This is a genomic window from Pseudomonas fluorescens (assembly GCF_002022275.1).
In the GTDB taxonomy this organism is placed as follows: Bacteria; Pseudomonadota; Gammaproteobacteria; order Pseudomonadales; family Pseudomonadaceae; genus Aquipseudomonas; species Aquipseudomonas fluorescens_AJ.
The window spans coordinates 1-55727 of record NZ_MSDF01000009.1; the positions used below are offsets into that span (position 1 = coordinate 1).

A 55727-nucleotide genomic window follows, 5' to 3' on the forward strand; every position below is an offset into this window, starting at 1 on the left:
GCCACACCCCCGAACCCAACCTGGACCGCCTCGACGGTGCCGGCGCCGCCGCCGCCATCGAAGCCCGCGCCGTCACCGCCAATGACTCCGCCGCCATCGTGCGCGCCAAAGCCGCCCTCGACAGCCTCGACGTCGCCGAAGGCCTCGCCGAACTCGAAGGCGCCTCCGCCCGCGTCGCCGTCGACGAAAAGCGCATGATCAACTGCCGCGCCGACCTCAACCAACTCGTGCCCTTCAAGTACGACTGGGCCTGGCAAAAGTACCTCGACGGCTGCGCCAACCACTGGATGCCGCAAGAGGTCAACATGACCGCCGACATCGCCCTGTGGAAAAACCCAGAAGGCCTGACCGACGACGAACGCCGCATCGTCATGCGCAACCTCGGCTTCTTCTCCACCGCCGACTCCCTGGTCGCCAACAACCTCGTGCTGGCCGTGTACCGCCTGATCACCAACCCGGAGTGCCGCCAGTACATCCTGCGCCAGGCTTTCGAAGAAGCGATCCATACCCACGCGTACCAGTACTGCATCGAATCGTTGGCCATGGATGAAGGCGAGATCTTCAACATGTACCACGAGATTCCGTCGGTCGCTAAAAAGGCCGCTTGGGGTTTGAAGTACACCCGTTCGATCTCGGATCCGAAGTTCGAAACTGGCACTGTTGAGACTGATAAAGAGCTGCTGCGCAACCTGGTGGCTTACTACTGCGTACTGGAAGGCATCTTCTTCTACTGCGGTTTTACTCAGATCCTGTCGATGGGCCGTCGCAACAAAATGACCGGCGTGGCGGAGCAGTTCCAGTACATCCTGCGGGATGAGTCGATGCACCTGAATTTTGGTATCGATGTGATCAACCAGATCAAAATCGAAAACCCGCATTTGTGGGATGCCGAGATGAAGGAAGAAGCGACCCAGATGATTTTGCAGGGGACGCAGCTGGAGATTGAATATGCGCGAGATACCATGCCGCGTGGGGTGCTGGGGATGAATGCGGCGATGATGGAGGATTATCTGAAGTTTATTGCTAACCGTCGTTTGTCGCAGATTGGGTTGAAGGAAGAGTATCCAGGGACGACGAATCCGTTTCCGTGGATGAGCGAGATTATGGACTTGAAGAAAGAGAAGAATTTCTTTGAGACTCGGGTTATTGAGTATCAGACTGGTGGGGCGTTGAGCTGGGACTAAGCAAGCTCATAGTTAATATAAACCCTGAGCTAGCTCAGGGTTTTTACTAACCACAAACATTACCACTCAAAGCTACGCCTTAGCATCAGCGACGGCCAATTTTAAGGCCTCCAACTCCGCCACCAATAGTTTATTCATGCGCTCCAGCTCTGTATTCTTCTCCTTTAATACCGCCTTGGACGGTTTATCTACATTATGATAGCTAGGTATATCAAAAGCTAACTCAAGCTCATCTTTGTAAGGCATCAATGGCTGATACAACTGATAAAACGCCCTTCCAACAGCACCTTTAAAAAGCTCCAACTCAGGCTTATTTTGTCCCGATGACAAGATATGCTGCGTTGCAATACCTGGATACGGATCTATATAAACGATCTTCTTCAAACCTAATTGATACGCTTTTTTTGCACAGAGTTCACAAGGGCTTGCCGTCGTAAACAGCACACCGCCAGACAACTTCTGCCCCCCATGCTTCGCTATCTGCATGAAAGCATTTTCTTCAGCATGCAGCGCTCGGGTGTGAACCTGATTTTTCTCGCCCTCAATTTCATTTTGAACGCTTTTGAAGCAGAACGAAAAATTCCTATTAGACTCTTTATTTGTCGCTATTAGCTGAGAGTATTTTGCAGAGATCGCCTCTCTAAAAACGGGAGACTTCAACTCATAATCACTATAATCTGTCTTATTCCTCCCTTCCAAAAGATCTTCAGCGCTTCTCAACATACAAGGAGTTTGTCCCTGCGGAGTGTTATTCCAGCCAATTGCCTTAACACTATAACTTGCATCAGTAACAACTGCTCCAACCTGCCGAGAGATGCATCCTGAACTCTGCTTTGCGGTGTATGCGATCTGCATGCAGCTTTCGATTGAGGTTGGCATGACTAAACCTGGATGCATCATCAAAGTGACATACCAAGCTAACTGACTAACCAAATCATTATGAGTAAACTCACTACCTTTCGAGTTATAAATATGTATATCTGAAATCTCAATACACTCTTGTACATTCTGCGCAACAAACTTTTTCATACCTGAAATTTTCTCAGGATATTCCTTATCATCCAAAATTTTTATTTCGTGATCAGATAGCTTTCTATATCCTCTGAGACTATTCAATCTCTCTAGATTTGACGTATTAATTGAAACCAAATAGAAATTTGCATATCGTCGCTTAAGGAAAAATGCCTCATAGGGATTTCTGATCGCATCTATAACGATCCGGCAAGGCACTTTATCTAAGCGTGCTTTCTTATGAGCCAACTTAATTAAAACATTCAGATGTTTTGGAAAATTAAACATCTCAGCCGCTACAAAGTCAGAGCTATTTGCCGCCCCTGAGGAACGAACGTTATCACCAGCCTGTTGATAGACCTGCGTAAATCTTGCCCGCCCTAAAAACCCCATAAAAAGACTAGTAACCCTGGGCATTTCTACGAAGTAGAGTTCAAAATTAGAATTCACATTCTTATCTTCCGTAGAGTCACGCGCCTCATCAACACTCAAAACTCTAGTTCGAACCTCATTCAATGTAGAAGAAAAACTAGCGACTTCAACTTCCAACAGTGGAGTAGCGAAAGAAAATCGGCTAATATAGTCACAAAACTCATAATCCGGCAATAGAAGCAGATGATATGTAATAAGACTACTTGCTTCAATTCTATAAAATGACGCCCAACTCCCGCCATCAATATATTTTTTTATTATCTTATGTTTTTTGAACTCGTTACGGGTCAACCCTTCATACCCCTCACCAGGTATGTTGAGCCGTTTCTCACAGAGTATTTTTGCCGCTGTAGTACATCCAGACCCGGTACGCCCCGTCATACCTATAATCAGAAAGTCCTTCGCATCCTCATAAATATTATCAACAACCAAAGAAGTGCTAGACATCCTTGAAACCTCCATTTTTCATTTAAAACAGCAATTTATCGATGCATTTCGATCACACCGTCACCCATCTATACATAGCGTTACTGGCAAAACGCCTTTATATACTCGCACACTTCTCCAGATGTAGAAATCTCCGACAAGAAAACAGGAGCTTGTCATTATTGTTTTCATAAGCAAACGGCTCTATTCTGGGCTTCGGTGCCTAAGAAACGCCCAACGTAGAAGCAACGTCTCACTCACACAGCAGAAAACTGCCGTATCAACAAGGCGGAATAATGCTGCGTTGAGACTTAGCCAGTTGGAGTTTCTTAAATCCGCTCTCTACGTTGGGCTCCTGCCCACGCGACAATCACGTAGAGATCATAGGAAATGACTAGCCAATATTTGCTCGACTTGACGACAGCCAAAAAGATTGCGAAGACGGAGCCTTTTGTTGCCCTCGTTTTTACCCGTCAAAACCTTCAACTACACACCCTCCTTTTAGAAAACCAACCCTGGTTTTGCGCTCGCGACCTTGGGCGCTTGATGGGCTGGTATTTGGATGACCGAACGACGCGCAAACTCGATGAAGACCAGCGCAGAACTCTAAACCTACTATTTCACGGTCAGCCGGAAGAAATGCTGATGATCAGCGAATCCGGTGCTTACGCGTTGTTGATCTATCACTACACACCGGGGAATCGTCTACTGCGTAGCTGGCTTACCCACGAAGTTGTTCCGACATTGCGCGACGAGCGCCAACCTCGAACCGTGGAGCGCCCGTTGTTGAGCATGCTGGATTGGCCGGAGATGTCGTTGAACCTGCTGCATTGGCAGGATGAAGGTTGGATTAGGCTTCGGGACATGCCGTATTTGCTGGTTAATCGGACCTATCGGCGAGAATCAGCGAAGACTCCGTGGTGGCGCAAACTCACTCAACCTTTCCGAATGAAGCAGCGATTTCACTAAATTCCACGACAACCAAATCCGACCGACTCGTAGGAAATTTCGTAGACGTCATAATGGCTACTCAGTATCGTCCGAGGGTTTTCTACCCTCGGCGGCTGTATGGATATTGCGAAAGACAAAACGGACTGGAACGATGCAGAGTTGGCAGCGGCGGTCGAGGCATATTTGAAGATGTTGGCCTGGGAAAAGAGCGGCCAGCCTTTCAACAAAGCCCTCGAAAACCGCCTTCTGCGTGAGGGCCCGGTGGCGGGTCGTGCGAAAGGGTCTATTGAATTTCGCATGCAAAATATTTCCACCGTGCTCGTCAGTATGGGCTGGGACCGTATTGAAGGTTATAAGCCAGCAAGGAACGTAGGCGCAGGCGTTGAGCAACGCATCCGCCAAGCACTTGCCACGCAGGGTGTATTCGAATCCGAAGATGCTGCCCAAACGGCAGATGAGCAGACGCTTATCCGTCGCGCATCCAAACTGCAGCAGCAACCTTTCCAAAGGCAACCGGACGGCATAGCCCAGCCGCAGAAGGTATCGACCGTCAGCAGCGCCTTTGTCCGCGACCCAAAGGTACGCGCGTGGGTACTAAAAGAAGCCAAGGGTATTTGCGAAGGCTGCGGTTCAAACGCACCTTTCGAGGTCGATGGTTTGCCATTTCTTGAAGTACATCACGTCAAGCACCTCGCCCAGAAGGGTTCGGATCGCACCAGCAATGCTGTAGCCTTGTGCCCCAATTGCCATCAGCGTTGCCACCGGTCGAGTGATCGGGATGAATTCACCGCAGGGCTTTACTCGAAAATCAAAAGATTGAGAGAGGAGCCCTTCCCTGTGGTCACACCTGATGCACGCTCAAAAAACACCCGATAGGACCGAGGCCCACCCGTGAACCCAGACATGCTCGAAGCCGGCCCCGCTGACGCCAAAGTACTCTCCGTCTTTGACTTCGACGGCACCCTGACCCACCACGACAGTTTCGTGCCCTTCCTCAAATTCGCCTTCGGCCCCGGTGAGTTTTATGGCCGGATGGTCAAACTCGCTGTGCCTGGGCTGCGCTTTTTGCTGCGGCAGATCAGCCGGGATGAGTTGAAGGCGCAGTTGATCCGCACCTTTATGACGGGGGTGGAGAAGGCGTGGGTTCAGCAGCAGGCGCAGGCGTATTGCCAGAAGACGTGGCCACGGTTGATGCGCCCGAGTGGGTTGAAGTCGGTGGCGGATGAGGTGAATTCCGGGGCGGTGGTGACGCTGTGTTCGGCGTCGCCGGCGTTGGTGTTGCAGCCGTTTGCGGATCGGTTGGGGATCAGGTTGATTGGCACTGAGCTTGAGGTGGTCGATGGGGTGTTGACGGGCAAGCTCACGGGGAATAATTGCCGGTGTGAGAACAAGGTGCTGCGGCTTGAGGCGATGTATGGGGATTTAGGCGAGTATCGGCTGAGGGCCTGGGGCGATACGCGCGGGGATCGGGAGTTGTTGGCGGCGGCGCAGGATGCGCATTTTCGGCATTTTCATGCGAAGAAGAAGCGGGCTCGGTTGCAGCGGTGATGCGGGTGGGTGGGGTCGGCAGGTGGACCGAGGCGATCCCATCGCTGCCTCGCTGGGGCTCGAGAGCTCCCACATTTTGATCGGTGTCGGGATGGGTAGCGCACTAGCATGGCGTGCTAGGGGTTGAGTGGTCACACCGGCCCATCCCGATCAATCGTCAATGCTACCCAATTCTTGTTCTTCAAATGCTGATCGCACCGCCTGCACCACCCGCTCGGCTAAGTGAACGGTTTCTAACTGCGGATACGCTTTTTTCAATTTCCCCGACACCTGCCAATTATTTTCCTTTATCGAGCGAATGACGCGGTTTGCGTCATGATCCGGCATTTCCAGTACTTCTTTGAGCTGCTCCTGGGCGCGTTGAAAAATAACCAACACACGCGCCTCATCAGCCATTTCTGTACAAACCGTATGCGCCACAACCTCTGCCGTGTACAAGACATGCTCGGTCAAGTCGGGGTAACGCCACGCGAACTGCGCATCTTCGTAGTCATCGAAGACCAAATTGCTGCGAGTGCCGTCCTCGTAGACGACAAGTTCGCCAAACCGATAGGACGCGGCGTAGCGCTGCATGAATGGCCGCGAAAACACCTCCAGCGTACGATCGTAACGCGCCCGAAAATCAATCGAGCTTGTGATCGTGGCTGACACCGGCAGGATCACGCCGTCAGGTACTGCCTTATCACGGATCAAGGTGTCGTTGATCAGAAAGCGATGGATCCGACCATTGCCATCACGCATAGGGTGGATGTACACGAAGGCGAAAGCGATGACCGCTGCCCGAGCAAGCGACTCAGAGCCTCGTGTTGCCAGTTCGAATGCCTTCAAGCCATCGAGCAGCTGTGCCAGCACTTCATATGGCGGCGCAATGTAGTGCACGATGTCCTCGCGCATGGTTGCCTGCCCCACAAAAACCGGCGAGCGCCGTAAGCCCAGTCCGAGCGCCTCTTCGCCCAAAATACCGGTTTGCAACGCGTGTAGGCTTTCGTTGCCCAACGGATTCTCGATATGGCCGCAGTACTTGGCGATCACGTGGGCAAACCGCTGGATCCTGTCTGCCTTGTCTGCCTCTCTCTCGATCAGAAAACTCGCGCGTGACTCCTTGAATGTCAGCCAACTGGCCGTGCGCATAAGGATATCGGCGCCGAAGGTTTGGTCAAGCTCCCGCAGTGCCGCACCCAAATCAAACTGCAACGCTCCTTGTACGGCCTCGGTACGGCGGATCAAAGGGGAGAACGCCGGTACGCCGGGAAGATTATCGTTGACGCGCCAGCGCCGTATCCGTAGCGGCTCAACACGGGTCAAGTAATGTTGCGATGAAACTGCATCGACATAACCGCCGTTAGAAACATCTGGCACATCAAGATGCAGTCCGGTTAACCACTCGTACAGGAATCCGGTGCGGCGCGCATATTGACCAAAGGGCGTTTGCCGGCACCAGGCTTCGACCGGCGCCGGGCCGACTGCAGCAAACAGGCGAGCGAAAAATTCGAGGTGAATTTCTTCGTACTTGAGCCCAAATTCGAAATGTCCCGCAAAGTCGTCCGAGGGTTGATAGCTGATCGGGTACTTGCGTTCGACACGCCCATTGCTCTCTAGGCTCATGCGTGTCGTCGCGATAACAGACTCGACGCGTAGGGGTTGCGCAAGCGCGATAAGGTAGCGGTCAGCGAGAGCCTTGAAGCCTACTTGCATTGTCGAATCCCCTAACGAGCGCTAAAAAACGATAACAATTGGGAGATAGTAGGCGAAAACGATAATTTAGAGTTCACAAAAACGCTAATGCACACTCAAATTTGATAACGAGCATGCCATTTCCGTTGAAAATGATAACAGGCGGTAGAGAGGCGATTCGGGATTGTGGGCTCGACGGGGAAACCGAGTCGATCCCTTCGTAGCCTCGCTGGGGCTCGACAACTCCCACAGTCTGATCTCTGTAGATCCGGAATTGGCGCTTGGCGTAAGCATTATGGGGTGGCTTTGAGGTCTACACCCAACGCCGTTGCGAAGGCTTTTACCATCGGGCTTCTTGGGGCGTTGTGGCGCAGGATCAGGTTGAAGGCGGTGCTCAGGTGAACCTGTTCCGGGCACAGCGCGCGCAGGCGCCCTTCTCTTACCAACGGTGCGGCGTAGTGTTCCGGCAGGAAACCCAGGAAGCGGCCGGTGAGGATCAGAATGGCGACGGCTTCCACTTGTGAGGCCGAGGCGGACTGGCTGTCGTAGGTGACGAAGTTGGCCTTGTCGCGATGGATCGCATAGCGATGGTTCACCACTTCGTATTGGCGCAGTACTTCTGGCGAGATGTCGCTCGCGTTGAACAGTGGATGTCCTACGGCGCAGTAGGCGTGGGCCTTTTCTTCGTATAACGGGAAATAGTCGAATTCTTCGCGGCGTTGGTACACCGGAACGATGCCGACGATCAGGCGCCCTTCGACCACACCCCGCTCAACTTCGTCCAGCTGCGAGGCATGTAGACGCAATCTGATTTTCGGCGATTCGCTATGTAACTTGCCCAACGCAGTAATCAGCGGCGAATTAACGTCGGACACGGTGTTATCAATAACACCCACACTAAGGTCGCCAATAAGCTCGTTTTGCGCCGAACTAAGCTTGTCGCGAAAACTGTCCACCGAGGTAAATAACTCGATGGACGCCTGATACACCAACTTGCCTTCTTCGGTCAGGCCAAAGCCTTCTCTGCCCCGTGTGCACAGGCGCATGCCGATGCGGATTTCCAGGTCGGAGATCTGTTTGCTGATGGCCGCCAACCCCACGTTCAGCTCGTTTTGCGCGGCGCTGAAGCCGCCCGCTTCGACCACGGCCATGAACACGCGCAGCAATTTGAAGTCCAGCCCGCTCAGTTGCAGGGGCGGTCTTGTGCCTGGTTTTGGCGGCATGTTTCCAGAAGTGGAAAGTGGGGTTTCCATAATACGCGTTGACCTCTAGTGCCATATTCAACAGGCTTGAACCCAATCCTTGAACATAGCCAGGCGGCGATAATGGCTGCAAACATCCGCCCTTGGCAACCTTGAATATAGCGGGTTGAACAGCACACAGAGGCTGATTTAACGCCCGGCAAAACCTGACACTACGATCAGGACTTTTTACGTTTTGACTGCCTCCGACTCTTCTAAAAACAAGCGTGAGGAACACCCATGTCCCAGCCCACCGACCGCCTTTGGGGCGCTCGTTTCAAGACCGGTCCGTCTGCTGCATTGGCCGCGTTGTCGCGATGCCCCGAGCGCTATTTCCGCCTGACGCCCTACGACCTGGCGGGGTCTCGTGCCCATGCCCGTGAGTTGCAGCGCGCCGGTTTGCTGGATGAGTCGGAGACGTTGCGCACCCTGGAAGCACTGGACCGCATCGGCGACGACTTCGCCGCCGGCCGCCTGCATCCCACCCTGGATGACGAGGACGTGCACACCTTCATCGAACGCGTATTGACCGAGCGCCTGGGCGCCTTGGGCGGCAAGCTGCGCGCCGGGCGTTCGCGCAACGACCAGACAGCCAACGACCTGCGCCTGTTTCTGCGCGACCATGCGCGCACCATCACCACTGAGGTGCTGGGTTTGCAGCAGGCGCTGGTGGATCAGGCTGAGCAGCATATCGAGAGCATCTGCCCTGGGTTTACCCATTTGCAGCAGGCGCAACCCATCGTGTTTGCTCACCACTTGCTGGCGCATTCGCAGTCGATGCTGCGCGATGTGCAGCGTTTGGTGGATTGGGATGCGCGTACGGCGTTGTCGCCATTGGGTGCAGCGGCCATGGCCGGTTCGGCGATTGCGCGTCAGCCGGAGCATTCGGCCAAGGAAATGGGCTACACCACGCCGTGCGAAAACTCTATCGACGCTGTAGCCAGCCGCGACCATGTGGCGGAGTTTCTGTTTGTGGCGGGCATGCTCGGGGTGAATATTTCGCGGCTGTCCGAAGAGTTTTGCCTGTGGTCGTCGCGCCAGTTTCGCTGGGTGGTGCTGGACGATGCCTACGCGACGGGCAGCTCGATCATGCCGCAGAAAAAGAACCCGGACATTGCCGAATTGGCGCGGGGCAAGGCTGGGCGCTTGATTGGCAACCTGACCGGGTTGATGTCGACGCTCAAGTCGTTGCCGCTGTCGTACAACCGCGATTTGAGTGAAGACAAACACAGCGTGTTGGACAGCGTGGACACCTTGCTGCTGGTGCTGCCGGCGATGGCCGGGATGGTGGCGACCATGAAGGTGCAGGTGGAAGAGTTGCGGCGTCAGGCGCCGATGGGCTTCACTTTGGCGACTGAGGTAGCGGATTGGTTGGCGACCCGTGGTGTGCCGTTTAAAGAGGCGCATGAGATTACCGGCGCCTTGGTTCAGGCCTGTGAGAAGCATGAGATTGAGTTGTGGGAAGCCTCGCCAGCGATGTTGGCAGAGGTGGATGCGCGGCTGTTGCCTGAGGTGCGGGACTGCTTGACCCTGGAAGCGGCGATTGCGGCGCGCAGTGGTTGGGGTGGGACGGCGCCGGAGCGGGTGAAGGAGCAGATTGAGCGGTTGAAAGTGGCATTGGCGGCTCAGCAAAAATGGGCTGAGAGTTATCAGGGGTTCAGAATTTAGGATTTGTGGTGTGAGGGTTGGCGCCATCGCAGGCAAGCCAGCTCCCACATTAGACCGAGTACATCCGCAGTAGCGTTATCAGTTTTTGGAGAGTCACCATGAACCAAACCCCGGCGGAGCGCTTGGAAGCCGAGCGCAAGTTGTCCGAGAACCAGTTCGATATCACGCAGTACGAGCATGTGCCGCGTCGGTATTACGGGCGGATGTTTTTTGCCACGTTGATCGTGATCGCACTGGCCGCGTTGCTGCGTGCCTTTGCCAATGGTCAGATCGAATGGTCCTACATCGGCCAGTTCCTCACGTCCGAGGCCATTCTGTGGGGCTTGGTCAACACCATCGTCATGTCGATCCTGGCGATGGCGCTGGGCGTGGTGATCGGGGTGATCACGGCGATCATGCGCATGTCGGCCAACCCGATCCTGCGCTATGTGGCCATCACCTACACTTGGCTGTTTCGCGGCACGCCGCTGATTTTGCAGCTGTTGCTGTGGTTCAACCTGGCGCTGATTTTCCCGGTGATCGCGATTCCGGGCGTGTTCAGCATCGACACAGTGGACTTGATGACGCCGTTCGTGGCCGCCCTGCTCGGCTTGAGCATCAACCAGGGCGCGTACACCGCCGAAGTGGTGCGCGCGGGCTTGCTGTCGGTGGATACCGGCCAATACGAAGCGGCCAAGTCGATCGGCATGCCGAGCCTTCAGGCGCTGCGTAGGATCATTCTGCCGCAAGCCATGCGGGTGATCATTCCGCCTGTAGGCAACGAGTTCATCAGCATGGTGAAAATGACCAGCCTGGCGAGCGTGATCCAGTACTCGGAGCTGCTGCACAACGCGCAAAACATCTACTACGCCAACGCCCGGGTCATGGAGCTGCTGATTGTGGCGGGCATCTGGTACCTGGCGGTAGTGACTGTTCTTTCATTTGGTCAAAGCCGCCTTGAGCGTCGTTTTGCCCGCGGCGCCGGCAAGCGTTCGTAAGTCTGGGTTGAGGAGATTTGCCCCATGAGAAGCATCGTCAAGGCCGTCAACCTGAACAAGTATTACGACCAGTATCACGCGCTGCGTGACATCAATATCGAGGTCGAGCAAGGCGAAGTGATGTGCATCATCGGCCCGTCGGGTTCGGGCAAAAGCACGCTGCTGCGCTGCGTCAACCAGTTGGAAAAAATCGACAAGGGCGGCCTGTGGGTCGACGGCGAACTGGTGGGTTACCGCGTCGTCGGCAACAAGCTGCACGAGATGAATGAATCGCAAATTGCCCGTCAGCGTTTGGCGACCGGCATGGTGTTCCAGCGGTTTAATTTGTTCCCGCACATGACCGTGCTGCAGAACATCATCGAAGGCCCGTGCCAGGTGCTCAAGCGTTCACCCAAAGAAGCCACCGAAGACGCGCTGGAGTTGCTCGCCCGCGTTGGTTTGGCGGACAAGCGCAATGCCTACCCGGTGGAATTGTCCGGTGGTCAGCAACAGCGTGTGGCAATTGCCCGCGCCTTGGCGATGCGCCCCAAGCTGATGTTATTCGACGAACCCACGTCAGCCCTCGACCCGGAGCTGGTAGGAGAAGTGCTGTCGGTGATGCGCGATTTGGCTACCACCGGCATGACCATGATCGTGGTCACCCATGAATTGGGCTTCGCCCGCGAAGTGTCCAACCGCATGGTGTTTATGGACGCCGGCCAGATTGTGGAAGCCGGCAGCCCTGAAGAAATTCTAATAAGCCCACAAAACCCGCGTACCCAAAGCTTTATTTCTGCCGTTCGCACTTAACTAAAAAACAAACGAGAACGCCCCCATGAAAAAATTGTTTATCCCAACGTTGCTCGCAGGCCTGATGGCCTCCTCGTGTGTATTCGCGGCATTGCCGGCGGCAATCAAGGACAAGGGTGAAATCAGCGCGGCCATCGTGCCGAACTACCCGCCGATGGATTTCAAGGACACCGCCACCAACCAGCTCACCGGCCTGGACTTTGACCTGGGCAACGCCCTGGCCGAGCGCCTGGGCGTGAAGATCAAATGGCAGGAAACCGGCTTCGAGCAGATGCTCAGCGGCCTGACCACCAAGCGTGTGGACATCGTGCTGTCGGGCATGAGCGACACCGCCGAGCGCCAGAAAGCCGTGACCTTCATCGACTACTTCACCAGCGGCCCGCAGCTCTACACCTTGGCCAAGCGTGAAGACCTCAAGGAATTGACTGACCTGTGCGGGAAAAAAGTCGGCACCAGCCGCCGTACTACCTGGCCGTCGGAAATTGCCGCATGGAGCAAGGAAAACTGCGAAGCAGCGGGTAAGCCAGCGATCGTGGTGATTGGTACTGAAGGCTCGGCGGACGCGCGGGCGCAGCTGCAGCAGAACCGTTTGGATGCGGCAATGCAGGGCAGCGAGACCATTCCTTATCTGATGTCGCTGGACAAGGGCAAGTACAAGCCGGTCGGGCTGGCGATTTCCAAGCAGTTCACCGGGCTTGGGATTGAGAAGAGCAACACTGAGCTGGTGACGGCGATCAGTGAAGCGCTGCAAGGCATGGTTGATGACGGGACGTACGGCAAGATCTTGAAGAAGTGGGATCTGGAGCAAGGTGCTGTAGCCAAAATCTCCATCAACGGCGGCCAGTAACTCGGCCTAAATGATCGTTCCCACGCTCTGCGTGGGAATGCATCCTGGGACGCTCCGCGTCCCACAGCCAATGCAAGACTCAAGTCCTGCGCAATGGTGACGCGGAGCGTCACGGGATACATTCCCACGCAGAGCGTAGGAACGATCGAACAAAAGACAAGGAAACCAGCCCCACCGTGGCCACCTACTCCCTGGTAATCCGCCGCCTGATGATCTGCTCGGTGACCATCGTCGTCAGCCGCGCCATGACCAGCCCCCTGCTCGCCCTGCTCCTGAGCACCCGCCTGGGCTTGAACCAACAAGACATCGGCCTGCTGATGGGCATCGCTGTCTTCATCGCCACCCTGCTCGGCCTCTACGGCGGCTACATCATCGACCGCCTGGAAAAGCGCAAGCTGCTGATCCTGGCCATGCTTTCCAGCTCTATCGGTTTTCTGTTGCTGACCTTTGCCAGCAACCTTTACCTCACCACCCTGACCCTGGTCATCACCGAAGCCGCATCCGCCCTGTTCCTGATTGGCTCAAAAGCCATCATCAGCGAGAACCTGCCGGTGGGTGACCGCGCCAAAGTGTTTTCCCTGCGCTACACCCTGACCAACGTCGGCTACGCCACCGGCCCGATGGTTGGTGTGGTAATCGCCGGCCACCTGCCGTTGGCGCCGTTCCTGATCGCCAGCGCGATTGCCTTTGGCAGCCTGTTTCTGATGATTGGCATCCCGCCGACCCAGCGCGATGACAGTAACAAGCCTTTGAGCTTCCTCAGCACCCTGCGCACCTTGCGCAGCGACCGCACGCTGATCTTGTTCACCAGCGGTAGCCTGTTGAGCACCATTGTCCACGGGCGCTACACCCTTTATCTGTCACAGTTTCTGCTAGTGGCCTACAAGCCTGCGCAGGCACTGAAGATCTTGTCTGCGGTGCTGGCGTGCAATGCCATCACCGTGATTTTGATGCAGTACCAGATCGGCCGGTTTCTCAAACGTGAACAGTTGCGCTACTGGATCGTGCTGGGCACATTGCTGTTTATTGCAGGATTGGTGGGTTTCAGCCTGGCAGACAGCTTGGTGACGTGGTGCGTCGCCATGTTCGTGTTCACCTTGGGCGAGATGATCATCTATCCGTCTGAATTCCTGTTTATCGACACCATAGCCCCGGACGCGCTGCGTGGCAGCTACTACGGCGCGCAGAACCTGGCGGCATTCGGCGGAGCGATGAGCCCGGTGATTTGCGGCTATCTGTTGATCAATGCCGCGCCGACCAGCATGTTCTATGCGCTTGGCGCGTTGACGGCGGTGGGCGGTACCTTGTGTTTCTTGAGTGGGCGGAGGGTGGCGAACCCAACCCCTGCACCGCCACAAATCTAAAGTGGGAGCTGGCTTGCCTGCGATAGCGATGGGTCAATGACGCATCCTATGACTGTCAAACCGCAATCGCAGGCAAGCCAGCTCCCACATTTTTTGCTCTCCATGTCGGCGGATATTTGCGTAATATCCTGCATTGATCTCACGGACCCGAGCCCCATGAAATTCGACACGGCCTACAGCCTGAGTCTCGACGACAAGCTGTCGATCTACGACGTACGAGACCTGAATTTCGACGAAACCGCCGACTTCGACTCCGACAAGGACAGCTTCCTCTGCCCAAACGATGAGTGCCGTGCGGCCTTCGATACGGGCAACACGCTGAGCACCTTTAACGCCAAAAACGTCAATTACCTGCGCACACCCCACTTCAAGAACAAAACAGGCACCCGCCATATCGACGGCTGCCGCTATGCCGGCAGCCACAAGGCTGCGACCGGTGAAGGTGACGACGAGCGCGAGGAAAATTTCCCATCAGAATTTGTACTGACGCGCCGTCAGTATGAACGTAAGACACCTGTGCTCGGCACCGAGGGTTCGGTCCCACAAGAACCCGCGAAAGCGCCGACAAGCCGCGTGAATACGTCCCACAATGCCAGTGACACCACCCCGGATAAAACCAGCGTGTTTGCCCACCCGGTGGAATGTTACGTGTCCAACATCGACGACAAGGCCAAGCTGAAAAGCATGCCGCTGAAAATCGGCGATCAAACGGCCACCTACCTGACGTTTTTCAAAAAGATCGAATACCTGCAAGACAACAAGGGCCTGATCTACTGGGGCAAGATCAAGGCGATCAAGGACTACACCGCGAGCTTTCGCATCGACTTCGAAAAGAAGGTGTGGCTCGACAAGAAGCCCTATTCGGTCAACGTTTACCTGAACAAAAAACTCATCGAAAACTACCGCAAGCGCACCGCGTTCCTGGAGCAGATCAGGGCGGCTGCGGACAGTGAAAAAACGCTGTATTGCTTCTTCTATGGGGTAACCCCGGAGCTGAAGCAGGTCCCGAGCAAGAAGAATCCCGAGGAGACATTCGGGGTCTTCAGCGCGAATATCGAAAACCTGGATCACCTGATTATTCGGGAAGCGCCGGGGGTGGAATAGCGGGTTGCCAAAGATCCAGTTGATGAACGGTCAAAACAACTGTACAAAAACACAGTATAGTTTTGCTTCCCTCGTCGAATCCTGGAGAAACCCCATGTCCTCCCTGGCAATGAGCTCTTTCGTAGAACAACAGATCGTCCTGCACCAATTCACCGCCAAACACAGCGTTCAGGCCCGCGCGATGCTGGGCTGGAGCCGCGAAGACCTGGCCCGCCAGGCAGGTGTGGCGGTGGACGCCGTTCAGCGCTTTGAAAGCCATGCCGATGCGGAGGACGAAACCCGTCTGACCCTGGCATTCCGGCTGGAGGCTGAAGGGCTGGTGTTTTTCCCGGGGTTTGCGCCGGGGTGGGGCATGAGCGCGCGCCGTTTCGCCAGTGCCCCGTCCGAACCCGCTGCACAAAGCATCATCTCGCGTTTGATGGGCTCAACAGCGGCAGCAATTGATTCACCAACGCCTCAACCGAATGGTGCGTAGAGTCCAGCCGGATCACCGGGCAGGCCAGCGGTTTCAACCAGCTTTCATGCCGACGCAAACTGCGCAGGCTGTGGTTACCGCCATCGTAACGCGCTGCCCAGGCTAGAAAGGCAACGCTGTTTTCATGGCGGCTGCCGCCCTTCAGAACCTGGTCACCGTAGCGTTCCACTTCGCGTAGTTGCAGGCGATGCAGGCGCACGTGCGGGTCGAGGCGTAGAAACACCACATGGGTGAACTGCGCGATCATGGCATCGCCCCAGCCGCACAGTGAGCCGGATAACACCCAGCCATCCAGGCCCGCGCTCTGTTCCTGGAGCAGCTGGATGCGTTCATCTTTCGGTCGAGCGAGGGTGAAGGGGTCTGGCGTTTGCTGCCAGAAAAAGAAGTCGGAATCGAAATAGGCGACGTCAAGGCGCTGGGCCAGAGCCTTGCCCAACGTCGTGGTGCCGGCACCGGCCGCACCGAGGATGTGAATTTTGTAGGCCATGGCGTCCCTCCATCACATTGAGTGTAAGCCGCAAGAGAGCCAGTACGTCCACCGCTGCTAATCGCTGATCTGCCGATACGCGCGTAACAGAGTCGGCAGCGAATCACGCGACCAGCGTGCGCCATAGATCCACAGCGTCGTGCCCTCCAGTGCTTGGAACAAAGAGGGATAACCACTTCTGCACGCGCCATGAAACGCAGCACTCTGGCCATCAGAGACCAAGGCATCAAGACGGTGCTCAGTCACCAGGTCGTCGATTTCATTGCGGGTATGGAGGTCGAACTGAAGGGATTTGTCGCCACGCTGCGCGTCCACCGGCACCAGTTGCGCGCCGAGTTGACCCAACACACCCAGCGCTCGGAGAAAAGCCTCAGTGTGTTCAACAAGCTCGCTATGGTTACCCCGTACGTAGCGCTGAGCAAACCCGATACGCCAACCCGAGATCATCGGGGTATCCGTGAAGGACGTGTTATTCAGCACCAGAGGGACTTCCACCATTACGGGGTCGGAAGGGTCGATACCGCTTAAGGCGATCAATGATAAGGCCGGGTCGCGCACGGTTCGGATTTGTGGCGCCAGGGCGTTGTACCCGGGAACTGGCGCGGCGCTCTCACGCCGCTCAGCACCGAAGACGATACTGCGCGGGCTCGCAGTATCGGTGGCGAGGCGTTCCACGCCCTCCAGCTCCCCTGCCATCGGCAGCGAGTGCCCTGCGGGACAGGGCACGCCCAAATGCCAAAACTTCTTACACTCGCTGTCCATCAGAACCTACCCACGAAAACAAAATTCGCGGGATCATCGCACTCTCGTCTGACGTTTGTCGCAGCGCTGAAACACCCTGAAAACTCCTTTTTTCAAGGCGGCCTTGTGTCAGCCAGCAACCTGTTCTTTTGCGCCTTGGGTTTCCACCTCCAACCACCACGCATGCCCGCGTTCGGGTTGGTTCAAGCTGAACGCCTGCCCCATCGCCGGCGTGGTAATCGACACGTTGCGCTCCCAGGCCAGGGCCATGATCCGGTCGAACGGCTCGTGCCAGGCATGAAATGCCAGGTCGAAGGTGCCGTTGTGAATCGGCAGCAGCCAGCGGCCTTTGAGGTCGATATGCGCTTGCAGGGTTTGCTCCGGCTGCATATGCACATGAGGCCAATCGACGTTGTAAGCACCTGTTTCCATCAGCGTCAGGTCAAACGGGCCGTACTGTTCGCCAATACGTTTAAAACCGTCGAAATACCCGGTGTCGCCGCTGAAAAAGATGCGCCGTGAAGCGTCGATCATCACCCATGAGCACCACAGCGTCTGGTTGCCATCAAACAGGCCACGCCCGGAAAAATGCTGGGCTGGCGTGGCGATGAAGCGAATGCCGTCCACCTCAGTGCCTTGCCACCAATCCAGTTGGCGTACTTTGCTGGCATCCACGCCCCATTTGACCAAGGTGTCACCCACGCCCAGAGGCGCGAGGAAATAACGGGTCTTGTCGGCCAGCTGGATGACTGCATGACGGTCAAGATGGTCGTAATGGTTGTGGGAAAGAATCACCGCCTCCAATGGCGGCAAGTCTTCAAGACTGATCGGCGGCTGATGAAAACGCTTGGGCCCCGCCCAGCTGAACGGCGAGGCACGCTCGGCGAACACCGGGTCGGTGACCCAGAATTTGCCGCGCATTTTCAGCAGTACGGTGGAATGCCCCAGGCGAAACACGCTGTGGTCGGGAGCGGCCAGCAGCAGCTCGCGCGTCAACGGCCGCACCGGGATCTGGCCCACCGGGCGCGTGGTGCGTGGTTTGTTGAAGAGCATGTTCCAGAAGATGCGCAACGTCTTGCCAAAGCCGCCGTGTTGCACGGGAGCATCGTTACTGAAATGCCCTTGCTCCTGCTCGGCAGGCTTGAGTGCCGCAGGCGCTGGGTCGAGTCGAGTTGAAATCGTGGCCATTGCAGAGTGACTCCTGGGTCCGCTCATAAATTACACTGCACAGTGTAGTTTCTAGATTGCAACAAAACCCGGAGCAAGTAAACTACCGAGTGTAATTTCCTTTTAGAGCCAACCATGACTGCACCTCTGCGCCTCACCGACAGAAAACGCGAAGCCATCGTGACCGCGGCCATCACCGAGTTTCGGGCTAACGGGTTCGAGGTCACCAGCATGGACAAAATCGCCGCCACCGCCGGTGTGTCCAAGCGCACGGTGTACAACCATTTCCCGAGCAAGGAAGAGTTGTTTGCAGAAATTCTGCACCAACTGTGGGCCAGCAGCGTCGCCCAGCTCGATATCAGCTACACCAGCGACCGGCCCCTGCGTGATCAATTACGCGGGCTATTGGCGGCAAAGATGCAAATGATGTCGGACGCCAATTTCCTCGACTTGGCCCGCGTCGCCATTGCCGCCACCATTCATTCCCCGGAACGTGCGCAGGACATGGTCAATCGACTCAGCAAACGCGAAGAAGGTTTCACCCAGTGGGTGCGCGCGGCCCAGGAAGATGGCCGCCTGTCCTGCACCGACCCGGCATTCGCCGCCCACCAGATACAAAGCTTGCTCAAGGCTTTCGCATTCTGGCCCCAGATCACGCTTGGCCAACACACCCTCGACGCCGCCGCCCAGGCTGACGTCATTGAGTCTGCCATCGACCTGTTCCTCGCCGGTTACGAAGTCAGCACGCCTCGCCCGCAGTAAAAACCTGTTGCAGGCACGACATTCCAGGTCGTTTTTCGCGTATTCCCATGCTGTGCTGCGCAAATGGCCTGGAAGGACACTGATTATTCCCACGCGAATAACTGACAATATTCACAACTATTATCTGATCAACGGTTCGACCCGCTGACGCACGCTGTCGTCTTTGCAAAGAAGAGCTGACCCGGAACACTATGGAAAACAGACGAGGCAAAGGGGTTTCATTTGCCAGGCGCATCTACAAGCCAAGGATCATCGGCCTGGGTATCGGTTGTATCAGTGTCGTCGGCGCCCTTTACCCGTTGGCGATGCCGACGTGGGTCTGGGTATTCCTGCTGTTCAATGGGTATGCCTGGGCGCATGTGGCCTACCAGCTTTCCATCCGCTCGCAATTTCCCTACCAAGCCGAGCAACGCAACCTGCTGTATGACTCACTGTCCGGCGGATTCTGGGCGGCGGCCACGCAATTCACGCCCCTGACCGCCGTGACCATCCTGTCGATGATGACCATGAACAACGTCGCCGCCGGAGGCAAGCGCCTGTTCCTGCGCGGGCTGCTGGCACAGGCCGCCGGCGTCGGGGTGGCGTGGGGCCTGTTCGGGGTCAAGTTCAACCCCAACGTCAGCCTCACCCAGGTGTACGCCTGCCTGCCAATGCTGACGCTCTACCCGATGGCCATCGGTATGGTCTGTTATCAATTGGCGATCAAACTCTCGGAACATAAACGCGCGCTCAGTGCGTTGAGCCGCATCGACAGCCTGACCGGCCTGCTCAACCATGGCTCATGGAAAGACTTGCTCAACCTCAAGTTCCACAAGTGCCAGCAGCAAAACGGCCAGGCCTCGATTGCATTGATCGACATTGACCATTTCAAGCAGATCAACGACACCTACGGCCATATCGTCGGTGATGACGTACTGCGTCAGTTAGCCCTGGAGTTGCGCCAGCGCTTGCGGGAAAACGACTTGGCCGGACGCTACGGTGGCGACGAGTTCTGTGTGATTCTTCCGCAAATGCCACTGGAAGAAGCAGCGCGGGTCATGGAGCAGATGCGCGAAACATTCGGCAATTACCGTAACCCGCAGATCCCCGAGCTGCGCGTGAGCCTGAGCATAGGCCTGGCCGATTTCCAGCCCTTCTTCAGCGATGCCGCCATGTGGCTCAACGCCGCAGACCGTGCGCTGTACGCCGCCAAGGACACCGGACGCAACCGCGTCAATGTGAGCGATTACGTCGTCGCCCACTCCGCCTGAGTTGTACTACGACATCTCGTCTGAAATGTCCGACTGAATCACGCGGAGATAGCATAATGCCGCCATTGGTCGCCTTCTCTGAAAAGGCCCTTTCCGGGGCCGAACTTCTCGCACAGCGCGCGACTCTGAACCCCTTGTTCCACCCCCCCTCTGTCAGCACCAGGAAGCTGGCAATGAGCAAGTCAACCGTATGGCGGAGCGCCTTACGGGGGCAGGCGCATATACATGGATACCCCCAGACGCGTGCTTGCCCGAGCTCTCGAACATGCTATTCAACACCCACAAAAAAACCATTACCGCCCTGCAACACACCAACGCCCAACAGACCAGCCTGCTCGACGCCATTGAGCGTTCAATGGCGGTGATCGAATTCGATCTGCAAGGCAACGTGTTGCGCGCCAACGACAACTTCCTCAAAACCATGAGCTATCGCGCCGAACAGATTGTCGGCCACCCTCATCGAATGTTCTGCACGCCGGCGTTCGCCCGCAGCGCCGAGTACAACCAGTTGTGGACGCAATTGCGCAATGGCCAATTCCAGTCCGGCACTTTTGAACGCGTGGCGGGCGACGGTCAGTCGGTGTGGCTGGAAGCCAGTTACAACCCTGTGCGCGACGACACGGGCCAGGTGGTCAAAGTGGTGAAGTACGCGATGGATGTCACACCACGCCTGCAGGCCGAGAGCGACGCCAACGCCAAGCTCGGTGCCATTGACCGCGCCATGGCGGTGATCGAGTTCAACCTCGACGGCACCATCATTACTGCAAACGCGAACTTCCTGCAGCGCATGGGTTACAGCCTGGCGCAGATCCAGGGCAAGCATCACCGCCTGTTCTGCAAACCGGAGCTGGCCAACAGCTCAGCCTATGGCGAGTTCTGGAAACGCTTGAACCAGGGCGAATTGTTCAGTGGGCAATTTGAACGTGTCGACAAAAATGGCCAGACGGTGTGGCTCGAAGCCAACTACAACCCCGTGTACGACGCCAGTGGGCGACTGTGCAAAGTGGTCAAGTTCGCCTCCGACGTCACCGCCCGGGTTCAGCAGCACGCCGCCGACGCCCAGAGCGCCGCCCAGGCGTATCACATCTCCCTGAACACCCGGGACATCGCCGAAAAAGGCGCTCAGGTGATTCAGCAGACGGCCAGTGGCATGCGCGAAATTGCCGCCGACATTGAGGGCTCCTCACAACTGATCGCCAAGCTCGGCGAGCGTTCGCAGCAGATTACCGCCATCGTCAATACCATTCGCGGGATTGCCGACCAGACCAACTTGCTGGCCCTCAACGCCGCCATCGAAGCTGCGCGCGCGGGCGAACAAGGCCGTGGTTTTGCGGTGGTGGCCGATGAAGTTCGGCAGTTGGCGGCGCGTACCAGCGGCTCCACGGCGGAAATTTCCAGCATGATTGCGATGATTCAGGAAGAAACCCGCCAGGCCATCGACAGCATGGACGGCACCCGCGACCGTGCTGCTCAGGGCGTGGAGTTGGCTAACCAGGCCGGTACGGTGATCCTGCAGATTCGTGAAGGCACCGGCGAGGCTGTGCAAGCCGTCAGCGCATTTGCCAGTGAGCGCGGCAACAACTGATCTGATCTTCACGTGTTTGGCCCAAGGGCTCGGTCTATAGTGCTGACTGTCTTCACGCCTACAACCCGAGCCCGCCATGACCCCAGAAAAACCAGACGCTGCCCCCGCTGACCACCTGCGTTTCCACCGAGGCCACGCCCACCTGGCGCCGACGTTTGGCAACGACACGTTCGCCCTCAAGGCCGAAGCCTTCGCGCGCTTCTTCGGCACGCCGACCTTCCTCGGCGCGCAAACCGCCATCGTGGTGTTGTGGGTGGTACTCAACATCACCGGCGTCACGCACTTTGACGTGTACCCGTTCATCCTGCTCAACCTGGCATTCAGCCTGCAATCGGCCTATGCCGCGCCCTTGATCTTGCTGGCCCAGACGCGTCAGGCCGCGCGCGATAAAGCCCAGTCAGATGCCGACGCGCAACACCGTGAAGCCCTGGCCATCGCCAACACCGAACGTCAGGCTCAGGCTGAGAAAACCACGGAGCAACTGCTGGCATTGCTGGAGCAGAACACCCGCCTGACGGAAATGACCAAGCAACTGACCGAGCGCATCGAAACCCTGACGTGCGAAATGCATGATCAGTTTGTGCGAAAACCCTGAGTACGCCGCGTTCCCTTGTGGGAGCTGGCTTGCCTGCGATGGCGGTATATCAGTGAGTTATTCAGTGGTTGACACACCGCTATCGCAGGCAAGCCAGCTCCCACCTTGAACAGTGGAATGCTCAGGTTTTCATGTGCACATGCCGGCCCAGCTCATCAAACAGCGTTACCACCGAGCGCAGCGCCCGGCAATCCGGGCGTGTCAGCAGCCACAGCGCGGTGTCGCGCCCGGGCAATGCCGGGCCCAGCGGGTGCAGGCCCTCAGCCAGTAAAAAATCCGGCAATGCCGCCACGCCCAATCCTGCACGCACCAGCTCGGTCACCGACAACATGCTGTTGCAACGATAACTCGGGCGCACACCAGGCAAGTGCTCACGGCGCCACACCACAGTGGGGTGATCGGGCAGGAAATCATCTGGCGCAATCCAGGGCAACTCGGCCAGTTCGCGACCTTCGTACTGCCGCGCGAACGCTGGGCTGGCACACACTTGATAGGTCACAACGCCTAGGCAACGTCCTACAAGATGCTCGGGGGGTGTCTTGGTCAGGCGCAGGGCAATGTCCGCATCACGACGGCTGAGGTTGGCAAAATCATTGGACGTGCTCAACTCCAGAGTCAGCGCCGGGTAGGCCGGCATGAATTGCGCCAGCGCCGGCAACAGCAAACCTTGCAACACCGAGTCGGTGCAGGTCAGGCGCACCGTGCCGCTGATCACTTCGCCGCCCTGCTCCACCCCAATCCGCGCGGCTTCCAGGGCTTGTTCTGCGCGTTCGGCCTGTTGTGCGAGGTTGCTGGCCAAGCCCGAGGGCAGATAACCCGCGCGACTTTTTTCAAACAGCGTCTGGCCGAGCGAAGCCTCCAGCCGGCGCACCGCGCGGAACACCGTCGACACGTCCACCCGTAACAACCCCGCCGCCCGCGCCAGCGTGCCGCCGCGTACCAGCGCAAGAATCAGCGACAGGTCGGCGTAATCAACTTGATAGTGCGTGGCTGCATTGAGCATATGGGGAAACGCCAATATTGATTGCGTGAGCGCCAATCTATAGTGCGTACCAGGACACCACAAGCCATGGGATGCACACGATGAAAAGCACCACCCTGCACCTCGCCCTGATCGGCGATTACAACCCTGACGTGATTGCGCACCAAGCCATTCCCGTGGCGGTGCAACAGGCGGCCGACAGCTTGGGCCTGACAGTCCACGTGCAATGGCTCGACACCGACAAAATCACTTCCACTGCCCCACTGCACGCCTTCGACGGCTTTTGGTGCGTGCCCGCCAGCCCCTATCGAGATACCGATGGCGCATTGCGCGCGATCCAATTTGCCCGCGAACAAAAGCGCCCTTTCCTCGGCACGTGCGGCGGTTTTCAACACGCCGTACTGGAATATGCCCGCAACGTTTTGGGCTGGGCAGACGCAGAACATGGCGAACTGGCGCCAACCGCCAAACGCGCTGTCATCACGCCACTGAGTTGCGCGCTGGTCGAAGCCACTGACACCGTGCGGTTGGTGCCCTACACCCGTATCGCCGAAGCCTACGGCACCCTGGACCTGCACGAAGGGTATCGTTGCCGCTACGGCATCAATCCCGAATTCGCTGACGCGCTGCTCGAAGCAGACCTGATTCCCAGTGGCCACGATTCAGCGGGTGACCTGCGCGCCATGGAGTTACTGGACCACCCGTTTTTCGTCGCCACACTCTTTCAGCCCGAACGCGCAGCCCTCAAGGGTATTACCCCGCCCTTGGTCATTGCGCTGCTCAAGGCCTCGGCATGATCGCCAACACACCCGCCCCGCCTTACTACGCGGTGGTGTTCAGTTCATTGCGCACCGAAGGCGATCAAGGCTACGGTCAGGCTGCCCGGCGCATGCTGGAACTGGCACGCGAGCAGCCGGGGTTTCTCGGGGTGGAGTCGGCGCGGGAGGATGGGTTGGGGATCACCGTGTCGTATTGGGCCAGCGAAGCGGCGATTCTGGCGTGGAAACAGCAGGCCGAACATCAAGCAGTGCGCGAACAGGGCCGTTCCACCTGGTATTCCGCGTTTCAGACACGCGTGTGCAAGGTCGAACGGTCTTACCGTTTCAACGCGGTTTAAAAACTGTGGGAGCTGGCTTGCCTGCGATGGCGGTGTGTCAGTCGATGTATGAATGACTGAAACACCGCCATCGCAGGCAAGCCAGCTCCCACATTTGAACGGCGTCGCCTTTCTAACTCACCAAACTGCGCAACGCACTGATCTGCGGGACCTCCACCCGGCGCATATACACCCGCAACGGCTCGCTGATGTTGATGCGATCGTCAATGTTTTGATCCAGCAGCAACTGAATACGCTCGCGCGACAAGGTCATGGTGTGCTCGGCGGCCGGCAGCCAGACAAACTCGGCGGCGGGAATAATGCCGTCATCGGCCACGTCCATGCCGAAAGCGTCTTCGCTGAAACGCACGATGTACTGGCCGGTCTTGCGGTTCAAGCCGACAAAACCCTGCAACTGGTCAGCGGCCTGGCAGATAAGTTCGGATGTGATGCGCATGGTAAACCTCACTGAAAAGTCCCACAGGGACTGGAAAGATGGTTTACACGCGTGGCAGGAATGACTGCCCTCTAACGGGGCAGCTTCGGGCAAGAGTACTGCAACATTGCACAAAAAAACCAAGAAATATGGGCCGTGCGCACGTTAATGTCGGTTTGGTGATAGCGCCTTTCGCAATCAATTGTTAAAAAGGACGCCTTCTCAAAGTTACCTCCACGAAAGGACTTCGCATATGCCTGTCACGTTTACCAAGAGCGCCCTGCTGCTTGCACTGATGCTCGGCCTCTCCCAAGCACAGGCCGCCGACCCGATCAGCCCGGCTGAATTGGCGACAAACGAAGGCATTCCGTACCCGGCCGTTATCGCCCACCGTGGCGCGTCCTATGATGCCCCCGAATCCACCGCCGCTTCCTACAAGCTCGCCCGCGACCTCGGCGCCGACTACCTGGAAATGGACCTGCAGCGCAGCAAGGACGGCGTACTGTTCGCCCTGCACGACAACAACCTGCAGCGCACCACCGACGTAGCCACCAAGTTCCCCGAGCGCAAAGACGCACCGGCCAACGAGTTCACCTGGGCCGAACTGCGCACCCTGGACGCTGGCAGCTGGTTCAACGCCGCCTACCCGGACCGCGCCCGCCCGGCTTTCGTCGGCCTGAAAATCCAGAGCCTGGACGAAATCATCAAGATCGCCGAAGGCAACCCGCAGCACAAACCCGGCCTGTACATCGAGACCAAAGAGCCCAAGCAATTCCCGGGCATCGAAGCCGACCTGAAAAACAAGCTGCTGGACAAGGGCTGGTTGAGCTCCGCCGGCTCCAAGCTGGGCAAGAGCAACACCGGCGTGGGCCAGGGTAAAGGCCGCGTCGTGCTGCAAACGTTCGAGAAAGACAGCTTGAAAGAGCTGCAGAAAGAAATGCCCAACACCCCGAAAATCCTGCTGTTGTGGGTTGGCCCAGGCAGCATCGAGCCAAAATCCACACAGACGTTCGCTGAATCGGGTGAAGCGACCAAAGCCGCCTACTACGCCAAGCAAGAGCCTAAAGACGCTGCCGAGTTCGAAAAATGGGTCGACGAAGCCAAGAGCCTCGGCGCCATCGGCACCGGCCCTTCGGCCGAGCTGACAGACCATGGTGACCAGAGCTACACCGACCTGGTGAAGCCTGAGATGAACAAGCTGACCCACGACAAAGGCCTGCTGGTGCATGTCTACACCGTGGATGAGCCCGTGGACTTCGAGAAGGTGATGAAAGCCGGCGTCGATGGCATCTTCACCAACCGCGCCGCCGAACTGCTGAAGTTCTACAAGCGCTGGCCGTCCTCGAGTGTGCCGCAACTGCTGACGGACAACGGCTACTGAGTCATTGGTGTCAGTGCGCCATTAAGGATGAGTTAAGTTGCGCTGGTTAATCTGGCGCCACTTAAACAGCTCACCCAGAAGGACACTACCATGAAGACCCTGACCGCCCTGTTCGCCGCCACTGCCCTGACCCTGACTGCCGGTCTGGCCCAGGCCGATGTACGCCCGGACCAGATTCCAGCCCTGCTCAAATCCGGCGATGTCATGGCGTTCGAGAAACTCAATGCCGCCGCCCTGGCCAAGCACCCAGGCGCGACCATCGCCGACACCGAGCTGGATCACGAAGCCGGTCGCCTGGTCTACGAAGCAGACCTGACCGACACTGCCGGCAAAAAGTGGGACGTGAAGCTCGACGCCAAAACCGGCGAAGTGCTGGAAAACAAGCAAGACACCTGAGTCGAACGCCAAAAAAACCGCGCCATTGTTTCAAATGGCGCGGTTTTTTTATGCGCGCTCGTCTGCCAGTTGCAGAAAAATCATCTATACGATGAATGAAATTACACCTACAAGCTGTAAGGTCGCTAAAATCCCAGCCAATTCGCCAGCACCTTACAGATCGAGATACTTAATGGGGCAAAAAGCCGCCGACATCGCCACCATTGGACGCATCAGCGCCGTACCCGCGATGCTCAAGGTCATCAGTGACATGACCGGCCTGCGCTTTGCCGCTGTGGCCCGTGTGACCGAAGACACCTGGACCGCCTGCGCGGTGCTCGATCAGTTGGAGTTCGGCCTCGGCGTCGGTGGCGAGCTGGACCTGACGACCACCATTTGCCACGAAATCCGCGGCTCGCACATCTCTGTCGTGATCGACAAGGCCAGCGAAGACCCGCTCTTCTGCGACCACCACACCCCGCGCATTTACCAATTCGAAAGCTACATTTCGGTGCCGGTATTCCGTACCGACGGGCGCTTCTTTGGCACTATCTGCGCGCTCGACCCCAACCCCGCGCAACTGCGCAGCAGCACGATCCAGTCGACCATGGAGTCGTTTGCACGCGTGCTGTCGCTGCAAATCGAAGCCGAGGAAAACCAGCAGAAAATCGAAAACGACCTGCAGGAAGAACGCAGCACCGCCGAACTGCGCGAGCAATTTATCGCCGTGCTGGGGCATGACTTGCGTAACCCACTGTTCGCCATCAACTTCGGCGCCGAGCGCTTGCTGCGCAAACACCCCAACCCCGCGACCGACCCGTTGGTGCGGCACATCCTCGCCAGCGGCCGGCGCGCCGCGCAGTTGGTGGAAGACGTGCTCGATTTCGCCCGGGGCCGTATGGGCAGTGGCATTCCACTGCACCGCAGCGACTGTCTGGATTTGCAGGATGCGTTGCAGCATGTGGTGTCCGAGGTGCAGAGCGTCCACCCGCAACGCCTGATTTATGCCGACATCGGCGACCTGCGCGGCGTGCACGGCGACCGCGATCGGCTGGCGCAATTGCTCTCCAACCTGGTGGCCAATGCGATCCACCACGGCAGCCACGACGGCCCGGTGGAGGTCACCGCGCATGTCGATCGAGACCTGTTCACACTGACGGTAAAAAACCCCGGCCAGATCGACGCGCTCGCCCTGCCGCGCCTGTTCCAGCCCTACGCGCGCCCGGTCAAAGACACGCCGCAAGCCGGCCTCGGCCTGGGCTTGTACATCGTCAAGCAAATTGCCGATGCGCACGGCGGTGAGCTGAGTGTGTCCACCACCCAGCTGCACGGCACGGTCTTTACATTCAGTTTGCCGACGACCTGATCACGCGCCCAAACGCGCCGTCACTTCATTCAGCTCGCTCGATAACCCACGCAGGTTCTGGCTCGCCGCTTCGGTGCGCTGCACGTTGTCCATGTTTGCCGTGGCCACCGTGGTGATCTGCGTGATATTGCGCGAGATGTCCTCGGCCACCGAGGTTTGCTCTTCTGCGGCAGTCGCAATCTGGCGGTTCATGTCACGGATCGCCTCCACCGCCTGGGTGATGTGGGTGAGCATGGCGCCAGCCTGAGTGACCTTCGCCACGCTGTCATCGCTGCACGACTGGCCGCTGACGATCGCCTCGGCCGCATCCACTGCGCCGGTTTGCACCGCGTGGATAATCTGATTGATCTCGATGATCGACGCCGCGGTACGTTGCGCCAGGCTGCGTACTTCATCCGCCACTACCGCAAACCCTCGCCCGGCCTCACCCGCACGCGCGGCTTCAATGGCCGCATTCAGGGCCAGCAGATTGGTCTGTTCGGCGATCCCGCGAATCACTTCCAACACTTTGCCGATACGCACGCTGTCGGTTTCCAGCCGGCGGATGATGGTGCCGGTGTTGAGGATTTCATCGCGCATCTGACCGATGGTGGCGATCGTGACCCGCATCACCTCACCGCCTTCACGCGCCGAGTGGTCCGCCTCATCAGCAGCACGCGAGGCACTGGCCGCGTGGCGCGCCACTTCCTGAGCGGTGGCGGACATTTCCGTCATCGCCGTGGCCACCTGATCGGTGCGGTTGAATTGTTCATGGGTGCCGGACGCCATTTGCCCGGCAATCGAGTTCAGCTCGCCGCTGGCGCTGACAAGGTCCGTGGCGCTGCGCTGCAAGCGGCTGAAGGTTTCGGCCAGAAAGTCTCGCAAGGTATTGGCCGCCGACGCCAGATGGCCCAACTCGTCCTGACGGCGGCTGGCGACACGCTCAGCGAAGCGGCCCTGGCTCAATTGCGTCACGTAGTCGATCAAGCCGCGAATCGGCAGAATCAAATTGCGGTTGATCAGCCACAAGCTGAACAGGCCGATCAACACCCCCGACAGCAACATGATGGCCAACCCCACCATCACGGTACGTTCGGCGTAAGCACTGATGGCGACGGATTGTTTGGCGCCCTGCTCACGCAAGTCGCTGACCAACGCGCTCATCTGCTCACTGGTGGCGCGGTCCACGCCCTTGACCGCATTGTCACCGGCACTCGGTTCGGCGCCTGCCGCCAGGTAGGCGTCGCGCCCTTTCTGATAGGCCACGCCCAGTTGTTGATGCTCCTGACGCAGGCTTTCAATGCGGCGGCTCAGTGCCGGGTCTTCGCTTGTATGGCTCACCAACCGCGTGAGAATCCCCTGCACATCACGCTGGCGGTCCTGAAACTGGCCCCAGTATTTCTCCATGTCTTGAGGTTGCTTGCCGCGCAGCAGCACGTTTTTCCATTCCTGCACCTGCACTTTGAATTGCAGGTTGGCTTCGTCGATCAGTTGTGAGGTGAGTAAAGGCCCGTCGATCAAACTGCGGTAACTCTGCACGCCGTTTGAGAGGAAGTTGAAACACGCCAGGGCGATCAACAATATCGCCAACAGGCTGCCACCGAGCAGCGACAGGATTTGTGCTCTTAGGGAGGTACGCAAAACATTCATCGGGGAAAAGCCTCGACACAAGGGAAAGGGTGCATGCACGCCGCGACTTCCCTGTCATCAAAACCACCGCGATTCATCACGGTTCTTGGTGCCTTGAATCGGCTGTTCTAGACGCTTCTTGAACGGTTGCTGACAGACGGTCAATAAAATGTCATCGCAACGAAATAAATCCGGAACCGTCACAAAACTGTCAAATCTCCTTGCAATGATTCGCCCACGCGAACCTGTGAAACGTCCTACAGGCGCTTTCTCTGCGAGCCTCCATGAACCACAGCATTGATCACAGCCACCAGGATCCCGATCTGTTTGGCTTGCTTTACGGTTTCCGTTTTCGCCCCGGCGAAAAAGGCGAGCAGATTGACTCAGCCACCGCGCTCGCCGCCTTGCAGGCGCCGCAAGACCCGGAAGAATTTCTGTGGCTGCACCTGAACCTGGCCCACGCGGCGTGCGAGCGCTGGATGCAGGCGCACTTGTCATTGCCAGAAGAGTTTTTTGAAGCCTTGCACGAAGGCTCGCGCTCAACGCGTATCGAACACGTCGACTCGGCCTTGCTGGCGGTGGTCAACGACGTGGTCTTCAACTTCAGCAGCATGGTCTCCTCGGATATTTCCACGCTGTGGGTGTGCGCCCGCAGCCGCTTGCTGGTGAGCGCGCGCCTGCAGCCGTTGCACTCGGTGGACAAATTGCGCTCGTCGGTGAAGGCCGGTGAACGCTTTCGCTCGCCACTGGAACTGCTGGTGCATTTGCTGCGCGACCAGGGCGAAGTACTGACCCAGATCGTGCGCAAGACCAGCATCAGCGTCGACCATATCGAAGACCAACTGCTGTCCTCGCGCCTGTCCACCAACCGCGCCGAACTCGGCGCTGCCCGTCGCGTGCTGGTGCGCCTGCAACGCCTGCTGGCGCTGGAACCGGGTTCGCTGTTGCGCCTGCTCAACCGCCCGCCGCAGTGGCTGCAAAAGGAAGACGTGAAGGAATTGCGCAAATCCACCGAGGAGTTTGCGCTGATCATCAACGACCTGATGGCCCTCGGTGAGCGTATCAAGCTGTTGCAGGAGGAGATTGCAGCCAACCTCAATGAGCAAAGTAACAGGACGCTGTTCACCCTGACCGTGGTGACGGTGCTGGCGCTGCCTATTAACATCATTGCGGGTTTTTTCGGGATGAACGTGGGCGGGGTGCCGCTTTCCACTGACCCGGAAGGGTTCTGGATATTAGTGGCCTTGGTGGCAACCTTCACCCTGATCGCCGGGCGCTGGGCCTTCAGAAAGCGCAAAGACTACTGACTTGGAATGCAATCAAACTGTGGGAGCTGGCTTGTGTGGGAGCTGGCTTGCCTGCGATGCAGATACCTCGGTGTTTCAGATGTACCGAGGTGATGCCATCGCAGGCAAGCTAGCTCCCACATTGATTGCATTCTGATATTAGTTTTGTGAGGGTTTATAGATCAGCGGTCAGCCCAATTCCTTAAACACTGACATACCGCAGCATCTCTGTAACATTCTGCAATGATCATGAACGGCATCCTCCCCACACTGGATGCTCCGGCATGGCCACCCCTTCCCTGACTGCCTCCACCACCGCCTCACACACAGACCCCAAACCCCGGCTCGACAAGAAGCCCGGCTTGCTGACGGTGATCATCTTCTTCGCCGTGCTCGCCATGGGCCTGCTGTTCACCGCCTACAGCCTGATGCACGACATGCACGAGCTGGGCACGGTGGTCACCACCTGGACGCCGTTCCTGCTGCTGGGCGTGGCGCTGTTGATCGCCTTGGGCTTTGAGTTCGTCAACGGCTTTCACGACACCGCCAACGCCGTCGCCACGGTGATCTACACCAACTCGTTGCCGCCGCACTTTGCGGTGGTGTGGTCGGGCTTCTTCAACTTCCTCGGTGTGCTGCTCTCCAGCGGCGCGGTGGCGTTCGGCATCATCGCCTTGCTGCCGGTCGAGCTGATTTTGCAGGTGGGTTCATCGGCCGGTTTCGCGATGATCTTCGCCTTGCTGATCGCGGCCATTCTGTGGAACCTCGGCACCTGGTGGCTGGGCTTGCCGGCCTCGTCTTCCCACACCTTGATCGGCTCGATCATCGGCGTCGGCGTGGCGAATGCCTTGATGCACGGGCGTGACGGTACCAGCGGTGTGGATTGGGGCCAGGCGATCAAGATTGGTTACGCGTTGTTGCTGTCGCCGCTGATCGGCTTCGCCTTTGCCGCATTGCTGTTGCTGGCCTTGCGCGCCTTTGTGAAGAACCGTTCGCTGTACAAGGCACCGAAAGGCGACACCCCGCCGCCATGGTGGATTCGCGGCATGCTGATCGCCACCTGCACCGGCGTGTCGTTTGCCCACGGTTCCAACGACGGCCAGAAAGGCATGGGTCTGATCATGTTGATCCTGGTCGGCACGCTGCCGATGGCCTACGCGCTGAACCGCACCATGCCCGCCGAGCAATCGTTGCAGTTTGCGGCAGTGGCCGAAGTGACCCAGGTTGCCTTGGTGAAAAGCGCGCCACAGGTATTGCCGGGCGATCCGCGCCCGATCCTTTCCACCTACGTGCGTACCAAGGAAGCCACGCCGGAACTGGTGCCCGCCCTGGCCGCCCTCGCAGGGCATATTGGTGACGAAGTAAAAGGCTACGGCTCCCTCGCCAAAGTGCCCGCCGAAGCGGTGGGCAACGTGCGTAACGACATGTACCTGACCAGCGAAACCATTCGCCTGATGGACAAGGACAAGGTCGGCAACTTCGACGCCGACACCCAGGGCAAGCTGAAACTGTTCAAGGACCAGATCGACAACTCCACGCGGTTTATCCCGCTGTGGGTGAAGATCGCCGTGGCCATCGCGCTTGGCCTTGGCACCATGGTCGGCTGGAAACGCATCGTGGTGACGGTGGGTGAGAAGATCGGCAAAACCCACCTGACTTACGCCCAGGGCGCTTCGGCCGAGATGGTGGCGATGCTGACCATCGGCGCGGCGGACATGTATGGGTTGCCGGTGTCGACGACGCATGTGTTGTCGTCAGGTGTGGCCGGGACCATGGTCGCCAATGGCGGCGGGTTGCAGATGCGCACTATCCGCAACCTGGTGATGGCGTGGGTGCTGACGTTGCCGGCGGCGATTTTGCTGTCGGGCAGCCTGTACTGGCTGTTCACCAAACTGTTCTGACCCAACACCCTTTAAAAATGTGGGAGCTGGCTTGCCTGCGATAGCGGATTAACATTCAACGCAGATGTTGACTGATCCGCCGCCATCGCAGGCAAGCCAGCTCCCACAGTGGTTTTGCATGTATTCAGTGGGTGAAAAGTCCGGCCATCGCTTTGAGCCGCTTTTTGTAAATCCGACGCGCCTCCAAGGCTTCCTCCAGACTGACCGCCACAAACCCCGCCCTCTGGTTCGGCTGCATCTGCCCGATCAAGTCCAGGTCCGCACTGATCACCGTGCCAATCATCGCGTACCCGCCGCCCGACACGGCATCGCGGTGCAACACAATCGGCTCCAACCCCGCAGGCACCTGAATTGACCCGATCGGGTAGCAACTGTCGACAATATTCGACGGATCCGACCCCGCGCCAAACGGCTGTTCCCGTGGCTGAAAGCTCAACGCACTGCCGCCCTTGAAGCGATAGCCGATTCGGTCCGCCTCGGAGCCGACGGTCCACGGTTCGGCAAAAAAGCTGCTTTTCGCGGCGTCGGTCAGGCGCTCGTAATACAGCCCCGGCACCACGCGCAGGGTCACATCGCCGCCAACTGATCGGCGCAAGGCCATGGGCAAACTGTTGCCCGCCCGCCCCAATCCACTGGCCTCACCGATGGGCAATTCATCGCCTTCCTGCAAACGTCGCCCCTGAAACCCTCCGAGCGCGCCCAGTGTGTAGGTCGAGCGGCTGCCGAGCACCAGCGGCACATCAATGCCCCCGGCCACGGCGAGATAGGCCCGCGCGCCGGCCTTGGGAAACTCAAAACGCAACACCTGCCCGGCGCGCACCTGAAACGCGGTGTCCTGATGCACCACTTCACCGTCCAGGCGCGGCGACATCAAGGCACCGCTGATGGCCACCAGCGCGTCCTGTTGAAACTCAAGCTCAGGCCCGATCAGCGTGCATTCCAGGCCCGCCGCGCCCACCGGGTTGCCCACCAGATGGTTGGCCGCACTCAAGGCGTATTGGTCCAGCGCACCCGATGGCGGAATGCCCAGGTGGTAGTAGCCTTCGCGACCAAGGTCTTGCACGGAGGTGGCGAGGCCGGGTTTGAGGACCTTGATCATGCCAGCGCCTCCTGCAGGGTTTTCGGGTAGCCGATGGGGTCGGCGAGAAAGGCGTCGAGGGAAAACTCCACCGGGCGGATGCGCAAGTCGAAACGGCCCGCGTCCACTTCGGCGATCGCCAGATCGTAAGCGTCCCGGTCCATGGGCTTGAACTGCACGATGTCGCCGGGACGGAAAAACACCATGTGTTCCTTGAGGTAGGCCAACTGTTGCGCCGGGTCGTAGATCGGCGCCGGGGTCACGCCGAACATCTGGTAGCCACCAGCGCCGCGTACCGAGTAGATGCAACCAAAACAGCCGCCATGGCCGAGGGTCAGTTTGGGGGTATCGGTGCGTGGGCGCAGGTACTTGGGCACCTGCAACTGCCGTTCGCGCTCGACCATCTGGAACATGAACGGCAAGCCCGCGACAAAGCCGACCATCGACACAAACCACGGCGCGCCACTGTGGGCGGCGATAAACGCGTCCACGTCGGCCAGGCCGTTGATGCGCGCGGCGTATTCCAGGTCAGTGCCCGTGGGGTCTTGATGGCGGTCGCGAAAGCGCATCAGGGTTTCATGGGTCCACGGGTCGTTGTAGAGCACCGGGATTTCGATGATGCGCGTGTGCAAGGTGCGTTCGGCCACCGCCTGGGCTTCGGCGCTTTGCACGGCGTCGAGCAGCACATGGGGCGCGATACGGTCGGGGTCGAAGCGAATCTGGAACGACGCATTGGCCAGGCATACGTCCAGCACACCTTCCAGGGCCAGGCGCTCGACGGCGCGAGTCACGGCCATGCCTTTGAAAAAGGCCTCCAGGGACATGCTGTCGCTGACCTCGGCAAACAGGTGTTCATCACCGCCGAAGCTGTAGCGAATGGGGGACGTTTGAGCCATGTCTGTTCCTCTTGGAATCATTGTAGAAAGGCAGGCAAAAAAGGGCGGGTCGATCTTATTGGGGTGTTCTGACTTCAATGCCGGCCTTGTCTAGGGCTTCGCGCGTGGCCTCCACCAGCTCCAGGGCGCCAGGGGTGTCGCTGTGCAGGCAGATGGAATCGAACTCGATAATCAGGTCCTCGCCTTCCACGGTGCGTACGCGCCCGGTCTGACACGCACGCAGGACGCGCGCCGCCACTGTTGCAGGATCCAGTGCCCGAACATTGCGGGTAAACACGATGGAGCCGCTGAGATCGTATTCACGGTCGGCGTAAAACTCGCGCACCACCGGCTGCCCCAGTTCGGTGGCAACGTGCCAGATTACCGAGTTCGGCATGCAGTACAGCAACAGCGTCGGCTCGATGATTTGCAGGTTTTGCACCAGCAACCGCGCGGCTTCTTCGTCGCGGGCCAAGTGCATATAGAGCGCACCGTGAGGCTTGATGTGTTGCAAGGTCACGCCCTGGGCCCGGGCGATTTCACGCAGGGCGCCGAGTTGGTAGAGCATGTCGTCCACCAGCTCCTGGGCCGGTGCGTTGATGTGCCGACGGCCGAACCCGACCAAATCCCGAAAGCCCGGGTGCGCGCCGATGGCCACGCCCAGTTGCTTGGCACGCTCGACCGTGCGGCGCATGGTGCCGGGGTCGCCGGCGTGGAAGCCAGTGGCGATGTTGGCTGAGCTGATATAGGCCATCAGCTCCGCGTCGACGCCATCGCCGATGGTCCAGGGGCCGAAGCCTTCGCCCATGTCTGAATTGAAATCCACTGCCTGCATCGGGGCTGCTCCGCCAAAAAAGGTGATGGCTGAAAGTAGGCTGCTGCTTGACCCCTTGGGAAGATCTATTATCAGATGGCCCATCTTCTGAAAAACAGATAAAGCCATGTCCCTGACCTTGCGCCAAGTCCGCTATTTCATCGCCACCGCCGAGATTGGCCAGATTTCCCAGGCAGCGATTCACCTGAACATCTCCCAGTCAGCGGTGACCACCGCAATCAAAGAGCTGGAAGCCATGCTCGGCGTGCAACTCTTCGTGCGCTCGGCCCAGGGCATGAACCTGACCGACGCCGGGCGGCACTTTCTTAACCGTGCGTATGTGATCGTGCGCAGTGTGGACGATGCACTGAACAGCCCCCTGCCGGATTACCGCGCCAGTGGCGTGCTGCGCATCGCCGCCAGCTACACGGTGTTGGGTTATTTCCTGCCCCACCACCTGCAACGCATGGCGCACTGGCACCCGGACGTGACCATTGAGGTGTTCGAGCAGGAGCGCCAGGCCATCGAACATGGCCTGCTCGACGGCCAGTTCGACATGGCCGTGGTGCTCACCGCCAACCTCACCCACCCGGATATCGTTTCCGAAATCCTGTTCAACTCGGAACGCCGCCTGTGGCTGCCCAGCCATCACCCTTTGTGCGAGCGCGGCGCCGTGAGCCTGGCGGACGTGGCGCAGGAACCCTACATCCTGCTTACCGTGGATGAGGCCGAACACAGCGCCATGCGCTATTGGGAACAGGCCGGGCAAACCCCGAATGTGCGGCTGCGCACCAGCTCGGTGGAAGCGGTGCGCAGCATGGTTGCCAACGGCAGCGGCGTGGCGATTCTGTCGGACCTGGTGCACCGGCCCTGGTCCCTGGAAGGCAAACGCATCGAAACGTTGACCGTGACCGACCCGGTCACGCCCATGAGCGTCGGCCTGGCCTGGCACCGCGAACGCGCATTTACCCCGGCGATGCAGGCGTTTCGTGATTACTTCCACGACGCCTTCCTGGCGCCGCAGCAGTTGTCGGCGCGGCGCTGAAGAACGAGCACTGTCACTGTCACTGTGGCGAGCAGCCCGCTCGCCACAGGGAAAGTACTCACCTTGACTGACAGGCGTTAGAGCACGGATTGCAGGGTGGTCGCCAGCCAATCCATGAATACCCGAACCCGCTGCGGTAAATGCCGCTGGCCCGCGTAAAGCAACGACACATCCAGCGCCGGAGCCGGGTACTCCGGCAATACCGCCACCAACTCGCCGCTGGCCAACAGATCGCGAATGCCCAGGGCCGGCACCTGAGTAATGCCGAAGCCGCCCACGCAGGCTGCCCTGTAGGCATCGGTACTGTTAACCGTGACCCGCCCGGCCATCGGCACGCGGTGCACCTTGTTGCCCTGCACGTACTCAAACCCCGGCGAGCGCGAGCCCAGTGGCCGCACGTAATGCACCAGATGATGATGGGCCAGGTCAGCCAGGGTCTCGGGCTTGCCATAGCGTTGAACGTAACCGGCGCTCACACAGTTGATCATCGGCATGCTGCACAGCCACCGCGCCACCACCGACTGATCCGGCTGCGCGCCCACACGCAATACGCAGTCAAACCCTTCGGCGAGCAGGTCAACCTGGCGGTCGGTGCTGCTGATTTCCAGCTCGATCAGCGGGTGCGCGTCCATGAACGCCGGCAGGCGCGGAAGGATCAATTCCCGCGCCATCACGTTGGGCATGTCCACGCGAATACGCCCGCTGAGTTGCGCCTCGTTCTGGCGAAACAGGCCTTCGAGTTCTTCCATGTGCGAGAGCAGATCCTTGCTGCGCTCATACAACACGCGCCCGTCCTGGGTCGCCTGCACCTTGCGCGTGGTGCGCTGCAACAGGCGCGCGCCGAGCAGCTCTTCCAGCGCCTGCACATGTTCGGACACGGTGGAGCGCGGCAAGCCCAGGCTCTCGCCCGCCTGGGTAAAACTCGACAATTCGGTGACCCGCACAAAGGTGCGCAACAGCTCAAGTTTGTTCATGGGATTGTTCGCCTTATCCGGCCAGTGTTTCCGGTAGCACCCTGTTTATCACGTTATGGCCGGACAAATACACTCAGTCCCACGATCACTCAGAGGACTGCACCATGACCCGTAAAATCGCACTCATCACCGGCGCCAGTCGCGGCCTGGGTAAAAGCGCCGCACTGCACCTGGCAGCGCAAGGCGTCGACATCATCGGCACCTATCACAGCGCAGCGGCCGAGGCCCAAGCCGTGGTCGAGCAGATCGAAGCCCTGGGCGGCCGCGCTGCCATGCTGCAACTGGACGTTGGCCAGAGCAGCACCTTCAATGACTTCGTCGGCGAAGTCGGCAGCGTGCTCAAGGATGTTTTCGCACAGGATCACTTCAATTTTCTGATCAACAACGCCGGGGTTGGCGCCCATACCAGCTATGCCGACACCACCGAAGAGCAGTTCGACAGACTGGTGGCGATCCACTTCAAGGCGCCGTATTTCCTTACGCAAAAACTGCTGCCGCTGATAGGCGATGGCGGGCGCATCATCAATATCTCCAGCGGCCTGACACGCTTTACCCTGCCGGGTTCTTCGGCCTACGCCTCAATGAAAGGCGCCGTGGAAGTGCTGTCGCGCTACCAGGCCAAGGAGTTGGGCCCGCGCGGGATCACCGTCAACACCCTGGCACCCGGCGCGATTGCCACCGACTTCAACGGCGGCACCGTACGCGATAACAGCCATGTGAACAGCATGGTGGCCAATAACACAGCCTTGGGCCGCGTGGGTTTGCCGGACGATATCGGCGGCGCCCTCTCGGTGCTGCTGGCCGATGGCAGCAACTGGATCAACGGGCAGCGTATCGAAGCGTCGGGCGGCATGTTTCTTTAAACATTCTGCGCTAGCATCAATGCCTTCAGATCCCTGACAGGCAATCACCGATGAGTTTTGATCCAGGCTTGGCCGGCGGCATGGGCGTGTTGGCGGCGGTAGTGGACTGTGGCAGTTTCGCCCGCGCCGCCGACAGCCTGGACATGACGCCCTCGGGCGTCAGCCGGGCGATTTCGCGCCTGGAAAAACGCCTGGGGATTCGTCTGTTCGACCGCACCACCCGCTCGGTGCAATTGACCGACGAGGGGCGCCGTTTCTATCAGGAAATCGCCCCGCTGCTGGCCGGTCTCGAGGAGGCCGCCAACTCGGCCGCCGACAGCGCCCTCACCGTGCGCGGGCGTTTGCGGGTGAATATCGACCCGTACTTTTCCAGGCTGGTATTGGGGCCGGTGCTCGGCGACTTCATGCGCCAGTACCCGCAACTGCAACTGGACCTGCACACCCGCGACCAACTCGGCGACCTGGTGGCCGACGGCTTCGACCTGGCCATTCGCTTCGGCATCCCGCAATCCTCCTCGCTGATCGCACGCAAACTGATGGAAGTGCGCGTGCTCACCGTCGCCGCCCCCGCCTACCTTGAGCGATACGGCAGGCCCACCACCCCGCAAGACCTGGAAAGCGGGCACATGTGCCTGGACTTTCGCGATTCGCAAACCGGCCGCCCGTTTGCCTGGGAGTTCCACCGCCCCGGCGAGCAACTGACGGTGCGCACCAGTGGCCGCTTGGTGGTCAATGACGCCAGCACCTTATACAGCGTGTGTGAACACGGGCACGCCGTGGCGCAGATGCTCGACCTGGGCCTGACGCCAGCACTCAAGGCCGGCGGCTTGGTGGAGTTGTTCCCGGACTGGCCGGACGAGCGTTTTCCGCTGTACGCCTACTACCCGTCGCGGCATTTGCCCGCCGCCAAGGTGCGGGCGTTTCTGGAGTTTGTCGCCGCGCTCAAGCTTGGCTAGGCAGGCGTTGCTGTACGACTTTTTCCCGAATCACGTCATACCCCCAGTGATACACATAGGTGTAGGGCAGGAAAAACAGCAGCACGCCGATGTCGAGGATAAACGCCTGCATCAGGCTGATGTTCATCCAAGCCGCGATCAACGGCACCGCGACAATAATCAGCCCGCCTTCAAACAGCAGCGCGTGTAACACGCGGGTCCAAACGCCGCCGGACAATTGCAGGCGCACTTTGAGGCGGTCAAACAGGCTGTTGAAAATGATGTTCCAGGTCAGCGCCAGCAAACTGAGGCCCAGGGTGACCGCACCCATTTCCAGAGCGGGTCGGCCGGTAATCCAGACCAGCAGCGGTATGCAGATCAACAAGGCCAAACCTTCAAACCCCAAGGCTTGGCCAACGCGTTCAGTAATCGACTTGGTAGGGTGCATAACCTGCGCTCCGTGAGTGACGATGGTTGCCATGATTACCCTTAGACTCGATACTTCATAACCAATAACCATCGATCAGGGCGATAGTCATGGCCTCAAACGAAGTGCTGCAGGCATTTGTGCAGGCGGCCACCCAGGGCTCGTTTTCTGCGGCGGCGCGAAAGCTCGGCAAGAGCCAGTCCACCGTCAGCGCGGCGGTGGCGAGCCTGGAGATTGACTTGGATGTGGAGCTGTTTGATCGCAGCAGCCGCAAACCGACGCTCACCCCAGCCGGGCATGTGCTGCTGCAACGCGCCGAGCAGGTGCTGGAGGCCAGCAGCCGGCTCGAGTTGGCGGCGAGCCAGTTGTCGCAGGGGCTGGAGCCGAAAGTCAGTATTGCCATGTCTGACACCTACCAGTCGGAGCGCTTCGAAATCGCCCTCAAGGCCTTTGAACAACGCTACCCGGACCTGGAGCTGGAATGGCTTATTGCCGAGTGCGAAGACCTGATAGACCTGGTGCAAAGCGGTCGGGCACACATTGCCTTCATCGAGGCACAAGAGGTTTACCCACCCGACCTGAGCCGTGCACCTGTGGCGGAACGTACGGAACTCGCGCTGTTCGTCGCCCCCACGCATCCATTGGCGGGCCTGCACGAGATCGATCCGCAGACCTTGCAGCAACACCGCGAACTGCGCCTGGCGAGCATCATCAACCCCAACGAGATACGCCCCACCGGCCGCGTGTGGTCGGCACCGAGTTTTCTGATGCTGATGGAAATGGCCCAACTCGGTTTCGGCTGGGCCGCGCTGCCGCGTTGGCTGGTGGAGCGGTTTGGCAATGCGGGGCTGGTTGAACTGACAGTGCGCAGCTGGCCACGCTCGGTGGCGGTGGATGTGCTGTGGTCGCGCCACCACCCGCCGGGGCCTGCGGGGAGCTGGATGCTGGGGCTGATGCTCGATTCATCACTTCCAGACACTGCTGATTAAACCTGTGGGAGCTGGCTTGCCTGCGATGGCGGTGGTTCAGCTTGCATCTTCGCTAACTGATGGACCGCTATCGCAGGCAAGCCCGCTCCCACATTTGGACTGTGTTGAAGATTGGATCGGGGTCAGGCGGCGGAGAGCTGCGGCGGGCGGTTGGTCTGGAAGTATTCGTGCAAGGCGCGCAGTGCGGGTAACTCCAGGGCTTGCGCGGCGAAACACAACCCTACCCGGCGCGTCGGCGCCGGCAGGTGCCACTCGCGAATCACCACCCCGGCGCGCTCGGCAGCCATGGATTGCGGCAACATCGCCACGCCCACACCGGCCGCCACCATGTGCAACGCCTGAGTCAACGACCCGGCATGCCCGGCCACCGCTTGCGGCGAACGGCCATACAGCGCCATCAGGCGTTGATGGGAGTCGTGCTGCGGGCAGGTGATCCAGTCTTCAATCGGTGCCCAGGCCTGTTCTTTGCCCGCCAGCGCCATGGGGTGAGCCGCTGGCAACGCCATCACGTAGGACTCTTCCCAAAGCGGCAGGAACAATTCGTCCTCGCAGCACATTTCCTCCACAGCCAAGCGCCCATCGCCTTCGCAGCCTTCCTGCAAGGTCAGCAGCAAACCCGGCAGCCCCTGATGCGCCATGCGCAGGAAGGTTTCGATCTGGCTGTCGGCGATATCGCCTTCTACGCCCAGCTCCAGCGCGATGCGATTTTCGCGTCCGCGAAACAGCCGGCTCAACGCCTCCGCCTCGGCCACCATCCGCCGTGCCTGCGGGTACAGCACCCGCGCTTCGGCGCTCACCTCCACACCGCGCGGCTGGCGCACGAACAGCGCCACGCCCAGTTCGTCTTCCAACTGCTTGATGGTCACCGACAGGGTCGGCTGGCTGATAAACAAACGCTGGGCGGCCCCGGTGATGTTGCGTTCTTCGAACACCGCGAGAAAGGCCTTGAGGTGACGCACATCCATAGCTTTATCCGATGGCAGACAGAGGAATAAGGCATTTTTCAGCCTTGGCAGGGGTAAATATACTGCGCCAACGATTCAGTTATCGTTTTTTCTTATTCCAGGAGTGCATTTATGAGCAAGCCACTGATCATCATCACCGGCGCCAGTTCCGGCATTGGCGAAGCCACCGCCCGCCTGTTGTCGGCCGCCGGCCACCCGCTGCTGCTGTTGGCGCGCCGTATCGACCGCCTTGAAAAACTGGGCCTGCCAAATACCTTGAACCGTGGCGTCGACATCACCGACCGCGCCGCTCTGGTCGCGGCCGTGAAAGAAGCCGAAGCCCAATTCGGCCCGGCCGACGCACTGATCAACAACGCCGGCGTGATGTTGCTGGGCGCCGTCAGCGAGCAAGACCCGGCGCAGTGGGAGCAGATGCTCGACGTCAACGTGAAAGGCCTGCTCAACGGCATCCACGCGGTGGCCGGCAGCATGGTCGCGCGCAAGGGCGGCACCATCATCAACGTCAGCTCGGTGGCCGGGCGCAAGACCTTCCCGAATCACGTCGCTTATGTAGGCACCAAGTTCGCCGTGCACGGGATTTCGGAAAACCTGCGCGAGGAATTGTCGCCAAGCAATGTGCGCGTGATCACCATTGCGCCGGGCGCGGTGGAAACTGAACTGCTCAGCCACACCACGGATGAGGCGATCAAGACCGGTTACCAGGCCTGGAAGCAGGACATGGGCGGGACTGTGCTGAGTGCTGAGGATGTGGCGTCGGCGATTGCCTATGCGTATCAGCAGCCGCAGCATGTGTGCATTCGCGAGATTGTGTTGGCGGCGACGCGCCAGCAGCCGTAACGCAGTTTAAATGTGGGAGCGGGCTTGTGTGGGAGCTGGCTTGCCTGCGATGGCATCGCCTCGGTGTAACTGAACAACCGGGTGAAGCGATCGCAGGCAAGCCAGCTCCCACAGGTGATCTTCATTGTTTGAGGGATTTGAGTTCGGCCAGGCGTCGCTGAAGGAAGCGTTTTTCTGGCGCTTGCCCGGTCAGTGACAGGGCTTTTTCATAGGCATCACGAGCCTCATCAACCCGCCCCAACTGCCGGCAAAACTCGCCCCGCGCCGAGTGCGCCAGGTGGTAATCCTGCAACTCACCGCGCTGCAAAATCCCCTCCACCAACTGCAACCCCGCCAACGCGCCCTGCCCCATCGCCACCGCCACGGCGCGGTTCAGTTCGATCACCGGCGAGGGCATTTGCCGAAGCAACACGTCGTAAAGCCCAACGATCTGCGGCCAATCCGTTTCTTGCGCAGTTGCGGCCTCGGCATGCACCGCAGCAATGGCCGCTTGCAGGCAATACGGGCCGTAATGCCCGGTGGTCAGTGCCTGTTCCACCAGCATGCAGCCTTCAGCAATTGAGGAGGCGTCCCACACACTGCGGTCCTGCTCATCCAGCAACACCAGCTCACCGTCCGCCGAGGTGCGCGCCGCGCGGCGGGATTCATGCAACAGCATCAGCGCCAGCAACCCCATGACTTCCGGTTCCGGCAGCAACTCCATGAGCAAGCGGCCCAGGCGAATGGCCTCGCCGGTCAACTCTTCGCGGGTAATATCGGCGCCCATGGACGCCGAATAGCCCTCGTTAAACACCAGGTAAATCACCCGCAGCACGCTGTCGAGGCGCTCGGGCAGCTCGGCCAGGGACGGTACTTGATAGGGGATTTTCGCCTCGCGGATCTTGCCCTTGGCACGCACGATGCGCTGGGCGATGGTGGTGGGCGTGGCGAGAAAGGCGTGGGCGATTTCCTCGGTGGTGAGGTCACAGATCTCGCGCAGGGTCAGCGCCGCTTGGGCGTCGGCGGCGAGTGCCGGGTGGCAACAGGTGAAGATCAGGCGCAGGCGGTCGTCTTCCACGTCTTCTTCACTCCAGTCTGCTGCTTCCAGCGCGTCGGCCTGCTCCTGCAATAACGGGGTGAAACGCGCCTGGCGGCGCAGGCGGTCGATGGCCTTGAAGCGGCCGGTGGAGACCAGCCACGCTCGTGGGTTGTCCGGCACGCCGTCTTGCGGCCAACGCTGCACCGCGATGAAAAATGCCTCGTGCAACGCCTCTTCGGCCAGGTCGAAATCGCCGAGCAAGCGAATCAGCGTCGCCAGTACGCGACGTGATTCGTTGCGGTAAATCGCCTCGACCTGAGGCGTCAATCGCGCAGGCCCTGGGTCACCAGAGTTACCAGACGATCAAGGCTCTGGCCCCAGCCATCGTGAAACCCCATGGCTTCGTGAGCCTGCTTGTCTTCGGCGCTCCAGTGCATGGCGCGGGCGGTGTAGCGGGTTTTGCCATCGACGTCTTCAAAGGTGACCTCGGCGGTCATGAACGGCTTGCCCGAAGGAATCCAGCCCGGCGCGTAGGCATCGGTAAACACCAGACGGTTCGGCGCATCGATTTCCAGAAATACCCCCGAGGTCGGGTATTCAGCACCATCCGGTGCGCGCATCAGGGTGCGAAACAGACCACCGACCCACAGGTTCATTTCGCACTCGGGTGTGGTCATGCCGTGGGGCCCCCACCACTGTTGCAACAGCTCGGGGGTGGTCCAGGCGCGGAATACGCGGGCGCGCGGGGCGTCGATCAGGCGGCTGATGGACAGTTCAAATTCGGCAGGTTGCGGGGTCATGGGGTCAACCTCTTGAGTCTTATGATTGTTGGGGTCAGAGATTCAATTCACGCACGGGGCGCACTTCCACACTGCCGACCCGGGCCGCCGGAATGCCACCGGCCACCTGGATCGCTTCGTTGAGGTCCTTGGCCTCGATCAAGTAAAACCCGGCGAGTTGCTCCTTGGTTTCGGCAAATGGCCCGTCGGTAATCGACACCTTGCCATTGCGCATGCGCACGGTGGTGGCGGTAGTCACCGATTCCAGCGGCGCGGCGGCGAGCATCCGCCCACTGGCCGCAATGGCCTCGGCGTAGGCAAAACACTCCGGGTCCGCCGGGCTGTCGGGCGAGGTGTGCAGCACCTGTTCGTTGCTGCAGATCAGGCAGAGGTATTTCATGTGTCTCTCCGTTTTCGGACTACTGACTATAGTTCGCGGCGCTCAAGGTTTCAGGTCGAACAGACCGGCACCGGTTTCCATATCAAACGGCGCGGACCAGTGCTCATGCACCACCTTCCACTCGCCGTTAACCCGCTGATAACCGGCGCTGACACGCATCCAGCAAGTTTTGAGCACGCCGTCCGGCCCGCTGCCGCCGCAGTGCGCGAGCCAATGGGCAAAGGCGCTGTCCTCGCCGGCAACGATGTGCAGCTCATGAAAGTCGAACACACCGGGGCCCGGGCAAAACTCCATGCAGGCCTGCCAATGCGCGCGGTATGCGGCTTTACCCTTGAACTGCAGGGCACCAACGGCGTCGAACGCGACGATATCGTCGGCGTAAAAGCTGACAATTTTCTCGACATCCTTGGCGGTCACGGCTTGTTTCCATTGCTCGATCAGGGTGTTGATTGCAGTGCTCATGGTGATACTCCTTGGGGTGAAAATCACGGAAGACACCCTTAGTCGAACGGCCTCCCGGCAAATCGACAGCCCCTGGAAAAATAATTTCGCCCCCGGCAAACCCGCTAGAATCCACGCCTCTTTGTAGGATTTGGATAACTCCCCGTATGGAAACCCGCCTCGTCCCCTATGAGACGCTGAGCCTTGAGCAAAAACAGCAACTCGACACCCTGCAAGTGCATCCCGAGCAAGTGCCGTATTCCGGTGATATCTACTGCGCGCTGAACAGCTTGCTGGTCAACCCCAACCCCGCCGGCATCAAGGGTTTCGCCCTGCTCGCCGATGAAATCCCCGTGGCATTCCTGCTGCTCAAACGCCCGCCGTGCCTGCCCCATTGGGCCGATGAACACAGCGCCACGTTGCATGCGCTGCAAGTGGATCGCAGGCAACAGGGCCGGGGGTTTGGCAAGGTGTGTTTACAGGCGCTACCCGAGGTGGCGAGGCAAGCGTGGCCAGAGATCAAGGCGCTGGAGTTGTCGGTGGACGCGGACAACGTGGCGGCGATGGGGTTGTATCTGGGGGCTGGGTGGGTGGATAGCGGGGAGGCGTATAAAGGACGTATAGGTTACGAACGCCGGCTGGCGCTGGTCTTTTGAACTGACAGAGGTGATGAACATGCTGACAACCCTCGAACAACTCGAAACCCTCTACGGCCTCCCCCACGAGCGGGCGGTGCGCAAGGAAATCCCGTTTCTCAACGAGGATTACCAGGCCATGGTGCGGGCGTCGCCGCTGGTGGTGGTGAGTTCATCCGGGCCGGACGGCATCGACGGTTCGCCACGCGGGGATGTGCCGGGGTTTGTGCGGGTTGTGGATGAGCGCACGCTGGCGATTCCGGATCGACCGGGGAATAACCGTCTGGATACTCTGCGCAACTTGGTGCAGGACCCGCGCATTGCCTTGCTGTTCATCATCCCCGGGATTGGCGAGACGCTGCGCGTGAATGGTCGCGCGCAGATTTCCATCGAGCCCGAGTTGCTTGAGAGTTTTGCGGTGAACGGCAAGCCGGCGCGGTCGGTGATTCTGGTTCAGGTGGAAGCGGCGTATTTCCACTGCTCAAAAGCCTTTGTGCGCTCCGATTGCTGGAACCCGGAAAAACATCTGGACCGCTCGGCGTTGCCGTCGGCGGGGGCGTTTCACAAGCGGCTCAATGATGGGCAGTTTGACGCCGAGGCGTATGACCGCGAGATGCCGGAGCGGGTCAGAAGCACGTTGTATTGATACCCCTGCAGGAGCCGGCTTCTGCAGGGGCAGTGATCAGCCTCTTTCGCCGACGGGTAGCCAGATTTCCACGGTTCCGGTCCCTTTGCGCGCATCGAAATCCGCGCTGTAGCGCTCGAAATCCGAGCCCATCACCTTGTAGCCCGAGTGCGGCAGCCATTCGAACATGATGCGCTCGTACGTTTGCTCAAGCGCCTGCACCGGCCCGTGATGGGGGAACACGGCATAGTTGAGTGGCGGAATTTCGACGCACTCAAAGTTGCCCGGCACATCGCTCTTGCTCGGCACTTCAACCCCGGCCAGGTAATCGAATTCGCCGTGATGGGGGTTATGGCACATGCCGTACGTCACACCGCCGACGCGCTTTTTGATGTCCTTGATGCAGGTGTCGAACAGCTCCCACAGCTTGGGGATATCGCCGATGGTGGCTTTTGAGTAACGCCCTTTTACACCGGCGATGACCAGTGCCTTGCCTGCTTCCATGCGTGGCTCTAACGGTTGTTTTGTCTGCTGATCCATACGAACAGTCTCCTTCTTATGAGGGAACAAACCCGCATCGAGTATAGGGGGATATCCCCGCTGTACTCCAAGCAGAAAATTTTCCTACGCATCTGGACAACTGGCCATCATCGACCGTATTGTCTGCCCCGCAGGCCACCGCAGTGGCCGACGTCGCTCGGACGGTTCCGGGCGCTTACGTACTTCGAGGCAACAAATGGCCGACCAAGGTTCGCCGCGCCGCTTTGCGCGCATAGATCGACTCCCCCCCTACGTTTTTAATATCACTGCCGAGCTGAAGATGGCTGCGCGTCGGCGCGGCGAAGACATCATCGACTTGAGCATGGGTAACCCTGACGGCGCCACGCCTCCACACATCGTGGAAAAAATGGTCACCGTCGCCCAGCGTGAAGACACCCACGGCTACTCCACCTCCAAAGGCATTCCGCGTCTGCGCCGGGCGATTTCGCGCTGGTACAAGGACCGTTATGAGGTGGACATCGACCCGGAAACCGAGGCCATCGTGACCATCGGTTCCAAGGAGGGCCTGGCGCATTTGATGCTGGCCACCCTGGACCAGGGCGACACGGTATTGGTACCCAACCCCAGCTACCCGATTCACATCTACGGTGCCGTGATTGCCGGCGCCCAGGTGCGCTCGGTGCCGTTGATCCCTGGCGTGGACTTTTTCGCCGAGCTGGAACGGGCGATTCGCGGCTCGATCCCCAAGCCGAAAATGATGATTCTGGGCTTTCCGTCCAACCCCACCGCGCAGTGTGTGGAGCTGGATTTCTTCGAACGCGTGATTGCGCTGGCCAAGCAGTACGACGTGCTGGTGGTGCACGACCTGGCCTACGCCGACATCGTCTACGACGGCTGGAAAGCCCCGTCGATCATGCAGGTGCCGGGCGCCAAGGACATTGCGGTGGAGTTTTTCACCCTGTCCAAGAGCTACAACATGGCCGGCTGGCGCATTGGTTTCATGGTCGGCAACCCGGAACTGGTCAACGCCCTGGCGCGGATCAAGAGTTACCACGACTACGGCACCTTCACCCCGCTGCAGGTTGCGGCGATTGCGGCGCTGGAAGGCGACCAACAGTGCGTGAAAGACATCGCCGAGCAGTATCGTCAGCGGCGTAACGTGCTGGTCAAAGGCCTGCATGAGCTGGGCTGGATGGTCGAGAACCCGAAGGCGTCGATGTACGTCTGGGCGAAGATTCCCGAGGCGTATGCCGCGATGGGTTCGCTGGAGTTTGCGAAGAAATTGCTGCTGGAAGCGAAGGTGTGTGTGTCGCCGGGGATTGGCTTTGGTGAGTATGGCGATGATCATGTGCGCTTTGCGCTGATCGAGAACCAGGACCGGATTCGCCAGGCCGTGCGCGGGATTCGTGGAATGTTCCGCGCGGACGGGCTGGTTACCAAGGCCTGACCAATGATCGTTCCCACGCTCCGCGTGGGAACGATCAGTCGGTGATTACACCACCATCGACAGCAACATGATAAAGATCAACGCCACCACCGACAGAATCGTCTCCATCGCCGTCCAGGTCTTGAACGTCTCGACCACGGTCATGTTGAAGTACTGCTTCACCAGCCAGAACCCCGCATCGTTGACGTGAGACAACACCAGCGAGCCCGCGCCCGTCGCCAGCACCAGCAGCTCACGGTTAACCCCCGGAATCATCCCAACCACCGGCACCACAATGCCCGCGCCAGTAATGGTCGCCACAGTCGCCGAACCGGTGGCCACGCGAATCACCGCCGCCACCAGCCAGGCCAGCAAAATCGGGTTGATCTGCGCGTTCACCGCCATATGGCCGATCACGTCACCCACGCCGCTGGTCACCAGCATCTGCTTGAAACCACCACCGGCGCCAATGATCAGGATGATCGCAGCCGTCGGCGCAAGGCTGGCGTCGAGCAACTTGAGGATTTGCCTGGAGTGAATGCCCTGGCGATGGCCAAAGGTGTACAGCGACAGCAGCAACGCCAGCAGCAGTGCGGTGATCGGGTGGCCGATCATGTCCATCCAGTTGCGGATGGCATGGCCGTCCGGCAGCGCGACGTCGGCGAAGGTTTTGAGCAGCATCAGGAACACCGGCAACAGCACGGTGATCAGGGTGATGCTGAAGCTTGGCAGATTCTTGTTTTCCGTCTCGCGGGCCAGTTGGTCGACCAGTTCCTGGGACGGGTTGCCCGGGATGTACTTGGCGATAAACGTGCCGAAGATCGGGCCGGCAATGATGGCCGTCGGAAGGGCGACGATCAGGCCATACAGGATGGTCTTGCCGATGTCCGCGCCAAACACGCCGATGGCTAGCAGCGGACCCGGGTGCGGCGGCACCAGGCCGTGGACTGCCGAGAGGCCGGCGAGCAGCGGAATGCCGATCTTGATCAGCGACACACCAGTGCGGCGCGCGACGATGAATACCAGCGGAATCAGCAGCACAAAGCCGATTTCGAAGAACAGCGGAATGCCCACCAGGAACGCGGCGAACATCATGGCCCACTGGACTTTCTCTTTGCCGAAGGCGCGAATCAGGGTCTGCGCGATCTGATCGGCGCCGCCGGATTCAGCCATCATTTTGCCGAGCATCGTACCCAGCGCAAGGATGATGCCGACAAAGCCGAGCACCCCGCCGAAGCCGTCCTGGAACGCCTTGATGATCTTGTCCACGGGCATGCCCGAGGTCAGGCCGAGGAAGCCGGCCGCGATGATCAGTGCGATGAACGGGTGCACCTTGAACTTGGTGATCAAAAAGATCAGCCCGATGATTGTGACCACTGCGTCTAGCAGCAGGTAGGACTCGTGGGACATGCCAAACATGGGGGGTCTCTCCTGTTTGTTGTTGTTATTAAAGCGGGTGTTGAATTTTTCGCCGGGGATAGCGCTATCTTTTCCGGCAAAAAATTAATGGGTTGGTTCAAAGCCGTGTTGCAGCCACCAGGCATTGGTTTGCTCGGCCAGGTCCTCGACGCTGTCTTCGCTGGCGTTCAAAGCCAGGGTCAGCGGCTCGCCGACGGGCGATTCAAGGGCGGCGAACTGGCTGTCGATCAGGCTTGCCGGCATAAAATGGCCGGGGCGATGGGACACACGGTCGGCGGCCACGGCGCGGGTCAGCTCCAGAAACACAAAACCCAGGCCCGGCGCAGCTTCGCGCAGGTGGTCGCGGTATTTCTTTTTCAGGGCTGAACAGGTGAGCACCGGGTGTTCGCCGGCTTTGAGCGAGCGGCGCAGCTCATCGCAGAGGATGTCGAGCCAGCCGGCGCGGTCGTCGTCGTTGAGGGGGTGGCCGGCGCTCATCTTTTCGATGTTCGCGGCGGGGTGAAAGCTGTCGCCTTCAATCGCGGTGGCGCCGTTCAGGCGGCACAGGGCTTCGCTGACGCTGGACTTGCCACAGCCGGAAACACCCATGATGACCAGGGCGGTAACAGGTTGACTCATGAAACACCTCAGGACGCAGATAGCGCTACCTTTGCACGCTGTAAGGCTAGTGCAAAAACAGGCTTTTCCCGCGCCGTCTTGTCATTTTTATGGAGTGACGCGTGCATCCGCTCCAACGGTTTGAACAGGATCAGGCAACCCAACGTTCAAGGATTTGCAGCCATTTGGAGACAGCGCTACCTTAGTGCCTCGATTTTTGTTTGGCAAGCCGCCTGATGACCTCCAAGAACGATAAAAAATTGCGCACCACGGGTCGCCCGACCCTTAATGAAGTCGCCCGCCTGGCTGGCGTCAGCCCGATTACCGCCTCCCGCGCCTTGCGCGGCATCAGCACGGTGGCCACCGAACTGGTGGAAAAAGTGCAGCAGGCCGCTGCCGAGCTGAACTACGTGGTCAACCCCGCCGCCCGCGCCCTGGCGTCGGCGCAGAGCCACTCGGTGGTGGTCATCGTGCCGTCGCTGTCCAACCTGCTGTTTATCGAAACCCTGGAAGCCATCCACCAAGTGCTGCGGCCCAAGGGCTTTGAAGTGCTGATCGGCAATTCCCACTATTCGCGCGACGAAGAAGAAAACCTGCTGCGCAACTACATGGCTTATCAGCCACGCGGTTTGCTGCTGACCGGGTTTGATCGCACCGAAAGCGCACGACGGATGGTCGAGGCCAGCAATGTGCCCTGCGTGTACATGATGGATCTGGACCCGAATGCCGGGGTGAACTGCGTGGGGTTCTCACAGTTGAACGCGGGGGAAACAGCGGCAGCGCATTTGCTGTCCCGTGGGCGCAAGCGTTTGGCGTATATCGGCGCGCAACTGGATCAGCGCACGTTACTGCGCGGTGAAGGTTTTCGCCGCGCGCTGCAACAGGCGGGCATGTATGACCCGGCGTTGGAGTTGCTGACGCCGCGGCCGTCGTCTGTGGGTTTGGGTGGCGAGTTGTTTTTGCAGTTGCTGGCGGCGCATCCGGATGTGGATGCGATCTTCTTCGGTAACGACGACTTGGCCCAGGGTGCGCTGCTGGAAGCCCTGCGCCACGGCATAAAAGTGCCGGAGCGTGTGGCCGTGTTGGGCTTTAACGACTTGCCGGCGTCGTCTTTCATGGTGCCGCGCTTGAGCAGTATCAGCACCCCGCGTGAGGCGATTGGGCGGCGGTCGGCGGAGCATTTGTTGACGATCATGGCCGGCAACAAGATTGCCAAGCCGGTAGTGGACATGGGGTTTGAGTTGCAGGTGCGCGAGAGCACCTGAGTTCTTCTAAAGCCTCAACACAATCAAAATGTGGGAGGGGGCTTGCTCCCGATAGCGGTGGATCAGTCGATGTATTTAGTGACTGACACTCAGCCATCGGGAGCAAGCCCCCTCCCACATTTTTACACTGTGCCCAACGGGAGGCATCGCCGTGGCTGGCAGCCCCTGTTAGATTGGCCGCTCTCCCCTGCCAGGAAAGCACCATGGGACATTCTCTGAAAATCTTGGGGCGCACCTCCTCCATTAACGTGCGAAAAGTCCTGTGGACTTGCCAGGAATTGGGCATCGACTACACCCGCGAAGACTGGGGCATCGGTTTCAAGCCCACCCAATCTCCCGAATTCCTGGCCCTGAACCCCAACGCGCAAATTCCGGTGTTGATCGACGACCATGGCGTGCTGTGGGAGTCCAACACCATTTGCCGCTACCTCATCGGCCTTTACCAACGCCACGACCTGCTGCCCGCCGAGCCCGCGCCACGCGCCAGGGTTGAGCAGTGGGTGGACTGGCAAGCCGTCGAGCTCAATCGCGCCTGGGGCGAGGCCTTTACCGCGCTGGTGCGCAACAATCCCGACGGCCTGAATGCAACGCAGATTGCCGCTGCCGTGCAGGTGTGGAATGACAAGATGGGCCTGCTGGAACACCAACTGGCCAAAACCGGCGCCTTTGTAGCCGGTGATGAATTCACCCTCGCCGACATCCTGATCGGCCTCTCGGTGCACCGTTGGCAGATGACGCCGATGGAGCGCCCACCCTACCCGGCCATTGCGGCCTATTACCAGCGCCTCAGCGCGCGCCCTGGCTTCAAAACCTTCGCCCTCGACGGCCACAACTAAACACAAGGACTTCACCGTGAAAGGACTCAACGTATTACTCACCGGCGCCTGCGGCAGAATCGGCAAGACGTTTTTCGAGGCCTCGAAAGACCGCTACCGCTTCACCCTCACCGACCGTATCGCACCGGATTTCGCCCTCGGCGAGCACCGTTTCATCAGCGCCGACCTCAGCGATAAAACCGCACTGGCCGCCTTGCTCGAAGGCATCGACGTGGTTGTGCACCTGTCGGGCATCCCCCACGCCAGCGCCTCGTTCGACGAATTACTGCCGAACAACATTCTCGCCACCACCTATTTGTTCGAAGCCGCCGTGACCGCGGGCGTGCAACGTGTGGTGTTCGCCAGCAGCGCGCAAACCATTGAAGGCTACCCGGTGGACCGGCAGATCACGCCCGGCATGCCGGTAATGCCCGCCAACTTGTACGGCGTGAGCAAATGCTACGGCGAGGCACTGTGCGGCTATTACGCCGCGAAAACCCCACTGTCGACGATTGCCCTGCGCATCGGCGCCTTTGAGTTCCCCGAAACCCACGACCTGAACAACGCCCGCGACCTCAGCGCCTGGCTCAGCCCGCGCGACGCGGTGCAATTGCTGCAGCGTTCCGTGGAAGCTGAAGGCGTAAAACACCTGATCGCTCATGGCATTTCCAATAACCGTTTCAAGCGCCTGGACCTCAGCGAAACCACGCGAGTGCTGGGCTACCAGCCGGTGGATGATGCTTTTCAGACCTTCAACATCCCCATCACCTACTGAACGCCAGCGCCATAAAACCTTGAAACCCGAGGCCCTGGCGCAATAAATCGGCGAATGTGTGGCCTGCCGCACGCAACTTCACAAGCGCCGACTTCCGTTAGGCAGCTAAGATTCCAGGTCACCGCCCCTGGAATCCGCCCCATGTCGACACTCACTGCCTCAATCACCGACGGCATCGACCCGGTCCGCGCCGCCCACATCAGCGCACGCATCGACCGCTTGCCCGCCGTCGCCACAATCTGGCGCCTGGTGGCGTTGCTGTCGATCGGTGGTTTTTTCGAGCTGTATGACCTGTTCCAGACCGCCTATATCAGCCCAGGCCTGATCAGCGACGGGATTTTCCACACCGGCAGCGAGGGCGTCTTCGGTTTCTCGGACCAGGCGGCGTTTGCCTCGGCGACCTTCCTCGGCCTGTTCCTCGGCGCCAGCCTGCTCAGCCCCATCGCCGACCGCTTCGGGCGCCGAGCGATCTTCACCTTTGCGTTGATCTGGTACACGGTCGCCACCGTGTTGATGGGCATTCAGACGTCCGCCATGGGCATCATCTGCATGCGCTTTCTGGTGGGCATTGGCCTGGGCATTGAGCTGGTGACCATCGACGCTTACCTCTCGGAACTGGTGCCCAAGCGCATGCGCAGCTCGGCATTTGCCTTTGCATTTTTCATCCAGTTCCTGTCAGTGCCAGCGGTGGCGCTGATGTCGTGGTGGCTGGTGCCCCAGGCGCCGTTTGGCATCTCCGGCTGGCGCCTAGTGGTGTTGAGCAGTGCGGTGTTTGCGCTGTTTATCTGGCAACTGCGCAAGCGCTTGCCGGAATCGCCGCGCTGGCTGGCGCAAAAAGGTCGCTTCGATGAGGCCGATGTGATCATGAGAAACCTGGAAACACGCTGTGAGAAAGATCTCGGCAAACCGCTGGATGAGCCGGAACCGCAAGCCATCAGCGTGCAAGGCAGCGGGCGTTTTGCCGATATCTGGCAACCGCCGTACCGCCGCCGCGCGTTGATGCTGATCGTGTTCCACGTCTTCCAGGCCATCGGCTTTTTCGGCTTCGGCAATTGGTTGCCGGCATTGCTGTCGGGCCAGGGCGTGAGCGTGACCCACAGCTTGCTCTACGCCTTCATCATCACCCTCGCCTACCCGCTGGGGCCGTTGCTGTTTTTGAAGGTGGCCAACCGCTTTGAAAACAAATGGCAGATTGTTGGCTCGGCCATGGGCACGATGATCTTCGGCAGCCTGTTCGCCCTGCAAACCACGGCGGTGGGGCTGGTGGTCTGCGGGGTGATGATTACCTTTTGCAGCGCCTGGCTGACCTTCAGTTTTCACTCCTACCAGAGCGAATTGTTCCCGACCAATATCCGCGCACGGGCAGTAGGGTTCTGCTATTCGTTCAGCCGCTTGTCTACGGTGTTCAGCAGCTTGTTGATCGGGCTCATCCTCGAACACTTGGGCACGCCGGGTGTGTTGGCATTTATTGCCAGCAGCATGTTGATCGTGATGATCACCATCGGTGGGTTCGGGCCGCGCACGCGCAACCTGGCGCTGGAAAATATCGCCCACTGACGGCAACGGTTGGCCGCCGGCGCGACAATTGTTGCCGCATCGGCGCCGCCATCCCCTGTAAAAACGGGGGTTTCACCGTCGGCATGCTATTTGCTCCACCCGTCGGACCGAACACATCCGCAGGTGAATGATCATGCTGGTTAACAACAATCCCCAGGCTCAGGCGACGATCCAACAGCTCAAGCGCTCCGACATGGACCCGGCCAACGCCGCCGCCAGCGCGCTCTACAGCGGCGCCGCGCAAGCTGCGCAGCAAAGCGTCACGGTGCCAACTGCACAGACCGACCTGGACAAGGCCAACGATCGCATCGACGAAGCGTTCGCCAAGACCCGCGTGCAGTTGCAGGCCAGCACCACGGCCACCACGCCGACAGCGGATGTGCCGGCCACCGATTCGACCAGCGGCACCGCGCGCGCTGAGTTCACCGACTTCATGAACAAATCCCCGGCCGAACGCATTCGTGAGCAATTGCTCAAGGAACAGGGTTTGACCGAAGCGCAAGTGCAGGCCATGCCGCAGGACAAGCAGGACGCGATTTCCAAGGAAGTGGCTGATCGGGTGAAGCAGCAGGCCCAGCAGCAGGTAGCGGCGAAAGCCACTGACCCTGCGCAGTCGGTGAAAGAAACACTGGCCGCGATCTAACAGACACCACTGAACTCATGCCAACGCTGGCTTGTGTGGGAGCTGGCTTGCCTGCGATGCAGACACCTCGGTGTATCAGGTACACCGAGTTGATGCTATCGCAGCGGTGCGGCGATCCGACAAGCCAGCTCCCACATAAGGCGGGTTTGTCACAAAAGCTCTGGGCTTACTGCAACTGCAGGGTCGAATTGAACTGGCTGATCGCATCCACCACGTGCCGTGAGCCTTCCTGAATTTCCAGGATCACCTGCCCCGCCTCGTTCGCCAATTCAACGCCCAGCCCGGTGCGGCTCAAGCTCGATTGCATGCTCGACACCGCG

58 protein-coding genes (1 of these 58 running past the window's edge) are annotated in these 55727 nt (G+C 59.3%); 35 read left to right on the forward strand and 23 right to left on the reverse strand.

Translation table 11 applies throughout. The annotated features are described in order from the left end of the window. Positions 1-20: 20 nt before the first annotated feature. Positions 21-1184: a ribonucleotide-diphosphate reductase subunit beta gene (locus BFW87_RS04240; RefSeq protein WP_254865851.1), complete on the forward strand. Its 1164-nt coding sequence runs from the start codon at positions 21-23 to the stop codon at positions 1182-1184. Positions 1185-1256: 72 nt separating this feature from the next. On the opposite strand, the gene BFW87_RS04245 is transcribed toward BFW87_RS04240, so the two are convergent. After that, a complete protein-coding gene (locus tag BFW87_RS04245) occupies positions 1257-3074 on the reverse strand; it encodes a deaminase (protein ID WP_078738720.1) in 1818 nt (605 codons plus the stop codon). Positions 3075-3443: 369 nt separating this feature from the next. Here BFW87_RS04245 and BFW87_RS04250 point away from each other — a divergent pair, with 369 nt between their 5' ends. From BFW87_RS04250 to BFW87_RS04260, 3 genes are all read left to right on the forward strand, one after another. Next, on the forward strand, positions 3444-4022 hold the full coding sequence (locus tag BFW87_RS04250) for a BRO-N domain-containing protein (protein ID WP_078738721.1): 579 nt from the start codon (positions 3444-3446) through the stop codon (positions 4020-4022). 99 nt (positions 4023-4121) lie between these two features. Next, positions 4122-4880, forward strand: coding sequence for an HNH endonuclease (locus BFW87_RS04255; RefSeq protein ID WP_078738722.1), 759 nt, complete (start codon positions 4122-4124; stop codon positions 4878-4880). 27 nt (positions 4881-4907) lie between these two features. After that, the gene (locus BFW87_RS04260; protein WP_078738723.1) at positions 4908-5552 is read left to right on the forward strand and encodes an HAD-IB family hydrolase; all 645 of its coding nucleotides are present in this window, start codon (positions 4908-4910) and stop codon (positions 5550-5552) included. Between the two features lie 150 nt (positions 5553-5702). Here BFW87_RS04260 and BFW87_RS04265 read toward each other — a convergent pair whose 3' ends face one another. Both BFW87_RS04265 and BFW87_RS04270 read right to left on the reverse strand, forming a co-directional pair. Beyond that, positions 5703-7247, reverse strand: coding sequence for a Fic family protein (locus tag BFW87_RS04265; RefSeq protein ID WP_078738724.1), 1545 nt, complete (start codon positions 7245-7247; stop codon positions 5703-5705). Positions 7248-7519: 272 nt separating this feature from the next. Next, a complete protein-coding gene (locus BFW87_RS04270; RefSeq protein ID WP_078738725.1) occupies positions 7520-8479 on the reverse strand; it encodes a LysR family transcriptional regulator in 960 nt (319 codons plus the stop codon). Between the two features lie 228 nt (positions 8480-8707). Here BFW87_RS04270 and argH point away from each other — a divergent pair, with 228 nt between their 5' ends. The 7 genes from argH (at position 8708) to BFW87_RS04305 (ending at position 15691) form a co-directional block, all read left to right on the forward strand. After that, a complete protein-coding gene (gene argH / locus BFW87_RS04275; protein ID WP_078738726.1) occupies positions 8708-10135 on the forward strand; it encodes an argininosuccinate lyase in 1428 nt (475 codons plus the stop codon). Positions 10136-10233: 98 nt separating this feature from the next. Continuing rightward, a complete protein-coding gene (locus tag BFW87_RS04280) occupies positions 10234-11112 on the forward strand; it encodes an amino acid ABC transporter permease (RefSeq protein WP_078738727.1) in 879 nt (292 codons plus the stop codon). 24 nt (positions 11113-11136) lie between these two features. Further along, complete coding sequence (locus BFW87_RS04285) at positions 11137-11901, forward strand: amino acid ABC transporter ATP-binding protein (RefSeq protein WP_016974699.1); 765 nt, start codon at positions 11137-11139, stop codon at positions 11899-11901. Between the two features lie 25 nt (positions 11902-11926). Continuing rightward, positions 11927-12748, forward strand: coding sequence for an ABC transporter substrate-binding protein (locus BFW87_RS04290; RefSeq protein WP_078738728.1), 822 nt, complete (start codon positions 11927-11929; stop codon positions 12746-12748). Between the two features lie 176 nt (positions 12749-12924). Further along, the gene (locus BFW87_RS04295) at positions 12925-14112 is read left to right on the forward strand and encodes an MFS transporter (protein ID WP_078738729.1); all 1188 of its coding nucleotides are present in this window, start codon (positions 12925-12927) and stop codon (positions 14110-14112) included. A gap of 156 nt (positions 14113-14268) precedes the next feature. Then, on the forward strand, positions 14269-15216 hold the full coding sequence (locus tag BFW87_RS04300; RefSeq protein WP_078738730.1) for a hypothetical protein: 948 nt from the start codon (positions 14269-14271) through the stop codon (positions 15214-15216). A 94-nt stretch (positions 15217-15310) separates the two neighbouring features. Further along, positions 15311-15691 (forward strand): helix-turn-helix domain-containing protein, encoded by a 381-nt coding sequence (locus BFW87_RS04305; RefSeq protein ID WP_078738731.1) that lies wholly within the window; start codon positions 15311-15313, stop codon positions 15689-15691. On the opposite strand, the gene BFW87_RS04310 is transcribed toward BFW87_RS04305, so the two are convergent. The 3 genes from BFW87_RS04310 to BFW87_RS04320 all read right to left on the reverse strand — a co-directional run bounded on the left by BFW87_RS04310 (position 15621) and on the right by BFW87_RS04320 (position 18107). Continuing rightward, positions 15621-16178 (reverse strand): AAA family ATPase, encoded by a 558-nt coding sequence (locus BFW87_RS04310; protein WP_078738732.1) that lies wholly within the window; start codon positions 16176-16178, stop codon positions 15621-15623. The two genes, BFW87_RS04305 and BFW87_RS04310, sit on opposite strands and share 71 nt — an antisense overlap. Positions 16179-16235: 57 nt before the next feature. Beyond that, a complete protein-coding gene (locus BFW87_RS04315) occupies positions 16236-16853 on the reverse strand; it encodes a hypothetical protein (RefSeq protein ID WP_368483942.1) in 618 nt (205 codons plus the stop codon). A gap of 195 nt (positions 16854-17048) precedes the next feature. Beyond that, positions 17049-18107: an MBL fold metallo-hydrolase gene (locus BFW87_RS04320; RefSeq protein ID WP_078738734.1), complete on the reverse strand. Its 1059-nt coding sequence runs from the start codon at positions 18105-18107 to the stop codon at positions 17049-17051. Positions 18108-18221: 114 nt separating this feature from the next. On the opposite strand from BFW87_RS04320, the gene BFW87_RS04325 reads away from it, so the two are divergent. The 4 genes from BFW87_RS04325 to BFW87_RS04340 all read left to right on the forward strand — a co-directional run bounded on the left by BFW87_RS04325 (position 18222) and on the right by BFW87_RS04340 (position 22278). After that, the gene (locus BFW87_RS04325) at positions 18222-18848 is read left to right on the forward strand and encodes a TetR/AcrR family transcriptional regulator (RefSeq protein ID WP_078738735.1); all 627 of its coding nucleotides are present in this window, start codon (positions 18222-18224) and stop codon (positions 18846-18848) included. A gap of 191 nt (positions 18849-19039) precedes the next feature. Then, entirely contained in the window at positions 19040-20098 is a 1059-nt protein-coding gene (locus BFW87_RS04330) for a diguanylate cyclase (RefSeq protein WP_078738736.1), read from the forward strand. A gap of 265 nt (positions 20099-20363) precedes the next feature. Then, complete coding sequence (locus tag BFW87_RS04335; protein WP_078738737.1) at positions 20364-21683, forward strand: methyl-accepting chemotaxis protein; 1320 nt, start codon at positions 20364-20366, stop codon at positions 21681-21683. A gap of 76 nt (positions 21684-21759) precedes the next feature. Beyond that, positions 21760-22278 carry a DUF1003 domain-containing protein gene (locus BFW87_RS04340; protein WP_078738738.1) on the forward strand — a complete coding sequence of 173 codons (519 nt, stop codon included), beginning with the start codon at positions 21760-21762 and terminating at the stop codon, positions 22276-22278. A gap of 121 nt (positions 22279-22399) precedes the next feature. Here BFW87_RS04340 and BFW87_RS04345 read toward each other — a convergent pair whose 3' ends face one another. Next, positions 22400-23281 carry a LysR family transcriptional regulator gene (locus BFW87_RS04345; protein WP_078738739.1) on the reverse strand — a complete coding sequence of 294 codons (882 nt, stop codon included), beginning with the start codon at positions 23279-23281 and terminating at the stop codon, positions 22400-22402. Positions 23282-23361: 80 nt separating this feature from the next. Between BFW87_RS04345 and BFW87_RS04350 the strand changes: the two genes are divergently transcribed. Together BFW87_RS04350 and BFW87_RS04355 are read left to right on the forward strand one after the other, a co-directional pair. Further along, positions 23362-24057 (forward strand): CTP synthase C-terminal region-related (seleno)protein, encoded by a 696-nt coding sequence (locus BFW87_RS04350; protein WP_176159707.1) that lies wholly within the window; start codon positions 23362-23364, stop codon positions 24055-24057. Further along, positions 24054-24377, forward strand: a complete 324-nt coding sequence (locus BFW87_RS04355) for an antibiotic biosynthesis monooxygenase family protein (protein ID WP_078738741.1) — start codon at positions 24054-24056, stop codon at positions 24375-24377. The genes BFW87_RS04350 and BFW87_RS04355 overlap by 4 nt, the downstream gene beginning before the upstream one ends. A 112-nt stretch (positions 24378-24489) precedes the next feature. Here BFW87_RS04355 and BFW87_RS04360 read toward each other — a convergent pair whose 3' ends face one another. Then, on the reverse strand, positions 24490-24813 hold the full coding sequence (locus BFW87_RS04360) for a DUF2025 family protein (RefSeq protein ID WP_078738742.1): 324 nt from the start codon (positions 24811-24813) through the stop codon (positions 24490-24492). 232 nt (positions 24814-25045) lie between these two features. Here BFW87_RS04360 and BFW87_RS04365 point away from each other — a divergent pair, with 232 nt between their 5' ends. The 3 genes from BFW87_RS04365 to BFW87_RS04375 all read left to right on the forward strand — a co-directional run bounded on the left by BFW87_RS04365 (position 25046) and on the right by BFW87_RS04375 (position 27914). Then, positions 25046-26173, forward strand: coding sequence for a glycerophosphodiester phosphodiesterase (locus BFW87_RS04365; protein ID WP_078738743.1), 1128 nt, complete (start codon positions 25046-25048; stop codon positions 26171-26173). A 90-nt stretch (positions 26174-26263) separates the two neighbouring features. Next, positions 26264-26569: a PepSY domain-containing protein gene (locus BFW87_RS04370; RefSeq protein ID WP_078738744.1), complete on the forward strand. Its 306-nt coding sequence runs from the start codon at positions 26264-26266 to the stop codon at positions 26567-26569. Between the two features lie 172 nt (positions 26570-26741). Continuing rightward, positions 26742-27914 carry a GAF domain-containing sensor histidine kinase gene (locus tag BFW87_RS04375; protein ID WP_078738745.1) on the forward strand — a complete coding sequence of 391 codons (1173 nt, stop codon included), beginning with the start codon at positions 26742-26744 and terminating at the stop codon, positions 27912-27914. Here the strand turns inward: BFW87_RS04375 and BFW87_RS04380 are convergent, their stop codons facing one another. Then, positions 27915-29543, reverse strand: a complete 1629-nt coding sequence (locus BFW87_RS04380) for a methyl-accepting chemotaxis protein (protein WP_078738746.1) — start codon at positions 29541-29543, stop codon at positions 27915-27917. It lies immediately after the preceding gene. 263 nt (positions 29544-29806) lie between these two features. Here BFW87_RS04380 and BFW87_RS04385 point away from each other — a divergent pair, with 263 nt between their 5' ends. Next, positions 29807-30829 carry a transporter gene (locus tag BFW87_RS04385; RefSeq protein ID WP_078738747.1) on the forward strand — a complete coding sequence of 341 codons (1023 nt, stop codon included), beginning with the start codon at positions 29807-29809 and terminating at the stop codon, positions 30827-30829. A 263-nt stretch (positions 30830-31092) separates the two neighbouring features. Further along, entirely contained in the window at positions 31093-32709 is a 1617-nt protein-coding gene (locus BFW87_RS04390) for an inorganic phosphate transporter (protein ID WP_078738748.1), read from the forward strand. 124 nt (positions 32710-32833) lie between these two features. Here the strand turns inward: BFW87_RS04390 and BFW87_RS04395 are convergent, their stop codons facing one another. From BFW87_RS04395 to BFW87_RS04405, 3 genes are read right to left on the reverse strand one after another with little or no spacing between them, the layout of a single operon-like run. Continuing rightward, positions 32834-33808 carry a biotin-dependent carboxyltransferase family protein gene (locus BFW87_RS04395; RefSeq protein ID WP_078738749.1) on the reverse strand — a complete coding sequence of 325 codons (975 nt, stop codon included), beginning with the start codon at positions 33806-33808 and terminating at the stop codon, positions 32834-32836. Then, a complete protein-coding gene (locus BFW87_RS04400) occupies positions 33805-34683 on the reverse strand; it encodes a 5-oxoprolinase subunit B family protein (protein ID WP_078738750.1) in 879 nt (292 codons plus the stop codon). Before BFW87_RS04400 ends, BFW87_RS04395 begins: the two co-directional genes overlap by 4 nt. A gap of 55 nt (positions 34684-34738) precedes the next feature. After that, a complete protein-coding gene (locus BFW87_RS04405; RefSeq protein ID WP_078738751.1) occupies positions 34739-35497 on the reverse strand; it encodes a 5-oxoprolinase subunit PxpA in 759 nt (252 codons plus the stop codon). Between the two features lie 106 nt (positions 35498-35603). Here BFW87_RS04405 and BFW87_RS04410 point away from each other — a divergent pair, with 106 nt between their 5' ends. Next, complete coding sequence (locus BFW87_RS04410) at positions 35604-36521, forward strand: LysR family transcriptional regulator (RefSeq protein ID WP_078738752.1); 918 nt, start codon at positions 35604-35606, stop codon at positions 36519-36521. Positions 36522-36598: 77 nt separating this feature from the next. On the opposite strand, the gene BFW87_RS04415 is transcribed toward BFW87_RS04410, so the two are convergent. Continuing rightward, a complete protein-coding gene (locus BFW87_RS04415) occupies positions 36599-37495 on the reverse strand; it encodes a LysR family transcriptional regulator (protein ID WP_078738753.1) in 897 nt (298 codons plus the stop codon). Positions 37496-37599: 104 nt separating this feature from the next. Between BFW87_RS04415 and BFW87_RS04420 the strand changes: the two genes are divergently transcribed. Beyond that, positions 37600-38358: an SDR family NAD(P)-dependent oxidoreductase gene (locus tag BFW87_RS04420; protein ID WP_078738754.1), complete on the forward strand. Its 759-nt coding sequence runs from the start codon at positions 37600-37602 to the stop codon at positions 38356-38358. A gap of 50 nt (positions 38359-38408) precedes the next feature. Beyond that, on the forward strand, positions 38409-39314 hold the full coding sequence (locus tag BFW87_RS04425; protein WP_078738755.1) for a LysR family transcriptional regulator: 906 nt from the start codon (positions 38409-38411) through the stop codon (positions 39312-39314). Here BFW87_RS04425 and BFW87_RS04430 read toward each other — a convergent pair. Beyond that, positions 39301-39741: a multidrug/biocide efflux PACE transporter gene (locus tag BFW87_RS04430; RefSeq protein WP_078738756.1), complete on the reverse strand. Its 441-nt coding sequence runs from the start codon at positions 39739-39741 to the stop codon at positions 39301-39303. The two genes, BFW87_RS04425 and BFW87_RS04430, sit on opposite strands and share 14 nt — an antisense overlap. Positions 39742-39830: 89 nt before the next feature. On the opposite strand from BFW87_RS04430, the gene BFW87_RS04435 reads away from it, so the two are divergent. Then, positions 39831-40709: a LysR family transcriptional regulator gene (locus BFW87_RS04435; RefSeq protein ID WP_078738757.1), complete on the forward strand. Its 879-nt coding sequence runs from the start codon at positions 39831-39833 to the stop codon at positions 40707-40709. A gap of 122 nt (positions 40710-40831) precedes the next feature. Here the strand turns inward: BFW87_RS04435 and BFW87_RS04440 are convergent, their stop codons facing one another. Next, positions 40832-41674, reverse strand: a complete 843-nt coding sequence (locus tag BFW87_RS04440) for a LysR family transcriptional regulator (RefSeq protein ID WP_078738758.1) — start codon at positions 41672-41674, stop codon at positions 40832-40834. 111 nt (positions 41675-41785) lie between these two features. On the opposite strand from BFW87_RS04440, the gene BFW87_RS04445 reads away from it, so the two are divergent. Beyond that, positions 41786-42511 carry an SDR family oxidoreductase gene (locus tag BFW87_RS04445; RefSeq protein ID WP_078738759.1) on the forward strand — a complete coding sequence of 242 codons (726 nt, stop codon included), beginning with the start codon at positions 41786-41788 and terminating at the stop codon, positions 42509-42511. A gap of 121 nt (positions 42512-42632) precedes the next feature. Here BFW87_RS04445 and BFW87_RS04450 read toward each other — a convergent pair whose 3' ends face one another. The 4 genes from BFW87_RS04450 to BFW87_RS04465 are packed head-to-tail and all read right to left on the reverse strand — an operon-like array spanning position 42633 to position 45170. Next, positions 42633-43856, reverse strand: coding sequence for an RNA polymerase sigma factor (locus tag BFW87_RS04450; RefSeq protein WP_078738760.1), 1224 nt, complete (start codon positions 43854-43856; stop codon positions 42633-42635). Beyond that, entirely contained in the window at positions 43853-44329 is a 477-nt protein-coding gene (locus tag BFW87_RS04455) for an SRPBCC family protein (RefSeq protein ID WP_078738761.1), read from the reverse strand. Before BFW87_RS04455 ends, BFW87_RS04450 begins: the two co-directional genes overlap by 4 nt. Before the next feature lie 34 nt (positions 44330-44363). After that, positions 44364-44708, reverse strand: coding sequence for a YciI family protein (locus BFW87_RS04460; RefSeq protein ID WP_078738762.1), 345 nt, complete (start codon positions 44706-44708; stop codon positions 44364-44366). Between the two features lie 42 nt (positions 44709-44750). Continuing rightward, on the reverse strand, positions 44751-45170 hold the full coding sequence (locus BFW87_RS04465; RefSeq protein WP_078738763.1) for a YybH family protein: 420 nt from the start codon (positions 45168-45170) through the stop codon (positions 44751-44753). Positions 45171-45316: 146 nt separating this feature from the next. Between BFW87_RS04465 and BFW87_RS04470 the strand changes: the two genes are divergently transcribed. Both BFW87_RS04470 and BFW87_RS04475 read left to right on the forward strand, forming a co-directional pair. Then, entirely contained in the window at positions 45317-45805 is a 489-nt protein-coding gene (locus BFW87_RS04470) for a GNAT family N-acetyltransferase (protein WP_078738764.1), read from the forward strand. Between the two features lie 19 nt (positions 45806-45824). Beyond that, positions 45825-46430, forward strand: a complete 606-nt coding sequence (locus BFW87_RS04475) for a pyridoxamine 5'-phosphate oxidase family protein (RefSeq protein ID WP_078738827.1) — start codon at positions 45825-45827, stop codon at positions 46428-46430. A 36-nt stretch (positions 46431-46466) separates the two neighbouring features. Here BFW87_RS04475 and BFW87_RS04480 read toward each other — a convergent pair whose 3' ends face one another. Then, entirely contained in the window at positions 46467-46949 is a 483-nt protein-coding gene (locus BFW87_RS04480; protein ID WP_078738765.1) for a GyrI-like domain-containing protein, read from the reverse strand. Between the two features lie 196 nt (positions 46950-47145). Between BFW87_RS04480 and alaC the strand changes: the two genes are divergently transcribed. After that, on the forward strand, positions 47146-48357 hold the full coding sequence (gene alaC, locus BFW87_RS04485; RefSeq protein ID WP_053139975.1) for an alanine transaminase: 1212 nt from the start codon (positions 47146-47148) through the stop codon (positions 48355-48357). A gap of 45 nt (positions 48358-48402) precedes the next feature. On the opposite strand, the gene BFW87_RS04490 is transcribed toward alaC, so the two are convergent. Beyond that, the gene (locus BFW87_RS04490) at positions 48403-49755 is read right to left on the reverse strand and encodes a GntP family permease (RefSeq protein ID WP_078738766.1); all 1353 of its coding nucleotides are present in this window, start codon (positions 49753-49755) and stop codon (positions 48403-48405) included. An 84-nt stretch (positions 49756-49839) separates the two neighbouring features. Then, a complete protein-coding gene (locus BFW87_RS04495; protein WP_078738767.1) occupies positions 49840-50373 on the reverse strand; it encodes a gluconokinase in 534 nt (177 codons plus the stop codon). Positions 50374-50585: 212 nt separating this feature from the next. Between BFW87_RS04495 and BFW87_RS04500 the strand changes: the two genes are divergently transcribed. The 5 genes from BFW87_RS04500 (at position 50586) to BFW87_RS04520 (ending at position 55407) form a co-directional block, all read left to right on the forward strand. Then, on the forward strand, positions 50586-51617 hold the full coding sequence (locus tag BFW87_RS04500; RefSeq protein ID WP_176159708.1) for a LacI family DNA-binding transcriptional regulator: 1032 nt from the start codon (positions 50586-50588) through the stop codon (positions 51615-51617). A 203-nt stretch (positions 51618-51820) separates the two neighbouring features. Continuing rightward, positions 51821-52453: a glutathione S-transferase family protein gene (locus BFW87_RS04505; RefSeq protein ID WP_078738769.1), complete on the forward strand. Its 633-nt coding sequence runs from the start codon at positions 51821-51823 to the stop codon at positions 52451-52453. Positions 52454-52469: 16 nt separating this feature from the next. Further along, on the forward strand, positions 52470-53207 hold the full coding sequence (locus tag BFW87_RS04510; RefSeq protein WP_078738770.1) for an NAD-dependent epimerase/dehydratase family protein: 738 nt from the start codon (positions 52470-52472) through the stop codon (positions 53205-53207). Positions 53208-53348: 141 nt separating this feature from the next. Then, a complete protein-coding gene (locus BFW87_RS04515) occupies positions 53349-54764 on the forward strand; it encodes an MFS transporter (RefSeq protein ID WP_078738771.1) in 1416 nt (471 codons plus the stop codon). A gap of 133 nt (positions 54765-54897) precedes the next feature. Further along, the gene (locus BFW87_RS04520; protein WP_078738772.1) at positions 54898-55407 is read left to right on the forward strand and encodes a hypothetical protein; all 510 of its coding nucleotides are present in this window, start codon (positions 54898-54900) and stop codon (positions 55405-55407) included. A 166-nt stretch (positions 55408-55573) separates the two neighbouring features. Here BFW87_RS04520 and BFW87_RS32545 read toward each other — a convergent pair whose 3' ends face one another. Then, on the reverse strand, positions 55574-55727 hold the 3' portion of the coding sequence (locus BFW87_RS32545) for a methyl-accepting chemotaxis protein (RefSeq protein WP_371319317.1). 416 nt of this gene lie beyond the right edge of the window; 154 of the gene's 570 nt are visible here — the last part of the coding sequence; the start codon falls outside the window, past its right edge; the stop codon is at positions 55574-55576.

Coding starts and splice junctions, on each gene's coding strand:
- BFW87_RS04445 (WP_078738759.1), top strand. CDS start 41,786: ATGAGCAAGCCACTGATCATCATCACCGGCGCCAGTTCCGGCATTGGC.
- BFW87_RS04390 (WP_078738748.1), top strand. CDS start 31,093: ATGGCCACCCCTTCCCTGACTGCCTCCACCACCGCCTCACACACAGAC.
- BFW87_RS04400 (WP_078738750.1), bottom strand. CDS start 34,683: ATGGCTCAAACGTCCCCCATTCGCTACAGCTTCGGCGGTGATGAACAC.
- BFW87_RS04285 (WP_016974699.1), top strand. CDS start 11,137: ATGAGAAGCATCGTCAAGGCCGTCAACCTGAACAAGTATTACGACCAG.
- BFW87_RS04465 (WP_078738763.1), bottom strand. CDS start 45,170: ATGAGCACTGCAATCAACACCCTGATCGAGCAATGGAAACAAGCCGTG.
- BFW87_RS04290 (WP_078738728.1), top strand. CDS start 11,927: ATGAAAAAATTGTTTATCCCAACGTTGCTCGCAGGCCTGATGGCCTCC.
- BFW87_RS04395 (WP_078738749.1), bottom strand. CDS start 33,808: ATGATCAAGGTCCTCAAACCCGGCCTCGCCACCTCCGTGCAAGACCTT.
- BFW87_RS04260 (WP_078738723.1), top strand. CDS start 4,908: ATGCTCGAAGCCGGCCCCGCTGACGCCAAAGTACTCTCCGTCTTTGAC.
- BFW87_RS04410 (WP_078738752.1), top strand. CDS start 35,604: ATGTCCCTGACCTTGCGCCAAGTCCGCTATTTCATCGCCACCGCCGAG.
- BFW87_RS04355 (WP_078738741.1), top strand. CDS start 24,054: ATGATCGCCAACACACCCGCCCCGCCTTACTACGCGGTGGTGTTCAGT.
- argH (WP_078738726.1), top strand. CDS start 8,708: ATGTCCCAGCCCACCGACCGCCTTTGGGGCGCTCGTTTCAAGACCGGT.
- BFW87_RS04305 (WP_078738731.1), top strand. CDS start 15,311: ATGTCCTCCCTGGCAATGAGCTCTTTCGTAGAACAACAGATCGTCCTG.
- BFW87_RS04495 (WP_078738767.1), bottom strand. CDS start 50,373: ATGAGTCAACCTGTTACCGCCCTGGTCATCATGGGTGTTTCCGGCTGT.
- BFW87_RS04435 (WP_078738757.1), top strand. CDS start 39,831: ATGGCCTCAAACGAAGTGCTGCAGGCATTTGTGCAGGCGGCCACCCAG.
- BFW87_RS04300 (WP_078738730.1), top strand. CDS start 14,269: ATGAAATTCGACACGGCCTACAGCCTGAGTCTCGACGACAAGCTGTCG.
- BFW87_RS04345 (WP_078738739.1), bottom strand. CDS start 23,281: ATGCTCAATGCAGCCACGCACTATCAAGTTGATTACGCCGACCTGTCG.
- BFW87_RS04270 (WP_078738725.1), bottom strand. CDS start 8,479: ATGGAAACCCCACTTTCCACTTCTGGAAACATGCCGCCAAAACCAGGC.
- BFW87_RS04360 (WP_078738742.1), bottom strand. CDS start 24,813: ATGCGCATCACATCCGAACTTATCTGCCAGGCCGCTGACCAGTTGCAG.
- BFW87_RS04375 (WP_078738745.1), top strand. CDS start 26,742: ATGGGGCAAAAAGCCGCCGACATCGCCACCATTGGACGCATCAGCGCC.
- BFW87_RS04515 (WP_078738771.1), top strand. CDS start 53,349: ATGTCGACACTCACTGCCTCAATCACCGACGGCATCGACCCGGTCCGC.
- BFW87_RS04490 (WP_078738766.1), bottom strand. CDS start 49,755: ATGTTTGGCATGTCCCACGAGTCCTACCTGCTGCTAGACGCAGTGGTC.
- BFW87_RS04440 (WP_078738758.1), bottom strand. CDS start 41,674: ATGGATGTGCGTCACCTCAAGGCCTTTCTCGCGGTGTTCGAAGAACGC.
- BFW87_RS04330 (WP_078738736.1), top strand. CDS start 19,040: ATGGAAAACAGACGAGGCAAAGGGGTTTCATTTGCCAGGCGCATCTAC.
- BFW87_RS04505 (WP_078738769.1), top strand. CDS start 51,821: ATGGGACATTCTCTGAAAATCTTGGGGCGCACCTCCTCCATTAACGTG.
- BFW87_RS04280 (WP_078738727.1), top strand. CDS start 10,234: ATGAACCAAACCCCGGCGGAGCGCTTGGAAGCCGAGCGCAAGTTGTCC.
- BFW87_RS04325 (WP_078738735.1), top strand. CDS start 18,222: ATGACTGCACCTCTGCGCCTCACCGACAGAAAACGCGAAGCCATCGTG.
- alaC (WP_053139975.1), top strand. CDS start 47,146: ATGGCCGACCAAGGTTCGCCGCGCCGCTTTGCGCGCATAGATCGACTC.
- BFW87_RS04380 (WP_078738746.1), bottom strand. CDS start 29,543: ATGAATGTTTTGCGTACCTCCCTAAGAGCACAAATCCTGTCGCTGCTC.
- BFW87_RS04310 (WP_078738732.1), bottom strand. CDS start 16,178: ATGGCCTACAAAATTCACATCCTCGGTGCGGCCGGTGCCGGCACCACG.
- BFW87_RS04415 (WP_078738753.1), bottom strand. CDS start 37,495: ATGAACAAACTTGAGCTGTTGCGCACCTTTGTGCGGGTCACCGAATTG.
- BFW87_RS04405 (WP_078738751.1), bottom strand. CDS start 35,497: ATGCAGGCAGTGGATTTCAATTCAGACATGGGCGAAGGCTTCGGCCCC.
- BFW87_RS04455 (WP_078738761.1), bottom strand. CDS start 44,329: ATGACCCCGCAACCTGCCGAATTTGAACTGTCCATCAGCCGCCTGATC.
- BFW87_RS04475 (WP_078738827.1), top strand. CDS start 45,825: ATGCTGACAACCCTCGAACAACTCGAAACCCTCTACGGCCTCCCCCAC.
- BFW87_RS04250 (WP_078738721.1), top strand. CDS start 3,444: ATGACTAGCCAATATTTGCTCGACTTGACGACAGCCAAAAAGATTGCG.
- BFW87_RS04385 (WP_078738747.1), top strand. CDS start 29,807: ATGAACCACAGCATTGATCACAGCCACCAGGATCCCGATCTGTTTGGC.
- BFW87_RS04350 (WP_176159707.1), top strand. CDS start 23,362: ATGAAAAGCACCACCCTGCACCTCGCCCTGATCGGCGATTACAACCCT.
- BFW87_RS04460 (WP_078738762.1), bottom strand. CDS start 44,708: ATGAAATACCTCTGCCTGATCTGCAGCAACGAACAGGTGCTGCACACC.
- BFW87_RS04340 (WP_078738738.1), top strand. CDS start 21,760: ATGACCCCAGAAAAACCAGACGCTGCCCCCGCTGACCACCTGCGTTTC.
- BFW87_RS04320 (WP_078738734.1), bottom strand. CDS start 18,107: ATGGCCACGATTTCAACTCGACTCGACCCAGCGCCTGCGGCACTCAAG.
- BFW87_RS04420 (WP_078738754.1), top strand. CDS start 37,600: ATGACCCGTAAAATCGCACTCATCACCGGCGCCAGTCGCGGCCTGGGT.
- BFW87_RS04480 (WP_078738765.1), bottom strand. CDS start 46,949: ATGGATCAGCAGACAAAACAACCGTTAGAGCCACGCATGGAAGCAGGC.
- BFW87_RS04265 (WP_078738724.1), bottom strand. CDS start 7,247: ATGCAAGTAGGCTTCAAGGCTCTCGCTGACCGCTACCTTATCGCGCTT.
- BFW87_RS04425 (WP_078738755.1), top strand. CDS start 38,409: ATGAGTTTTGATCCAGGCTTGGCCGGCGGCATGGGCGTGTTGGCGGCG.
- BFW87_RS04245 (WP_078738720.1), bottom strand. CDS start 3,074: ATGTCTAGCACTTCTTTGGTTGTTGATAATATTTATGAGGATGCGAAG.
- BFW87_RS04335 (WP_078738737.1), top strand. CDS start 20,364: ATGCTATTCAACACCCACAAAAAAACCATTACCGCCCTGCAACACACC.
- BFW87_RS04470 (WP_078738764.1), top strand. CDS start 45,317: ATGGAAACCCGCCTCGTCCCCTATGAGACGCTGAGCCTTGAGCAAAAA.
- BFW87_RS04365 (WP_078738743.1), top strand. CDS start 25,046: ATGCCTGTCACGTTTACCAAGAGCGCCCTGCTGCTTGCACTGATGCTC.
- BFW87_RS04255 (WP_078738722.1), top strand. CDS start 4,122: ATGGATATTGCGAAAGACAAAACGGACTGGAACGATGCAGAGTTGGCA.
- BFW87_RS04430 (WP_078738756.1), bottom strand. CDS start 39,741: ATGCACCCTACCAAGTCGATTACTGAACGCGTTGGCCAAGCCTTGGGG.
- BFW87_RS04370 (WP_078738744.1), top strand. CDS start 26,264: ATGAAGACCCTGACCGCCCTGTTCGCCGCCACTGCCCTGACCCTGACT.
- BFW87_RS04520 (WP_078738772.1), top strand. CDS start 54,898: ATGCTGGTTAACAACAATCCCCAGGCTCAGGCGACGATCCAACAGCTC.